Annotated in this window: 56 protein-coding genes and 1 tRNA gene (1 of these 57 cut by a window edge); 25 read left to right on the forward strand and 32 right to left on the reverse strand. The window is 43.9% G+C overall.

The window, feature by feature from the left end; all coding sequences use genetic code 11:
• The first annotated feature begins 167 nt into the window (after nucleotides 1–167).
• On the forward strand, nucleotides 168–653 hold the full coding sequence (gene cdoA, locus QF06_RS13875; protein ID WP_041850600.1) for a cysteine dioxygenase: 486 nt from the start codon (nucleotides 168–170) through the stop codon (nucleotides 651–653).
• 106 nt (nucleotides 654–759) lie between these two features.
• Here cdoA and QF06_RS13880 read toward each other — a convergent pair.
• From QF06_RS13880 to QF06_RS13890, 3 genes are all read right to left on the reverse strand, one after another.
• Nucleotides 760–832: transfer RNA gene (locus QF06_RS13880), tRNA-Ala, on the reverse strand.
• A gap of 106 nt (nucleotides 833–938) precedes the next feature.
• A complete protein-coding gene (locus QF06_RS13885; protein WP_014477785.1) occupies nucleotides 939–1,769 on the reverse strand; it encodes an undecaprenyl-diphosphate phosphatase in 831 nt (276 codons plus the stop codon).
• Between the two features lie 92 nt (nucleotides 1,770–1,861).
• Entirely contained in the window at nucleotides 1,862–3,028 is a 1,167-nt protein-coding gene (locus QF06_RS13890; protein ID WP_021480467.1) for an AI-2E family transporter, read from the reverse strand.
• Nucleotides 3,029–3,209: 181 nt separating this feature from the next.
• On the opposite strand from QF06_RS13890, the gene iolU reads away from it, so the two are divergent.
• Nucleotides 3,210–4,196: a scyllo-inositol 2-dehydrogenase gene (gene iolU / locus QF06_RS13895; RefSeq protein ID WP_041850599.1), complete on the forward strand. Its 987-nt coding sequence runs from the start codon at nucleotides 3,210–3,212 to the stop codon at nucleotides 4,194–4,196.
• A gap of 40 nt (nucleotides 4,197–4,236) precedes the next feature.
• Here iolU and rhaA read toward each other — a convergent pair whose 3' ends face one another.
• The 9 genes from rhaA to mcpB all read right to left on the reverse strand — a co-directional run bounded on the left by rhaA (nucleotide 4,237) and on the right by mcpB (nucleotide 18,734).
• Nucleotides 4,237–5,511 carry an L-rhamnose isomerase gene (gene rhaA, locus QF06_RS13900; protein WP_043940183.1) on the reverse strand — a complete coding sequence of 425 codons (1,275 nt, stop codon included), beginning with the start codon at nucleotides 5,509–5,511 and terminating at the stop codon, nucleotides 4,237–4,239.
• A gap of 25 nt (nucleotides 5,512–5,536) precedes the next feature.
• Complete coding sequence (rhaM, locus tag QF06_RS13905; RefSeq protein ID WP_021480470.1) at nucleotides 5,537–5,851, reverse strand: L-rhamnose mutarotase; 315 nt, start codon at nucleotides 5,849–5,851, stop codon at nucleotides 5,537–5,539.
• Nucleotides 5,852–5,868: 17 nt separating this feature from the next.
• Nucleotides 5,869–7,326, reverse strand: a complete 1,458-nt coding sequence (gene rhaB / locus QF06_RS13910; protein WP_041850597.1) for a rhamnulokinase — start codon at nucleotides 7,324–7,326, stop codon at nucleotides 5,869–5,871.
• Nucleotides 7,327–7,330: 4 nt separating this feature from the next.
• Nucleotides 7,331–8,107, reverse strand: a complete 777-nt coding sequence (gene rhaR / locus QF06_RS13915) for a rhamnose catabolism operon transcriptional regulator RhaR (RefSeq protein WP_009968057.1) — start codon at nucleotides 8,105–8,107, stop codon at nucleotides 7,331–7,333.
• 56 nt (nucleotides 8,108–8,163) lie between these two features.
• Nucleotides 8,164–10,233, reverse strand: a complete 2,070-nt coding sequence (locus QF06_RS13920) for a bifunctional rhamnulose-1-phosphate aldolase/short-chain dehydrogenase (RefSeq protein WP_038828462.1) — start codon at nucleotides 10,231–10,233, stop codon at nucleotides 8,164–8,166.
• Nucleotides 10,234–10,368: 135 nt separating this feature from the next.
• Nucleotides 10,369–12,357 carry a methyl-accepting chemotaxis protein gene (tlpB, locus tag QF06_RS13925; protein WP_038828460.1) on the reverse strand — a complete coding sequence of 663 codons (1,989 nt, stop codon included), beginning with the start codon at nucleotides 12,355–12,357 and terminating at the stop codon, nucleotides 10,369–10,371.
• 112 nt (nucleotides 12,358–12,469) lie between these two features.
• Nucleotides 12,470–14,458, reverse strand: a complete 1,989-nt coding sequence (mcpA, locus tag QF06_RS13930) for a methyl-accepting chemotaxis protein (protein ID WP_438821146.1) — start codon at nucleotides 14,456–14,458, stop codon at nucleotides 12,470–12,472.
• A gap of 122 nt (nucleotides 14,459–14,580) precedes the next feature.
• Nucleotides 14,581–16,569 (reverse strand): methyl-accepting chemotaxis protein TlpA, encoded by a 1,989-nt coding sequence (gene tlpA, locus QF06_RS13935; RefSeq protein WP_003243846.1) that lies wholly within the window; start codon nucleotides 16,567–16,569, stop codon nucleotides 14,581–14,583.
• A gap of 176 nt (nucleotides 16,570–16,745) precedes the next feature.
• Nucleotides 16,746–18,734 (reverse strand): methyl-accepting chemotaxis protein McpB, encoded by a 1,989-nt coding sequence (gene mcpB, locus QF06_RS13940; RefSeq protein ID WP_003243461.1) that lies wholly within the window; start codon nucleotides 18,732–18,734, stop codon nucleotides 16,746–16,748.
• A gap of 157 nt (nucleotides 18,735–18,891) precedes the next feature.
• Here mcpB and QF06_RS13945 point away from each other — a divergent pair, with 157 nt between their 5' ends.
• Nucleotides 18,892–19,629, forward strand: a complete 738-nt coding sequence (locus tag QF06_RS13945) for a protein-glutamine gamma-glutamyltransferase (RefSeq protein WP_003243977.1) — start codon at nucleotides 18,892–18,894, stop codon at nucleotides 19,627–19,629.
• A 13-nt stretch (nucleotides 19,630–19,642) separates the two neighbouring features.
• Here QF06_RS13945 and QF06_RS13950 read toward each other — a convergent pair whose 3' ends face one another.
• From QF06_RS13950 to QF06_RS13975, 7 genes are all read right to left on the reverse strand, one after another.
• Nucleotides 19,643–19,897 (reverse strand): hypothetical protein, encoded by a 255-nt coding sequence (locus QF06_RS13950; RefSeq protein ID WP_038828455.1) that lies wholly within the window; start codon nucleotides 19,895–19,897, stop codon nucleotides 19,643–19,645.
• A gap of 256 nt (nucleotides 19,898–20,153) precedes the next feature.
• On the reverse strand, nucleotides 20,154–20,552 hold the full coding sequence (locus tag QF06_RS13955) for a secondary thiamine-phosphate synthase enzyme YjbQ (RefSeq protein WP_003243483.1): 399 nt from the start codon (nucleotides 20,550–20,552) through the stop codon (nucleotides 20,154–20,156).
• Entirely contained in the window at nucleotides 20,512–20,646 is a 135-nt protein-coding gene (locus tag QF06_RS21900) for a hypothetical protein (RefSeq protein WP_003243642.1), read from the reverse strand. The genes QF06_RS13955 and QF06_RS21900 overlap by 41 nt, the downstream gene beginning before the upstream one ends.
• A gap of 25 nt (nucleotides 20,647–20,671) precedes the next feature.
• Complete coding sequence (locus QF06_RS13960) at nucleotides 20,672–22,336, reverse strand: glycoside hydrolase family 13 protein (RefSeq protein ID WP_041850594.1); 1,665 nt, start codon at nucleotides 22,334–22,336, stop codon at nucleotides 20,672–20,674.
• Between the two features lie 127 nt (nucleotides 22,337–22,463).
• A complete protein-coding gene (locus tag QF06_RS13965) occupies nucleotides 22,464–23,753 on the reverse strand; it encodes a hemolysin family protein (protein WP_038828450.1) in 1,290 nt (429 codons plus the stop codon).
• A gap of 43 nt (nucleotides 23,754–23,796) precedes the next feature.
• Nucleotides 23,797–24,474, reverse strand: coding sequence for a zinc metallopeptidase (locus QF06_RS13970; protein ID WP_003228889.1), 678 nt, complete (start codon nucleotides 24,472–24,474; stop codon nucleotides 23,797–23,799).
• 41 nt (nucleotides 24,475–24,515) lie between these two features.
• Complete coding sequence (locus tag QF06_RS13975) at nucleotides 24,516–24,779, reverse strand: YuzI family membrane protein (RefSeq protein ID WP_003243434.1); 264 nt, start codon at nucleotides 24,777–24,779, stop codon at nucleotides 24,516–24,518.
• A 46-nt stretch (nucleotides 24,780–24,825) separates the two neighbouring features.
• Between QF06_RS13975 and mstX the strand changes: the two genes are divergently transcribed.
• Nucleotides 24,826–25,158: a biofilm formation protein MstX gene (gene mstX, locus QF06_RS13980; RefSeq protein WP_003228886.1), complete on the forward strand. Its 333-nt coding sequence runs from the start codon at nucleotides 24,826–24,828 to the stop codon at nucleotides 25,156–25,158.
• Entirely contained in the window at nucleotides 25,155–26,141 is a 987-nt protein-coding gene (kbfO, locus tag QF06_RS13985) for a potassium channel protein KbfO (RefSeq protein WP_003242502.1), read from the forward strand. Before mstX ends, kbfO begins: the two co-directional genes overlap by 4 nt.
• On the opposite strand, the gene QF06_RS13990 is transcribed toward kbfO, so the two are convergent.
• From QF06_RS13990 to QF06_RS14010, 5 genes are all read right to left on the reverse strand, one after another.
• Entirely contained in the window at nucleotides 26,138–26,542 is a 405-nt protein-coding gene (locus QF06_RS13990) for a YugN-like family protein (protein WP_003228878.1), read from the reverse strand. The genes kbfO and QF06_RS13990 overlap by 4 nt on opposite strands.
• A gap of 59 nt (nucleotides 26,543–26,601) precedes the next feature.
• Entirely contained in the window at nucleotides 26,602–26,973 is a 372-nt protein-coding gene (locus QF06_RS13995; RefSeq protein ID WP_072175168.1) for a hypothetical protein, read from the reverse strand.
• Between the two features lie 58 nt (nucleotides 26,974–27,031).
• Nucleotides 27,032–28,384, reverse strand: coding sequence for a glucose-6-phosphate isomerase (locus tag QF06_RS14000; RefSeq protein WP_003243401.1), 1,353 nt, complete (start codon nucleotides 28,382–28,384; stop codon nucleotides 27,032–27,034).
• A gap of 111 nt (nucleotides 28,385–28,495) precedes the next feature.
• Entirely contained in the window at nucleotides 28,496–29,668 is a 1,173-nt protein-coding gene (locus tag QF06_RS14005) for an iron-containing alcohol dehydrogenase (RefSeq protein ID WP_032726782.1), read from the reverse strand.
• Between the two features lie 104 nt (nucleotides 29,669–29,772).
• Nucleotides 29,773–30,936, reverse strand: a complete 1,164-nt coding sequence (locus QF06_RS14010) for an iron-containing alcohol dehydrogenase (RefSeq protein WP_003228869.1) — start codon at nucleotides 30,934–30,936, stop codon at nucleotides 29,773–29,775.
• Nucleotides 30,937–31,165: 229 nt separating this feature from the next.
• On the opposite strand from QF06_RS14010, the gene QF06_RS14015 reads away from it, so the two are divergent.
• Nucleotides 31,166–31,402, forward strand: coding sequence for a DUF378 domain-containing protein (locus QF06_RS14015; protein ID WP_003220771.1), 237 nt, complete (start codon nucleotides 31,166–31,168; stop codon nucleotides 31,400–31,402).
• A gap of 76 nt (nucleotides 31,403–31,478) precedes the next feature.
• Here QF06_RS14015 and yugI read toward each other — a convergent pair whose 3' ends face one another.
• From yugI to QF06_RS14030, 3 genes are all read right to left on the reverse strand, one after another.
• On the reverse strand, nucleotides 31,479–31,871 hold the full coding sequence (gene yugI / locus QF06_RS14020; protein WP_003228864.1) for a S1 domain-containing post-transcriptional regulator GSP13: 393 nt from the start codon (nucleotides 31,869–31,871) through the stop codon (nucleotides 31,479–31,481).
• A 202-nt stretch (nucleotides 31,872–32,073) separates the two neighbouring features.
• Complete coding sequence (locus QF06_RS14025; RefSeq protein WP_003228862.1) at nucleotides 32,074–33,234, reverse strand: aminotransferase; 1,161 nt, start codon at nucleotides 33,232–33,234, stop codon at nucleotides 32,074–32,076.
• A complete protein-coding gene (locus QF06_RS14030; protein WP_009968070.1) occupies nucleotides 33,235–33,735 on the reverse strand; it encodes an Lrp/AsnC family transcriptional regulator in 501 nt (166 codons plus the stop codon).
• Nucleotides 33,736–33,882: 147 nt separating this feature from the next.
• On the opposite strand from QF06_RS14030, the gene QF06_RS14035 reads away from it, so the two are divergent.
• Nucleotides 33,883–34,704, forward strand: coding sequence for an alpha/beta fold hydrolase (locus QF06_RS14035; protein WP_032726784.1), 822 nt, complete (start codon nucleotides 33,883–33,885; stop codon nucleotides 34,702–34,704).
• Between the two features lie 24 nt (nucleotides 34,705–34,728).
• Here the strand turns inward: QF06_RS14035 and QF06_RS14040 are convergent, their stop codons facing one another.
• Nucleotides 34,729–34,989 (reverse strand): YugE family protein, encoded by a 261-nt coding sequence (locus tag QF06_RS14040; RefSeq protein ID WP_032726785.1) that lies wholly within the window; start codon nucleotides 34,987–34,989, stop codon nucleotides 34,729–34,731.
• A gap of 86 nt (nucleotides 34,990–35,075) precedes the next feature.
• On the opposite strand from QF06_RS14040, the gene patB reads away from it, so the two are divergent.
• The 3 genes from patB (at nucleotide 35,076) to kapB (ending at nucleotide 38,083) form a co-directional block, all read left to right on the forward strand.
• On the forward strand, nucleotides 35,076–36,239 hold the full coding sequence (gene patB / locus QF06_RS14045; RefSeq protein WP_041850591.1) for a cystathionine beta-lyase PatB: 1,164 nt from the start codon (nucleotides 35,076–35,078) through the stop codon (nucleotides 36,237–36,239).
• Nucleotides 36,240–36,364: 125 nt separating this feature from the next.
• The gene (gene kinB / locus QF06_RS14050) at nucleotides 36,365–37,651 is read left to right on the forward strand and encodes a sporulation sensor histidine kinase KinB (RefSeq protein ID WP_015714613.1); all 1,287 of its coding nucleotides are present in this window, start codon (nucleotides 36,365–36,367) and stop codon (nucleotides 37,649–37,651) included.
• A gap of 45 nt (nucleotides 37,652–37,696) precedes the next feature.
• Nucleotides 37,697–38,083: a kinase-associated lipoprotein KapB gene (gene kapB / locus QF06_RS14055; RefSeq protein ID WP_015714614.1), complete on the forward strand. Its 387-nt coding sequence runs from the start codon at nucleotides 37,697–37,699 to the stop codon at nucleotides 38,081–38,083.
• 26 nt (nucleotides 38,084–38,109) lie between these two features.
• On the opposite strand, the gene kapD is transcribed toward kapB, so the two are convergent.
• Together kapD and QF06_RS22160 are read right to left on the reverse strand one after the other, a co-directional pair.
• Entirely contained in the window at nucleotides 38,110–38,727 is a 618-nt protein-coding gene (gene kapD, locus QF06_RS14060) for a 3'-5' exonuclease KapD (protein ID WP_014480688.1), read from the reverse strand.
• Between the two features lie 75 nt (nucleotides 38,728–38,802).
• Nucleotides 38,803–39,006, reverse strand: a complete 204-nt coding sequence (locus QF06_RS22160) for a hypothetical protein (RefSeq protein WP_003243502.1) — start codon at nucleotides 39,004–39,006, stop codon at nucleotides 38,803–38,805.
• Between QF06_RS22160 and QF06_RS14070 the strand changes: the two genes are divergently transcribed.
• The 3 genes from QF06_RS14070 (at nucleotide 38,909) to QF06_RS14080 (ending at nucleotide 42,518) form a co-directional block, all read left to right on the forward strand.
• A complete protein-coding gene (locus QF06_RS14070; protein ID WP_220562392.1) occupies nucleotides 38,909–40,117 on the forward strand; it encodes a multidrug efflux MFS transporter in 1,209 nt (402 codons plus the stop codon). The two genes, QF06_RS22160 and QF06_RS14070, sit on opposite strands and share 98 nt — an antisense overlap.
• A gap of 92 nt (nucleotides 40,118–40,209) precedes the next feature.
• A complete protein-coding gene (locus tag QF06_RS14075; RefSeq protein WP_010886602.1) occupies nucleotides 40,210–42,084 on the forward strand; it encodes a transglycosylase domain-containing protein in 1,875 nt (624 codons plus the stop codon).
• A 20-nt stretch (nucleotides 42,085–42,104) separates the two neighbouring features.
• Nucleotides 42,105–42,518: a thiol-disulfide oxidoreductase DCC family protein gene (locus QF06_RS14080; protein WP_041850590.1), complete on the forward strand. Its 414-nt coding sequence runs from the start codon at nucleotides 42,105–42,107 to the stop codon at nucleotides 42,516–42,518.
• A 223-nt stretch (nucleotides 42,519–42,741) separates the two neighbouring features.
• On the opposite strand, the gene QF06_RS14085 is transcribed toward QF06_RS14080, so the two are convergent.
• Nucleotides 42,742–43,299 carry a YufK family protein gene (locus QF06_RS14085; protein ID WP_003228837.1) on the reverse strand — a complete coding sequence of 186 codons (558 nt, stop codon included), beginning with the start codon at nucleotides 43,297–43,299 and terminating at the stop codon, nucleotides 42,742–42,744.
• A 177-nt stretch (nucleotides 43,300–43,476) separates the two neighbouring features.
• Here QF06_RS14085 and maeL point away from each other — a divergent pair, with 177 nt between their 5' ends.
• From maeL to maeN, 7 genes are all read left to right on the forward strand, one after another.
• Nucleotides 43,477–45,078 carry a two-component system sensor histidine kinase MaeL gene (maeL, locus tag QF06_RS14090; protein ID WP_003228835.1) on the forward strand — a complete coding sequence of 534 codons (1,602 nt, stop codon included), beginning with the start codon at nucleotides 43,477–43,479 and terminating at the stop codon, nucleotides 45,076–45,078.
• Nucleotides 45,071–45,778: a two-component system response regulator MaeM gene (gene maeM / locus QF06_RS14095; protein ID WP_014477821.1), complete on the forward strand. Its 708-nt coding sequence runs from the start codon at nucleotides 45,071–45,073 to the stop codon at nucleotides 45,776–45,778. The genes maeL and maeM overlap by 8 nt, the downstream gene beginning before the upstream one ends.
• A 476-nt stretch (nucleotides 45,779–46,254) precedes the next feature.
• A complete protein-coding gene (nupN, locus tag QF06_RS14100; protein WP_015384509.1) occupies nucleotides 46,255–47,334 on the forward strand; it encodes a guanosine ABC transporter substrate-binding protein NupN in 1,080 nt (359 codons plus the stop codon).
• Between the two features lie 75 nt (nucleotides 47,335–47,409).
• The gene (nupO, locus tag QF06_RS14105) at nucleotides 47,410–48,942 is read left to right on the forward strand and encodes a guanosine ABC transporter ATP-binding protein NupO (protein WP_041850589.1); all 1,533 of its coding nucleotides are present in this window, start codon (nucleotides 47,410–47,412) and stop codon (nucleotides 48,940–48,942) included.
• On the forward strand, nucleotides 48,935–49,981 hold the full coding sequence (nupP, locus tag QF06_RS14110) for a guanosine ABC transporter permease NupP (protein WP_041850588.1): 1,047 nt from the start codon (nucleotides 48,935–48,937) through the stop codon (nucleotides 49,979–49,981). The genes nupO and nupP overlap by 8 nt, the downstream gene beginning before the upstream one ends.
• Nucleotides 49,982–50,941, forward strand: coding sequence for a guanosine ABC transporter permease NupQ (gene nupQ / locus QF06_RS14115; protein WP_014480697.1), 960 nt, complete (start codon nucleotides 49,982–49,984; stop codon nucleotides 50,939–50,941).
• 154 nt (nucleotides 50,942–51,095) lie between these two features.
• On the forward strand, nucleotides 51,096–52,442 hold the full coding sequence (maeN, locus tag QF06_RS14120; RefSeq protein ID WP_021480493.1) for a sodium/malate symporter MaeN: 1,347 nt from the start codon (nucleotides 51,096–51,098) through the stop codon (nucleotides 52,440–52,442).
• 35 nt (nucleotides 52,443–52,477) lie between these two features.
• Here the strand turns inward: maeN and QF06_RS14125 are convergent, their stop codons facing one another.
• A complete protein-coding gene (locus tag QF06_RS14125; protein ID WP_041052857.1) occupies nucleotides 52,478–52,693 on the reverse strand; it encodes a hypothetical protein in 216 nt (71 codons plus the stop codon).
• A 230-nt stretch (nucleotides 52,694–52,923) separates the two neighbouring features.
• Between QF06_RS14125 and QF06_RS14130 the strand changes: the two genes are divergently transcribed.
• The 5 genes in view from QF06_RS14130 to QF06_RS14150 are tightly spaced (at most 5 nt apart) and all read left to right on the forward strand, a layout consistent with a single transcriptional unit that may run on beyond the window.
• Nucleotides 52,924–55,329: a Na+/H+ antiporter subunit A gene (locus QF06_RS14130; protein WP_019712489.1), complete on the forward strand. Its 2,406-nt coding sequence runs from the start codon at nucleotides 52,924–52,926 to the stop codon at nucleotides 55,327–55,329.
• Nucleotides 55,322–55,753, forward strand: a complete 432-nt coding sequence (locus QF06_RS14135) for a Na(+)/H(+) antiporter subunit B (protein ID WP_038429537.1) — start codon at nucleotides 55,322–55,324, stop codon at nucleotides 55,751–55,753. The genes QF06_RS14130 and QF06_RS14135 overlap by 8 nt, the downstream gene beginning before the upstream one ends.
• Nucleotides 55,753–56,094, forward strand: a complete 342-nt coding sequence (locus QF06_RS14140) for a Na(+)/H(+) antiporter subunit C (protein WP_003220730.1) — start codon at nucleotides 55,753–55,755, stop codon at nucleotides 56,092–56,094. The genes QF06_RS14135 and QF06_RS14140 overlap by 1 nt, the downstream gene beginning before the upstream one ends.
• On the forward strand, nucleotides 56,087–57,568 hold the full coding sequence (locus QF06_RS14145; RefSeq protein ID WP_043940184.1) for a Na+/H+ antiporter subunit D: 1,482 nt from the start codon (nucleotides 56,087–56,089) through the stop codon (nucleotides 57,566–57,568). Before QF06_RS14140 ends, QF06_RS14145 begins: the two co-directional genes overlap by 8 nt.
• Before the next feature lie 5 nt (nucleotides 57,569–57,573).
• A protein-coding gene (locus tag QF06_RS14150; protein ID WP_029318490.1) for a Na+/H+ antiporter subunit E crosses the window boundary here: on the forward strand, nucleotides 57,574–57,671 show its start. Its footprint extends 379 nt past the window's final position; only the first 98 of its 477 coding nucleotides appear in the window; the start codon lies at nucleotides 57,574–57,576; its stop codon lies beyond the right edge, outside the window.

Genomic DNA, 57,671 nt, shown 5'->3' on the forward strand with positions numbered 1-57,671 from the left:
CACTAATAAACTCGGATAAGTTGGTGATAAGACAACATTTTGGCCGCACATTTTTTTGTGTTTACTGGGCGTTTGCCGCCTCTAAATTGTATATGGGTAAATACCATGAATTAACCTATGAAATACCAATGTAAGGAAATTCTAAATATTCCGGGAGGCAAAAACGAATGGAACTGTATGAGTGTATCCAAGACATTTTTAGCGGCTTGAAAAATCCATCGGTTAAAGATTTAGCAAAGTCTTTAAAACAAATTCCAAACGCAGCAAAATTGAGTCAACCGTATATTAAGGAACCAGACCAATACGCTTACGGCCGAAATGCCATCTATCGAAATAATGAATTGGAAATTATCGTGATTAACATTCCGCCAAACAAGGAGACAGCAGTACACGATCATGGTCAATCCATTGGTTGTGCAATGGTGTTAGAAGGAAAGCTTCTTAATTCTATTTATCGCTCAGCCGGCGAACACGCAGAACTCTCCAATTCATACTTTGTCCACGAAGGAGAATGCCTTATTTCAACCAAAGGTTTAATTCACAAAATGTCCAATCCAACATCTGAACGAATGGTGTCTCTTCATGTCTACTCCCCTCCTTTGGAAGACATGATGGTCTTTGAGGAACAAAAGGAGGTATTGGAAAATTCATGATTGACAGATAAGCTGCTCACTTTGACTTCGCTCAACTGGAGGATTCAGAGAATGAAACCTTTTCCTCAAAACAAAAAAACCCTTATAGAATAAGGGTTTACAGGTATGGAGCCAAGGGGGCTCGAACCCCTGACCTCTACGCTGCCAGCGTAGCGCTCTCCCAGCTGAGCTATGGCCCCGTATGTAACGTCATGTTTATTATAGATGATTTTATTTTGAAAAACAAGCTGTTTCCTCTTGAATTGACAGAAAAAATAAGGCTCGTAAAAGAGCCTTATTTTCGACTTACATCATGATCAAAAGTAAAATCACACCGAGAATAATTCGATAGATTGCAAATGGGACAAGTTTGATTTTGTTAATCAGCCTTAAGAAGAAACGGACGACAAACAGTGCGACCACAAAGGCACAGATAAAGCCGACGATGAAAAACGGCATCAGATCCGAGCTTAAGCTGTCCCAATGCTTCACAAGGCTTAGAAAGCTGGCTCCCATCATGATCGGCATCGCCATAATAAACGTAAAGTCGGCTGCAGCTCGGTGGTTTAATCCGAGAATAACACCGCCGGAAATGGTTGAACCCGAACGCGAGAAACCCGGCCAAAGGGCAAGACATTGGAATAAGCCGACGGCTATCGCCTGTTTATAGGAAATGCGGTCGAGTGTGTCTGTCGCTGTTTTCCGTTTATTGACCCAGTCAGCAAAAAGCATCAGGATTGCCCCGGCAATTAAACCGATGGCCACAGTTTTAACGGAAAATAAATATTCATCAATGTAATCTTCAAACAAAAAGCCGAGAACAGCTGCAGGCACGAGTCCGACGGCAATTTGGGCAATGCTTAATTTATGTCCCTGCTCCTGGTCGCTTGTAATATTTTTTTTCAAGCCCAGTAAATTTAAAATTCGGTCTTTAAACACGATAGCTACTGCTAAAATGGAGCCTAGCTGAATAACCACCTTGAATGAGTTAGCAGCTTCTTCTGACATCAGATTACTTGATTTAAGCCAGATGTCGTCTACTATGATCATATGTCCTGTCGAAGAAACCGGCGCGTACTCTGTTAATCCTTCTACGATTCCTAAAATGGCGGCTACAAACAATTCCCATAGAGTCATGATTTTGATTCTCCCCATTAGACATTTATTTTTTTACATAACGGGAGCTTTCCATAAATGGAAAGCCCGTCTTATATAACTATAAACGAAAATCACACTTTATGACCCGACGTATTTTCATTTTTTTCTTCATCGTATAAATGTGACTGCATTTTAAACCAGTCAAATAAATGTGTCGTAATGACTTTGGCAACTGCATAGCCAGGAATGGCAAGAATGATTCCAACAACACCAAACAGCTTGCCGGCTGTTAACAGCAGAAAAATAATCGTAATCGGATGGATGTGAAGGTTTTTTCCCATAATTTGCGGAGAGATCAGCTTCCCTTCAATCAGCTGAACAATCGTCCAAACGATCACCAGCTTAAGCAGCATGAGCGGCGATGTCACTATGGCAATGATAATCGCAGGCGTAATGGCAATCGTTGGCCCTAAATATGGAACGATGCTTGTGCAAGCCGCAATGACTGCAAGCAATGAAGCATAATCCAGCCCGATAATCAAATAACCGATAAACAGCAAAAACCCGATACAGAAGCTGACAATGATCTGGCCTCTGATATAAGAGCTTAACCGATGATTCATTTCGCTTAAGACTGTATATGTCTGTTCTTTCAATCGAGTCGGCACAAACTTCAGTATGTAGACCGGTAATTTTCTTCCGTCTTTTAGCAAATAAAATAGAATAAACGGAACCGTGACGATCGAAATGATAATCTCAGTCAGTGCGCCGATAAAATTCCCAACACCGGTAAAGGTGCTGTTCACGATCGTCGCTGCCTGATCCGAAACCTTTGTAGCAAGATCAGATATATTAATGTTCATCGTTTGCTGGGCCTGATTGACGAAGTTGCTGCCGATCAGCTGTTTCGTCTGATTTTCTACGACGTCCACATATCTTGGGATATTGTCAATCAAACTCATAATTTGTTCTTTTAAGAAGGGAATGATCGACACGATCGTGATCGTGATCAGCCCGATAACCAATAGATATAGCAGCAATATAGAATAGATTCTTCTTATTCTTCTTCTCTCCAGAAAATCGACGACTGGGTTTAACAGATAAAAAACAATGCCTGTCAAAATAATCGGAAGTGATATCGTTTTGAGCAGAACAATAATCGGGGTGAAAATAAATGATGTTTTTGTAAATACTAGAATATTTAAACCAATCAGCAGCAGCACAAGCAAAAATAAAACAAACTTATTATCCAAGAAGAATCGCTTGAATCTGCCGCTCCATGTTTGCAACGTCTCCACTATCGTTCCTCCGTCATACATAGTTTAATTAAATTGTACACTATCGTCCCTATAATGAAAAATAAAAACCGTTAATTGCTGGAAAAGCTTTCTCGGTTTTAACATTCTATTTATATCTATCATGTGATTTTGTTCTTTTTAAGCTATAATTTAGCTATATCATGCAAAAGGAGCGATACGAGTGATACGTTTTGCAATAATAGGAACCAACTGGATTACAGACCGCTTTCTTGAGTCAGCAGCGGATATCGAAGATTTTCAGCTGACTGCTGTTTATTCAAGATCGGCTGAACGCGCTGGCGAGTTTGCTGCTAAACACAACGCTGCGCATGCCTTCTCAGACCTTCAGGAAATGGCGGCGAGCGATTGCTTTGATGCCGTATACATAGCGAGCCCGAACGCTCTTCACAAAGAACAAGCCGTTCTCTTTATGAACCATGGCAAGCATGTGCTTTGTGAGAAGCCGTTTGCTTCGAATACAAAAGAAACAGAAGAGATGATCTCAGCGGCTAAGGCAAACGGTGTTGTTCTCATGGAAGCAATGAAGACCACTTTCCTGCCGAATTTCAAAGAGCTGAAAAAACACCTGCATAAAATCGGCACTGTCCGCAGATTTACCGCAAGCTACTGCCAGTATTCCTCACGATATGACGCGTTCAGAAGCGGAACTGTTTTGAATGCGTTTCAGCCTGAGCTTTCCAATGGGTCATTAATGGATATTGGCGTCTATTGTATTTATCCGGCTGTTGTGTTGTTTGGCGAGCCAAAGGATGTAAAAGCAAACGGATATGCTTTATCTTCCGGAGTGGACGGAGAAGGAACTGTCATTCTGTCTTACGACGGGTTCGAAGCCGTTCTGATGCATTCCAAAATCTCTACTTCCTATGCCCCAGCGGAAATCCAGGGTGAAGACGGGACGATTGTAATCGATACAATTCACCGGCCTGAACGTGTTGAAATCCGCTACCGGGACGGCCGCCTTGAAAACATCGCGATCCCTGATCCTAAACCGGCGATGTTCTATGAAGCAGAAGAATTTGTCACACTCATAAAAGAGAATAAGCTGGAATCTGAAGAAAATACATTTGAACGGTCTTTGACCACCGCAAAAATTATGGAAGAAGCAAGAAAGCAAATGGGGATTGTATACCCTGCTGATCAAGCTTAAAAAAATCCGCCCGCGTGCAAATGCCGCGGCGGATTTTTTATTAGACAATCGGAGAAGATGCCTTCCTTTTTAAAAGCACCTGTTGCTCATATTCTTTGATGTCATGAAGCCATGCCTCTTTTACCGGAACGCCCATTTGCTCACAGTAGGAATCCCAGATGGCTCCGAAAGGATATGTTTTGAATTCCTCCATCAGGGCCAGCCTTTCTGTATAGCGGCCCTCTTCCTGCAATTGTTTTAAATATCCGTTCGGGAGAAGCAAGGCATACAATAAAGCTTTGATCATATTTCTCGTTCCGATGGTCCAGGCGGCTACACGGTTAATGCTGGCATCGAAAAAATCCAGACCGATGGCGACCTTCTCAAGAGCATGATTTCGTACAATTTCAAGAGCGATTTCTCTCAATTCATCATCCAAAACCACTACATGGTCGCTATCCCAACGAACAGGCCGCGATACGTGCAAGGCAAGCTTGTCTGTGTAAAGCAGCATGGACGAGATTTTGTTCGATACCGTCTCAGTCGGATGGAAATGGCCTGTATCAAGTAAACAAAGCTTATGATTCGTCAAAGCATAAGCTAAATAAAATTCATGAGATCCGACAACATATGATTCGGAGCCAAGCCCGAACAGCTTGCTCTCGATTGAATCAAGATTATGTTGTTCACTGATCTCCTCTGAGAAGATCCGATCCAGTGATTCTTTTAGTCTTTTACGCGGTGTCAGCCTATCACTCGGGATATCCTTATAGCCGTCGGGAATCCAAATATTCGTCAAGCAAGGTGTTCCTAATTCTTTCCCGAAGTATTCCCCGATACGGCGGCAAGCGATGCAATGCCTGATCCAAAATTCTCTGATGTCCGGATCAGGGTGTGAAAGGGTGAGTCCGTCAGCCGCTTTCTCATGCGAAAACAAGGTTGGATTAAAATCTAAACCGAGACCAAGGTTTTTTGCCCATTTCACCCAGTTTTCAAAATGCTGCGGCTTCAATTCGTCACGTTCTACCGCTTCCCTGTTTGTTTCTGCGTATATCGCATGCAGGTTTACGCGGTGCTTTCCAGGAATGAGAGAAAGAGCCTTCTCCAAATCTCTTCTTAATTCTTCAGGAGTTTGCGCTTTTCCGGGATAATTGCCAGTCACGTCAATTCCGCCTGAAAGCTCGCCCTTATTTACTTCAAAGCCTTCAATGTCGTCACCCTGCCAGCAATGGATCGAAATGGGCACTTGCTCTAATTGCCGAAGCGCCTCTTCAACATCAATTCCCCATTTTTCATATGCCTGTTTTGCACTGTCATAATTGGCTTTTATGGTCATACGGCTCTCTCCCTTTATCAGTTTTTTAATCCAAATAAAAAACTTCCTTTAGATCTATCGCAACAGGACTGAAATCCGAATTTGTTTTCATTAATGGCGCCATCGATTTCCACCATCTTTGGCAAACTTCCGTGTCCGCCATCTTTCTCCATTTCTCTTCATCCTCTATTTCTAAATATGCAAAAAGCCGGCCTGTTTCCTCATCTAGAAAAATGGAATAATGGTGGGCTCCATGAGCTTTGAGTGCTTCTGCCATCTCAGGCCAAATGTCATCATGCCGCTGGTTGTATTCTTCGTACTTGTCTTGATGGACAAACATGATACTGGCTTTTCTTTTCAAACCTTTTCACCTCTTCATCATTTAGATAGCGCTTTCAAAACGGTTTGCTGAAAGGACTGAATGATGGTGCTTCTGTCAATGTCTTTAGGTGTAAACACTTTGATCGGAAAGGAATTTCTGACGACTTGCCGGGCTTCTTTTATGTCTTTGACTTCTTTGGCAGCAATCATTTGCATCAAAAGATTTCCGGTGGCAGTTGCCTCTATCGGCCCTGCATATACCGCTTTTCCACTCATGTCTGCCGTTAATTGATTTAAGAAATCATTCCGGGCTCCGCCGCCGATGATATGAAATTGCTCGATCGGTTTTTCTGTGATTGTTTCGAGCTCTTTGATGGCTATCGCATAGATGATGGCTAAATTGCTGTAGATGCAGCAGGCAAGTTCGCCTGCAGTACGGGGAATCTTTTGGCGGGTTTGTCCGCAATAATGTTGTATTTCCTTTATCATGTTTTCTGGATTCAGGAAACGTTTATCATTTAAGTTTATAAATTGCTGGAATGGTTCTGTTTTTTTGGCTTCTTCTGCAAGCTGCTGAAAAGAATAATCTGCTTGTAGCTGCTGTTTGACTTCTTGTATCACCCACATGCCGATAATGTTTTTGAGAAAGCGAATGGTATTGTTTGCGCCGCGTTCATTTGTATAGTTGTTTTCTAAAGCAAGATCAGTTATTATCGGTGTTTTGTTTTCAACCCCGATTAACGACCATGTTCCGCTGCTGATATACGCCCAGCCATCATTTACGCCTGGCGCCGCAATGACGGCCGAGGCCGTATCATGTGTTGCGACTGTCATCACCTTGCACACCGGGAGATCATAATCCGGGAACCACTCATTTCTTAGCTTCCCGAGTTCACACCCCGGTTCAGTGAGCGGCGCAAATTGCTGTTCCAGAACAGACACGGCTTCAAGCAATTCAGGATCAAGATTTCCCGTTGAGACGTTTAAAAGCTGTGTTGTGGACGCGTTTGTGATTTCCGTTACAGCTTTTCCGGTTAAACAATAGCCTAAATAATCAGGAATCATCATAATTTTGTCTGTCTTTTTCAGCAGCTCACGGTCTTCTTCAAACAATTGATAGATCGTGTTGAAAGGCTGAAATTGTATTCCTGTTTTTTGATAAATTGCAGCTTTTGAGAGGGTATGTTCCAGTTTGTCTATTGTGTGATCTGTTCTTCTATCACGGTAGGAGATTGCTTCCCGCAACCGATCGCCTTTTTCGTCCAGTAAGACATAATCAACTGCCCAAGTATCAATGCCTACGGTGCAGTGTTCATACCCAAGCGTCTTTACTTTTTGCAGTCCTTGCAGGATTTGTTTTAGCAAATGATCAATATCCCATAAGCAATGCCCGTCTCTTTGACTGAAACCGTTAGCGAACCTGTGAATCTCTTGTATGTCAAGCTTCCCTTCATTCAGTTCACCTACCATGATTCTCCCGCTTGATGCGCCTACATCAATGGCAGTATAAATCATCCTTTCACCCTCTCTTCGAAAGAGGAACAGCTGTCACCTTCACCTTTTTGTCCTCAAGAGCTTTTACCGATGCCGGATCAAGTCCAGAATCCGTAATAAGGCGGCTGACATCTTGCAGCGAGGCGATATGTGAAAACTCGCGGTTCCCCCATTTGCTTGAATCGGCCATCAAAATGGTCTGGTCCGACCTTTCGATCATCCGTTTTTTGAGCAGCGCCTGCCACTCATTTGAATCACTCATCCCGTTGTGTACGTCAAATCCCTTACATGACAGAAAGGTTTTATTGACATGATAGGTCTCAAGTGAACGCTCTGCTAACGGGCCGGCAAATGATAATGATTTTTCCAGCAAAATGCCGCCTGTTGAAATGACTGATATGTTTTCTTTATTACTGAGTTCAATAGCTGCTTTCATTGAGTTTGTAATCACGGTGAGCTCAATGTCAGGGAGTATTTTTGCCATGTACCAAGCGGTTGTGCTTGCATCGAGAATGATTCGGTCTCCGCTTTTTACATATTTGGCCGCTTCGTGAGCGATGGCTTTTTTTTCGATGACATTCGTGATTTCCCGTTCAGAAAAATGAATTTCTGATTCCTTCTGCTGAATACTGACCGCTCCTCCGTGGCTCCGGCTCAGTTTATGTTCTTTTTCAAGCTTTTCAAGATCACGCCGAATGGTTTCCTCTGTGACTGAAAAAATGTCACTTAATTCGGAAACGCGGATGCTTGAACGCATATTTACTATTTCCACTATTTTTTGCTGCCGTTCTGCTACTAGCATCGGTAACGCCCTTCCTCATATCGTAGTCCGTCTTATATTTTTATCATAGCATATATCTAACGCGTAAAAGCAGCAGGGACGCCGCCGTCTACCGTGATCATGCAGCCCGTTGTTTTTTCGGCTTTGGAAGAAGCGAAGAATGCAATGGCTTCGGCAATATCCTCCGGGTAAATATTGACGAGCAATGCTGTCCGTTTCCGGTAATGTTCCTCCAGCTGATCCGGTTCAATCCCGTACGCCGCGGCTCGTTCCTCACGCCAGCTTGAACCCCAGATTGCCGATCCTTGAAGAACTGCATCAGGCAAAACGGAGTTGACCCTAATGCCGAATTCTCCGCCTTCTGCTGCGATGCATCTTGCTAAATGGGTTTCAAGCGCCTTAACAGAGCTGTAGGCAGAGGCGTTTTTTCCCGCATAAACCGAATTTTTCGATCCGACAAATACCATGCTTCCGCCTCTATTTTGATGTTTCATCTGTTTAAACGCTTCACGGGCTACAAGGAAATAGCCTGTTCCTAAAACATTCATATTAAGATTCCATTCTTTTAGACTTGTTTCGTCAAATGGGCTTGATGTGGCCAGCCCGGCATTATTGACGACGATATCAATGCCGCCGTAAGCAAGCGCCGCTCGTTCAAAAGCTGACTGTACGTCTTCCTCCTTTGTCACATCCATTTTGACAGCCATTGCCCGTCCTTTTCCGTATGCATCGTTTATTTCCCCGGCAATTTTCTGTGCGCCTTCTATATTCAGATCAGCTACGATCACGTGCCCTCCCTCAGCTGCAAATCGGCGGCATGCCGCACTGCCGATTCCGCCGGCTCCTCCAGTTATCAGCGCTACTTTTCGGGAAAATTCTGCTTCCGGCGGGGCCAGCGTGAGTTTATATAGTTCGAGCGGCCAATATTCGACATGGTAGGATTCATTTTCATGTAAAGAAACAAATTGCCCCAGAGCGGTTGCTCCTTTCATTACGGCGATGGCCCTCCGATATAAAGCCCCGCTTACTTTAGACATCGCATAACTTTTTCCTGTATTCACCATTCCGATTCCAGGAATCAATATCACCCGCGGGGCGGATTCAAAGATTTGATCCCCATCCTGCTGATTGCGTGTAAAGTAAGCCTGATACTCTGATGTAAAGGTCTCGACTCCTGACTTGATCAGATCCGCAAGCTTGTGCACATCTTGAGTTTCCGGATTCCAATCAATGTACAGCGGAACCCGTTTTGTGTGAACAAGGTGATCCGGGCATGCCGCACCGATTTGCGAAAGTGCTGGCGCTTGGACACTGTTTACAAATTCCAAGACATCGTCATGATCATCATAGGAAAGGATCATTTTCTTTTCTTCACTTACTGCTCCTCTGATCACAGGCATGATGCCTGCCAAGATTTGTTTTCTTTTATCCTCCGGCAGCGGCTGATACCTTTTGCCTCCGAATACCTCATGCTGATTGATACGATCGTTAATATACTGCTCGGCTTCTTGAATGATGGATATCGTTTTTTGATAACATGTTTCAGACGTCTCTCCCCAAGTGACTAAGCCGTGTTTCTCCATTAATACAAGCTCGGCGTGGGGATTGTTTGCTACGCCTTCAGCGATCATTTTAGACAAAGTAAATCCAGGACGGACGTATGGCACCCATACAAACCGATTTCCGTAAATGTCTTCAGCGATTTGTTTTCCATTATCCGCACAGCATATGCTGATAATCGCATCTGGATGGGTATGGTCAACATGTTTGTATGGCAAAAAAGCGTGTAATAGCGTTTCAATTGAAGGGCGGGGATGTTTGCTGTCTGTCATACAATGAGACAGGTAGTCTACCATTTCTTCATCGGGCATTTGGTCCCTTTTAATCAGCGGGCGGATATCATCTAATTTCAAACCGGAAAAGTTATGCGCTTTCATTGTTGCCAAATCCGAACCGCTTCCTTTTACCCACATGACTTCTATTTCACGGCCTCTAAAATCCTTTTCCGTTGTTTTCATAGATGTATTCCCCCCGCCCCAGTTGCAGACAGTGCGGTCTGACCCGATCAGATTGGACCTGTACACCAATTCCTCTACACCTTTAGGCAGCTGTGCAGCTCGCTCTGAATCCCATATATGTTTCACCATATTTGATATTCCCCCATACCCTTTTATTTGTATCCGTTTTCATTATATATGATTTCTGTTTGTTTTTGAATTGTTTTTGTTTATTTTTGTTTTCGACAAAAAAGAAAGCAGCAGATATGCCGCTTTCTTTTTTTATTAAGATTCAATTTTAAATTTCTTCGTAATGTCCTGAAGTTCTTCCGCCATGTTTGCCAACGTTTCCGCTGAAGAGCTGATTTCTTCCATGGACGCAAGCTGTTCTTCCGCCGAAGCTGCGATATCCTGAATGCCTGCTGAGCTTTCTTTCGCCACTGCTGAAATATCTTCAACAGCACTTGACACTTCCTGTGATCCGGCTGACAGTTGTTCAACCGTCGCGTTCAAGTTTTGCAATTCGCCGGAAATTTGGGTTGTCATCTCATAGATTTGTTTAAAGCTTTCCGCTGTTTGATCCGTAATCTGCAAGCCTTCTTTCACTTCATGATTCACGGATTGGAACATTGTAAGTGAGGTGCTGATTTCCCTGACAATCTCTTGAATTAATCCTTCAATTTCCTTGGCGGAGTCTGCTGATTGTACAGCAAGTTTTCTAACCTCTTCCGCAACTACTGAGAAACCTCTTCCGTATTCTCCCGCTCTTGCCGCCTCAATCGCAGCATTTAATGCAAGCAGGTTGGTTTGATCAGCAATGCCGTTAATCACATTCAAGATGCTTGTGATGTCTTGCGATTTTGTTTCAAGGCCCTTCACAACCGCTTCCGCTTTTTGAACGGATTGGTCAATTGTTTTCATCTGGCCGACTGTATGCTCCACCAGCTTTTCTCCGCTGCCCGCTGCCTCAGAGGACTGAATCGATGATTTCGTAATGGTTGAAGAGGCCTGAGCCACTTTTGAAATCCCCTCGTTCATTTGAGAAAGATGATTTGAGCTTGTTTCCAGTTTCTCGCTTTGTGCCTCGTTGCCATCTGAGAACTGTTCGATGGCAAGTGTAATATGTTCAGTTGCCTTGCTTGTTTGGGCTGCGCTTGCTGTCAGCTCCTCAGAAGATGAAGCGACGTTTTCTACAGACGTTTGAATAACGCCGATTACAGAACGCAATGATGCAGACATTTCATTAAAGCTTTCGCCAAGCTGGCCAAACTCGTTTTTCGAGTGAATGTCAATGACTTCTGTGAGATCTCCGCTGCTGATTTTTGCAGACGTTGAGACAAGTTTTCTTAACGGCTTGGTGATGGCACGGATAATATAGAGTATGAGTATGCCGCCGATTACTATTGACACGCATAGAATGATAACCGCAGTGTTCAGCACCGGGCTTGAAGCATCTTGCAATTCACTGACAAAATATGTGCCCGCGATTTTCCAGCCAGTCAGTTTATTTGTCGTAAAGGCCATTTTCTTTTCTTTGCCTTCGAATGTATATTCAAATGAGCCTTCTTTTTTGGAATATACTTGGTTTGTCCAATCGCCGGAACCGGTTGTCCCCGGCTTAATGGTCGGATGAGCGATATATTTTTTGTTGCCTGTCGTAATAAATGCAAAGCCTTCTTTACCGATTTTGATTCTTTTTGATGCAGTAAGCACTTCATCCAGGTTTAAATCTAGCGCTATAACCCCTGAACCGTCTTTTAATTGTTTTGAAATTGTGACAACGATATCTCCTGTCGCTTCATCGGTATACGGTTCTGAGAAAACAGCCTGTCCTTTTTCCGCAACCGCCTGTTTGTACCAGTCACGTCCTGTCGGATCGAAACCTTTCGGAACACCGCTATCCGGATATTTATAAAGCTTCTTATCTTCTGAGGCAGCATAGATTGCGCCTACATCGTCGTTAAGTGTCGTGTACTGCTTAAATTTCTCTTTCAGTAATGTTTTGTTTTTGCCTAACAATATGTCTTTATCAACTGTCTCACTATAATAATCTATTGCTTTTACTTTATCTTCTAATTTATTTTGCAGCGTACTGTTTAGTTCTTCAACATTTCCCTTCGCACTGCTTATGAGCTCTCTGTCTAACGCGTTCCAAGCTGATTGATAACTGAAATATGCTAAAACCCCAACCGGCAAAATAAGCACTGCCAGAAACGCAGCGATTAGCGGTTTGCTGATCGATGGCTGTTTGATCCATTGTATGAATTTTCCCATTCTCGTTGACTCCTCCTTTAAGATAAATCTAATATCGTCAAACTAGGATAAAAGGTTTAATAAAAAAACTAAAAAAAACACCCAAGCGCAAAAGCTTGGGTGTTAAGGCTTATTATTCAATTTTGAATCGTTTGGTCATATCCCGAAGCTCTTCCGCCATAGAGGAAAGGGTCTCTGCAGACGAGCTGATTTCTTCCATGGAAGCTAGCTGCTCTTCAGCTGACGCCGCGATATCTTGTATATGCGCTGAGCTTTCTTTTGAAATCGATGCAATGTGCTCAGACGCTCCCGAAACTTCTTCGGAGCTGGCAGAAAGCTGCTGAACCGTCGCACTCATATTTTGCAGTTCGCCGGCGATTTGGTTCGTCATTTCAGAAATGCGTTTGAAGCTTATTTCTGTTTTATCTGTGATGTCAAGTCCTGTCTGCACCTCTTGATTGACAGATTGGAACATGCCGAGTGATGTATTGATTTCCTTCACAATTTCGATGATTAATCCTTCAATCTCTTTTGCTGAATCTGCTGACTGTACTGCCAGTTTTCTTACTTCTTCCGCTACAACGGAGAAGCCGCGGCCGTACTCGCCTGCGCGCGCTGCTTCAATTGCTGCGTTTAAGGCAAGCAGGTTCGTCTGGTCTGCGATGCCGTTGATCACACGCAAAATGTTTGTAATATCTTTCGATTTCGTTTCCAATCCGCGTACGACTTGCTCCGCTTCTTTAACGGACTTGTCAATGACATTCATTTGGCCGACGGTTTGATGAACAAGCTTGCCGCCTTCACTTGCAATTTCTGTCGATTGAACAGATGAATCAGTGATCACTTCAGAAGCTTGAGCCATATTCGTCAACCCGTCATTCATTTGATAAATGTGCTCTGCTGCCGTTTCAATGTTTTCGTTTTGTTTTTCATTGCCGTTAGAAAATTGTTCAATCGCCAATGTAATGTGCTCTGTTGCCTTGCTCGTTTGCGCAGCTGATGCAGTCAGCTCCTCAGAGGAAGCGGCAACATTGTCTACCGAATCCTGGATGGCGTGTATGAGAGAACGAAGTGACGACGCCATATTGTTAAAGCTTTTGCCGAGCTCGCCCAATTCATCTTTTGAACGGATATCAATGGTTTCCGTCAAATCTCCCTCGCTGATCCGCTTAGAGGAACCGACAAGCTGTTTCAGCGGTGTTGTAATCGACCGAATGATCAATGTCATGACGATAATCCCTATGATAATAGCTGCGGCCAAGACAATTAAAGCAAGGTGAAGGACAGGCTGGGCTGCCTCATGGATTTCATCCAAATACATGGTGCCGCCGATCTTCCATCCCGTCAACTTGTTTGTGTCAAAGGCCATTTTTTTCTTATCGCCATCCATGGTGTATTGAAAATCGCCTTTATCAGCGTTCAGCATCTTATCGAGCCAGTCGCCTTTTAATTCAGTTCCTGATTTTTCATTCGGGTGTGCGACAACTTTTTTGTCCTTCGTCATGATAAATGCGTAGCCTTGTGTGCCGATGTTGACTTTTTTGGTTGTTTTCAGCAGATTTTCAATCGTCATGTTGATTGCAATAACGCCTGAACCATCTTTTGTCTGCTGGGCGATTGTCACAACCATCGTATTTGTCGACGCGGTTTTATAAGGGTCTGTGATCACGACTTTCCCTTTATTTGCAACCGCTTTTTTGTACCAGTCGCGTTCAACCGGATTATAGCCGCTTGGCATCGGAAGATCCGGATAGCGGATAAAGTGCCCTTTTGTGTCACTTGTATAAATGGATTCTACATCCTTGTTAATGCTGATATATTGTGAGAATTTCTCTGCAATGCTTGCATTGCTTTTTGCATTGTATTTCTCTTTTGTCAGCCATTCGCTGAAATAATCAGCACTGTTTTCTTTTTCGCCGATGCTGGTGTTAATGATTTCGTTTAATTGCTGTACATTTTCCAATGCGCTCCCCATCATCTGTCTGTCGAGTGAGCTGCTAGCCGATTGATACGCAAAGATCGCCAATATGACAACCGGTATGATGAGGATCGACAGAAAGGAAACGAGAAGCTTCCGTGTAATTGATCTTTGTTTTATGAGTTGGAGTATTTTTTTCATCATTCATTTCTCCTTTTTTATGCTACCCTTCATATCGGCTGGAAATGGGTAAATATATACAGCAAAAAAGAAGAAATTTAACAAAAGTAACTAATTTCCCATAAATAAATAGTATTTTAGACCTATTATTTGTCTACTTTAAATTGTTTTGTCAGATCACGGAGTTCTTCAGACATTCTTTCAAGCGTCAGTGCAGATGAACTAATCTCCTCCATGGATGCCAGCTGTTCCTCAGCTGAAGCGGCGATATCTTGGATGCCATCCGAGCTTTCCTTAGAAATGGCAGTGATATCATTTGAAGCTGCGGAAATTTCTTGAGCTCCCGCTGACAGCTCCTCAACCGTCGCATTCATGTTTTGCAGCTCGGAAGCAATTTGATTGGTCATTTGCGATATATGTTTGAAGCTCTGTTTAGTTTCATCCGTCATGACAAGCCCTGTTTCAACTTCTTTGTTTACGGACTGAAGCACGTTCAGTGATGTGTGAATTTCTTTTACTATTTCACTGATCAGCGATTCAATTTCTTTTGCTGAGTCAGCCGACTGTACCGCGAGCTTTCTCACTTCCTCAGCGACGACTGAGAAGCCCCGGCCGTATTCACCCGCTCTGGCAGCTTCAATGGCGGCATTTAAAGCCAAAAGATTGGTTTGATCCGCAATGCCGTTGATGACACGCAAAATATTCGTGATATCCTTTGATTTGATCTCCAGCCCTTTCACCACTTGTTCCGCTGCTTTTACGGAATGGTCAATTGTGTTCATTTGGCCGGCTGTTTTCTGGACGAGTGTCTCCCCTTTGCTTGACACTTCGGTTGAATCTGCGGATGTTTCTGTAATCACTGCTGCAGCCCGCGCCAGCTCTGCCAATCCGTCATTCATTTCATTAATTTGTTCGGTTGTCGTTTCTATTTTCTCGCTTTGGCTTTCACTGCCGTTTGAAAATTGCTCGATAGCCATCGTAATGTGCTCAGTGGCTCTGCTTGTCTGGTCTGCCGATGCAGTCAGCTCTTCAGACGAGGAGGCAACGTGTTCTACTGAGTCTTTGATCCCGTGAATGAGCGAGCGAAGCGAGTGTGCCATATGATTGAAGCTCTCACTCAGAACGCCGAGTTCATCTTTTGAATTGATTTCAATCGTTTCGGTTAGATCGCCTTCACTAATTTTTTCAGCGGATGCGACAATGCGTCTCAATGGCTTTGTGATGGATCGAATCACAAAATAAATCGCCGTCATTCCAGCTCCGATGGCAATCGCCAGAACGATTGAAGCCATGATCAGAACCCTGCTTGCAGCATCGTGAATCTCGTTTGCATACATCGTGCCGCTGATTTTCCAGCCTGTTGTTTGGCTTGTTGCAAATGCCATTTTTTTCTTTTTGCCTTTGTACGTATATTCAAAGTCCCCGCTTTTATCCTTGTAGAGCTTATCAACCCAGTCCCCTTTTAGCTCTGTTCCCGCTTTTTCTCCGGAGTAGGCGATGACTTTCTTGTTTTGGCTCAAAATAAAAGCATAGCCTTCTTTTCCGATATTGATTCCTTTCGCGGTAGTGACTAAGTCATCAATTTTCATATCAATGGCGACAACGCCTGACCCATCCACCGTTTGACGGGCGATGGTGACGACCATTTTTCCTGATGAAATCGATTCATAAGGCTCAGTGACAATTGTTTTGCCTTTATTGGCCATTGCTTCTTTGTACCAATCTCGTTCCAAAGCATTAAAGTCGCTTGGCATGTCAGCGTACGGATAACGTGTGAAGTCCCCGTCTTTGCCGCTTGAAAATACCGCAGCGACATTATCATTCATTTGGATAAATTGTTTAAATTCCTGTTTCAGCTCTGTTTTCTTTTTATCCTGAAATTTTTCTGCTGTAGCCCAATCGCTGAAATATGCGAGGCTTTTTTCAGTAGTGCTGATTTTATCATCAATGATGTGATCTAATATCTGAACATTTTCCTTTGCGCTTTGCGTCATCTGTACATCAAGTGAGGCAACTGCTGATTGATAAGCGCTAACCGAAAGGGCGGTTATCGGAACAATTAAGATCAGCAGGAAAGAAATAATAAGTCTCCTTGCAATTGATGATCTGCGAATAGTGGTGAGTGTTTTTTTCATTTCCTTTTGAACCTTCTTTCAATAATTTACAAATTATATCGGCGGATCTTCCTTTAAATTACATTGAAAATGGAGGAAAAAATGAAAAATAGTTCTAAATTCACCTGTTAAACTAGGACTTTATTATTGTTTACCATATAAAAAAACAGCGCTTTGATAGCGCTGTTTTTCGGTTTTTACTCGATTTTAAATTGTTTCGTCAGATCGCGAAGCTCTTCTGCCATCTGCGCAAGAGTCGTCGCTGAGGAACTGATTTCTTCCATGGAAGCAAGCTGTTCTTCAGCTGATGCGGCAATGTCCTGGATGCTTGCCGAGCTTTCTTTCGACACGTCTGCAATGCCGCTGACTGCTGCTGAAACATGCTGTGAACGGTCTGACAGCTGCTCGACGGTGGAATTCATCGTCTGCAGCTTGCCCGCGATTTCGTTTGTCATGCTGAAAATGCTCTGGAAGCTTTCTTTTGTATTGTCTGTGACAACAAGTCCGGACTGTACTTCCTGATTGACCTCTTTAAACATGTGAAGAGAGGTGTCGATTTCTGCGACGATTTCTTGGATCAGCTTTTCGATTTCTTTCGCTGAATCGGCTGATTGGACAGCCAGCTTGCGCACCTCCTCCGCTACGACAGAGAAGCCGCGTCCTGACTCTCCGGCACGCGCCGCTTCAATGGCTGCATTTAGTGCAAGCAGATTTGTTTGGTCAGCGATTCCGTTGATGACTCTCAAAATGCTTGTGATGTCTTTTGATTTTCCTTCTAAGCCTTTGACAACAGCTTCAGCCTGCTGAACAGATTGATTAATCGAGTTCATTTGTCCGACTGTCTGCTGCACAAACTTCTCACCCGTTCCGGCGATTTCCGTTGATTGGATAGATGCCTTTGTAATATCTGACGATGTTTGTGAGACTTGCTGGAGTCCTTCATTCATTAAGTTCAGCTGATGAGAGCTGGATTCAACCTTTTCGCTTTGCTCCTCGTTTCCGTTTGAGAACTGCTCAATCGCCATCGTAATATGCTCGGTGGCTTTACTCGTCTGCCCGGCAGATGCGGTAAGCTGTTCGGAAGATGCGGCCACATTGTTCACCGAGTCCTGAATAGCGCTGATCAGAGAGCGGAGAGATTGTCCCATTTCATTGAAGCTTTCCCCAAGCTCTCCAAGCTCATCCTTTGAATGGATTTCGATCGTTTCGGTCAGATCCCCCCTGCTGATCGTTTTCGATGATTGAACAAGACGTTTTAACGGTTTTGTAATCGAACGAACGATAAACAGAATTAAAATTCCGCCTGCCACAATGGAAGCAATCAGCACAATCATTCCTGTTGTCAGCACAGACTTTGAGGCATCCTTAATTTCATCCATATACATTGTGCCGGCTATTTTCCAACCAGTCAGTTCGTTTGTAGTATAGGTCATCTTTTTATCTTCGTTATTAAGAGTATACTGGAGTTCACCGCTGTCATTCGCATACATTTTGGCTACCCAGTCGCCTGAAAGCTTTTCTCCAGCCTTATGGTTCTTGTGAGCGACATAGGTTTTGTTTTTTGTTGCAATGAAAGCATAACCTTCTTTTCCGACCTTGATTTGTTTCATTTGTTCTAACAATTTATCAATGGTAATATCCATGGCGACAACGCCAGATCCGTCCTTCAGCTCCTGTGCAATGGTAATGACCATGCTTCCGTCACTCGCAGCCACGTAAGGATCTGTCACGACAATTTCACCGCCGGCCTTCATCGCATCCTGGTACCAAGGGCGTTGTCTCGGGTCGTATCCTTCCGGCAATTTTTCTTTTGGCGCTTGTACATAAGTGCCGTTATCTGCGCCCCCATAAATTCTGGCTACTCCTTGATTAATAGATACATATTGTGAAAATTTAGCTTTGATCTCTTCTTGATTTGATTTCCCTTTGAATGCGGATCTTTTAAGAGATTCACTGAAAAAGGTGACTGCTTTCGCTTTTTCTCCCAGATCATTTGTAACAGTTGTATTAAATGTATCGACACTGTTTTTCGCATTTCCCATAATTTCCTGATCCAGCTTTCCGCTGGCGCTTCGGTAAGAGCTAAATTCTAATATAAGAATAGGGATAATGAGAATCGCAATAAATGAGACGATTAATTTCTTTGAAATAGACGGTTTCTTCAGCCAATTGATAAAAGTCTTCATGTCACTTGCTCCTTCAGGTTTGATACAGTATATATCGGCTGCTTAAAAAAGTTTTAAAATAAAAAATGGAAGAAGTTCTTTTTGGCTGTCTTCTGCCTTTTTAACTTTCATTGCCCAAGCTCTTTGCATATCTTATAAAAAACAAGGGGGGCTAAACATGATTATTGTATCAGGACAATTGCTCCGTCCCCAGGATATTGAAAATTGGCAGATTGATCAAGATCTGAATCCGCTCTTAAAAGAGATGATTGAGACGCCTGTTCAGTTTGATTATCATTCAATTGCTGAACTGATGTTTGAGCTTAAACTGCGGATGAATATTGTAGCAGCGGCAAAGACGCTGCACAAAAGCGGGGCGAAGTTTGCCACTTTTTTAAAAACATACGGGAATACAACGTATTGGAGGGTTTCACCGGAGGGCGCCTTGGAGCTGAAATACAGAATGCCGCCTTCAAAAGCGATTCGGGACATTGCAGAGAACGGCCCGTTTTATGCGTTTGAATGCGCAACCGCAATCGTTATCATTTATTACTTGGCCTTAATCGATACAATCGGAGAAGATAAATTCAATGCCAGCTTTGACAGAATTATTTTATATGACTGGCATTATGAGAAATTGCCGATATATACGGAAACAGGACACCACTTTTTCCTTGGAGATTGTTTGTATTTTAAGAATCCTGAATTTGATCCGCAAAAGGCGCAATGGAGAGGCGAAAATGTGATACTACTGGGGGAAGATAAATATTTTGCCCATGGTCTTGGAATCTTAAACGGAAAGCAAATTATTGATAAGCTGAATTCTTTTAGGAAAAAAGGAGCCTTACAGTCAGCCTACCTTCTGTCTCAGGCGACCAGACTGGATGTTCCGTCTCTTTTCCGCATCGTCCGCTAAAAAGCCCCATCGCCTATTTTCCGGACGATGGGGTTTCAAATGCCTTTCGTTTTCGATAGAAGGGGGCTGTGCCGAAATATTGGTTCACAGCCCACTCCATTTTTTCAAGGTCATTTCTTGTCACGATTGGATCCTGGCTGCTCCATTTGATAAAGCGGACAAAATAGTAGCCTTTGATAGGAACCATTGTAACTTTTGAGTGAGGCCAGCCTTCAAATACAAACTCAATTTTCCCTCTTTTTTTATAAGAATATTGAAGAATGTTCATATCTGTCACCTCAGTTTATCAAGTTACGTTCGGCAAAGCTCGGTACGTTTACATCCATTGATTGACTATCCCTCATGCAGGCTTTCCTGAAAACAAAGGGTGAGGCGCGTGTCTCTTTCCCTCGCTTTTTATTTCGCATATGGACGAATGCCAAGCGCGCCTTCATTCGATAAAGCGGCAGCCGGGGCGGGTGTGACAAGCCCTCCGGCTATCGGCGTTTGTTCAGCGATCATGCTTTTGTCAAAAAAACAGCCTATTATCCCATCATTTTGATATAGCATGTCCGGGTGCGAGGGCCGTCAAATTCACAGAAATAAATGCCCTGCCACGTTCCAAGAATGAGCCGGCCGTTTTCCACAATGACATGCTGTGAAGCTCCGACTGTACTCGACTTCATGTGTGCAGCTGTATTGCCCTCCATATGGCGGTCCAGCTCATGTTCCCACGGATAAACCTCATCAAACCTTCTGAGCATATCTTTTTTGACGTCCGGATCGGCATTTTCATTAATTGTAATGCCCGCAGTCGTATGCGGACAGTAAATCAGCGCTGCGCCGCTCGTTATACCTGTTTCTTGAAGAAACGCTTCCACCTCCCGGGTGATATCAATCATTTCATCTCGTTTGGTTGTTTTGATTTGCAGTGTTTTCAGCATTTGTTTCTCCTTTCGTTTGTCCGCTCTCATCGCTTAATTCGTTCTGTGTTCTTTTTTTTCCTGTTAAACCGCTCTCATAAACCCGATAAAACAAAAAAACTCCAGTCTAAGGCTGGAGTTTAGCACCATAGATATATTCTTGCTTCATACGGCTTTAAGAGTGCTGATGTCATATGCTTGTGCGGCTCTGTTTCAATATTTGACAAGACGAGTGCATCTGATGACAATGGCAATCCAGAGTGCCTGAACAACGCCGGTGTTCCTGTCAGATTGGCCGCAATCAGTGCAGTATGGCTCTCGTTTTTCCGAAGATATGCAAAGATTTGCTGATCTTCCGGTATAATGAGCTCGTATGTCCCGTTAATAAAAACATCATATGTTTGGCGCAGCTTGATCAAGCTTTTGTAAAAATGGTAAACGGATGTTTTATCGTTTTTTTGCGCCTCGGCATTCAGCCATTTGTAATTCTCATTGATTCCGATCCACGGTTTGGCCTCAGAAAATCCGGCGTATGGACCAGCATTCCATTGCATCGGCGTTCGCGAATTGTCTCTTCCCTTTTTCCAGACAATCTTCATCACATCCTCGTGTGATGTGCCTTTCGCTGTTTTTGTTTCATACAGGCGTTTCATCGCGACATCATCATAGTCATCAATAGATGGAAAAGCCACGTTCGTCATCCCGAGTTCCTGTCCCTGATAAATAAACGGTGTGCCTTTCATGAGAAAATAAACAGCGGAAAGCGCTTTTGCACTTTCTTTCAGGTACACTCCGTCGTCTCCCCACACAGAAACTGAACGGGGCTGGTCGTGATTCTCCATAAACAAAGCATTCCAGCCGATCCCTTCCAGACTGTCCTGCCAGTCAGTTAAAATTCGTTTAAATGCAACGATATCAATACTTTCATTGATCTCTACATCCCACAGGCCGAGATGCTCAAATTGAAAAATCATGCTGAATATGCCGTTTTTTTCTCCAGCCCAATCAGCTGCTTCTTTTGCAGCGACGCCGTTTGCTTCACCAACTGTCATGATCGGATAGCGGGAAAATGTGTTTTCCTTCAGCTCTGTTAACAAATCCATAATGCCGTCAGCATTCATATGATAAGGAAAGGAAGGGACATAGTCCAGCCCCTTTGGATTCGGCATGTTGGGAAGCCCTTCTTTTTTCTTAATATGCGTAATGGCATCCACCCGAAATCCGTCAATTCCTTTATCAAGCCACCAATTGATCATGTCATAAACGGCATTCCTCACCTGTTCATTTTCCCAATTCAAATCAGGCTGTTTTTTATCAAAAAGGTGCAGATAATACTGGCTTGTCTTTTGATCATACTCCCAAGCCGGCCCGCCGAAAATGCTTTCCCAATTGTTGGGCGCTTTTCCGTTTTTGCCGTCTTTCCAAATATACCAGTCGCGCTTTTCCGAGTGTATGGATGAACGGGATTCTATGAACCATGGATGTTCGTCGCTTGTGTGGTTCACAACGAGATCCATAATCAGCTTCATCCCCAGATCATGAATGTCACCAAGCAGTTCATCAAAATCTTCCATGGTGCCAAACTCGCTTAATATGTTTTGATAATCCCGGATATCATAGCCATTATCAGCATTCGGTGAGTCATACAGCGGGCAAATCCATATGACGTCAGCGCCCAGCTCTTTTATGTAAGAAAGCTTGGATCTGATTCCTTGAATATCCCCAATTCCGTCTCCATTTGAATCTTTAAAACTGCGGGGGTAAATTTGGTAAACAACGGCTTCCTTCCACCAAGCCTTTTTCATACAGCCACTCCTTCCCCAGTGTACCGGTCTTATATATCCTATGTAGAAAAAAGGCTTCACAGCATTGCTTTTTAAGAAATGACTTGATGACACAAAAAACAGCCGTTCGTTCCCCGGCTGTTTTTTATTAAAAATCAGTTTTTTTAATTTCTACAAAACGGATGTGATGATCTTCGGCGTCGAGGATTTTAAATTCACAGCCCTCCGCGTGTATCACATCTCCTGCTTTCAGCTCCATTTTTTGCGTTAGAAGCCAGCCTGCAATCGTATCAATTTCTTCATTTTCAATCGCAATGTCGAGAAGGTCATTCACTTCGTCTATTAGCGCTTTTCCATCCATCACATAATGGTGCTCGCCCTTTTTCAGAATGTGCGGTGTTTCATCCTGATCATACTCATCGCGGATTTCCCCGACGATTTCCTCTATAATATCCTCTACAGTGACAAGCCCCGCCGTTCCCCCGTATTCATCTACGAGAATCGCCATATGAATCCGCTCCTTCTGCATGCGGATTAAAAGCTGCTGAACAGGAATGCTTTCAATGACTCTGATAACGGGCCTCATGATTTGATTCAGCTTTATCGGCTGGCCGAGAAAATAAGCTTTAAACATATCTTTGCTGTTGATGATCCCTAAAATATGATCCTTGTCATCTTTGATGACAGGGTAGCGTGTATACCGTTCATTAATGATGTGATGAATTGCCTCTTCAAGCGACTGCTCCAGAGAGATAACCGCAATTTCTGTCCGCGGAATCATAATCTCTCTCGCTACCCGGTTGTCAAATTCAAAAATCTTATTTACATAGCGGAATTCAGACTGATTGATTTCTCCCTTTTCATAGCTTTCAGAAAGGATCAGCCTTAGTTCCTCTTCGCTGATGACAACCTCATGCTCCTTTACTGAATGAAAGCCAAACAATTTCACAAGAAAGCTTGCAGAGCCGTTTAATGCCTTAATAAACGGGTACGTGATTTTATAAAACCAGATCAGCGGCTTTGCAATCCATAAGCTTACAGCTTCAGCTTTTTGAATAGAAACCGTTTTCGGGGCAAGCTCCCCCATCACCACATGCAAAAAAGTGACGATGATAAATGCAACTACAAATGTGACAATGTGGTTAAACGGTTCCGGCATGCCTGTCATTGTAAATAAGGGATGAAGAAAACGTTCAAATGTAGGTTCACCAAGCCACCCAAGGCCGAGGGCTGTAATCGTAATCCCGAGCTGGCAGGCTGATAAATACTCGTCAAGATTGGAGATGATTTTATGTGCGGCTAGTGCTCGGCTGTCACCGCTTTCGATGAGCTGATTGATTTTTGAACCTCTGATTTTGACGATCGCAAATTCCGCTGCAACGAAAACAGCCGTAATGCCAATCAAAACAAAAATGGCGATCAATTGTAAAATAAGCAAAAAAAGCCCTTACCATAAATGGTAAGGGGCCACCTCCTTAACGTTAATTCTCATCACGACCGTTTAAGAAAATCATCACAAAACGAAGTAGTTCAAACAGGGAAACCAGGGCGGCGGCCACATACGTTAAGGCAGCAGCACTCAGCACTTTATTTACCCCATTTTCTTCATTGTTTCGGATGAATCCTTCTGACACAATAATCTGCTTCGCACGTGAACTTGCATTGAATTCGACAGGCAATGTAATCAGCTGGAAAAAGACAGCCGCTGAAAACAGTATGATGCCAAGCCCGATCAAATTCAGGCTGCCGAGAAGCATGCCTCCTAAGAAAAGCAAAGGAGCTACACCGGATGCAAAATTCACGACTGGGAAGATTTTATGTCTCAGCACAAGCGCACCATATGACTCCTGATGCTGCAAGGCATGTCCGACTTCATGGGAAGCTACGGATATGGCGGAAATTGAGCGGCCGTAATAGACCGGCTCAGATAAACGCACCACCCGTCTTGTCGGGTCGTAATGGTCTGTTAAAGTGCCTCTTACCGGTTCGACCGGCACGTCGTAAAGACCGTTTATATCTAAAATCCGTCTTGCCGTTTCTGCCCCTGTACGTCCGCTTGAGGCTTCCACTTTTGAATATTTTTCAAAGTTGCTCTTTACTTTAAATTGTGCCCAAAACGACAATCCCAATGCGGCTATTGTTAAAAATATAAACAGCATTTTTTCATCATCCTTTTTCCATGATCATTTCTCTATTACGATTATTTTAATGAGTTTTCTTTCTCGTGTACAGAAATGCGCTTTTTCTTCCGGCTTGGAGCACACAATCCAATCAGCAAAAAGAACAGGCCTGCTGAAAACAAATAAAAGGCGAAACTGCCGGCCAGTTCTTTCAGAAAATGAAGCCAGGAGAAGCTTCCGGAAAAGTGATTATATGAATTCAAATCGAAAATAAACAAAATCACCGCGGATGCCGCCAGCTGCGTACCGATTAAAACCACGATCGTTCTTTGAAAGATCGTCATCTTTTTCATCCTTTTTGTTTTAGTTTATGGAGAAATCCGGTTTTATATGTTTTGTACATTTTTTGAAAAACATCACCGGAAGTGGGACATACTGTTAGAAAAAAGCACGGGTGTGATGGAAGCTATGAAAGTGACGAGTGAGGAAAAGGAACAGCTGAGCACAGCAATCGACCGAATGAATGAAGGACTGGACGCGTTTATCCAGCTGTATAATGAATCGGAAATTGATGAACCGCTTATTCAGCTTGATGATGATACAGCCGAGTTAATGAAGCAGGCCCGAGATATGTACGGCCAGGAAAAGCTAAATGAGAAATTAAATACAATTATTAAACAGATTTTATCCATCTCAGTATCTGAAGAAGGAGAAAAAGAATGAAATCAAATCGGATATTTATTTCATGGCTCAGGTGGCCGTTATTTATCCGAATCGGGGTTATTATTTTATGTCTGATTCTTTTGTTCGGCCAAATCATTTATATACTTGAGCCTAAGCAGTTCACTTCGGTATTCGAAGGTATTTGGTGGGCTGTCGTTACGGTTTCTACAGTCGGTTATGGAGACTATGTGCCGCACACTCCGCTGGGACAGGCAGCCGGAATACTGCTGATTTTGAGCGGAGCAAGCTTTGTCACAGCGTATTTCGCTACGTTATCAGCGGCCGCATTCAGCAGACAGCATCGCTACATTGAAGGAAAAGTTGCTTACAAAGGCCGGGACCACATCATTCTGATCGGGTGGAATGAAAAAACAAACCGGCTTTTGAAGGACCTTCAGCTTGCCGCCCCTTCCAAAACAGTCGTACTAATCGATGAATCCTTAACAGAAGGCCCGCTTATTGAAAACGTTCATTTCATACGCGGGCACGCTGCCGATGATGGGACACTGAAACGGGCCAATATTACTGAAGCGGAATCAGTGATGATTACTGCCGATCAGTATAAAAGTGAAACTGATGCTGATATGCTGTCAGTGCTGACTCTTTTATCTGTTAAAGGTCTTAATCCCCTTGCTTACTGCATCGTCGAGATTTTAACTGACCGTTTTGTCACCAATGCGGAACGGGCAGGCGCAAACCAAATCATCGGAACTTCAGAATTTATCAGCCGGGCGATGCTGCAGCATTACCAAGTCAAGTTACGGCCGTCTAAACAGCAGAACGGAATCAAGCTGACACTTGATCAGCATGTGGAGCTTCTTGCTGTTCCTGACGAACTAAAGGGAGCGGCTTACAAAACCTGTGTTCTCTATTTCCTTGATCACAACACAACAATTATAGGCATACAAAAAAAGGAGGGGCCGATGCTTTCCCCTCCTCTTACATACAAGGTGCTCGAAACAGATCAATTCCTTGCCATCTAGTGTAACAGAACATCCTCCAATTCTTTCACGAGAGAGGCGCCGATATCCAAAAATGCCGGATCAATTTCCGCGTCCCGCCTTTCCGGTTCGGAAAATTGATTAAACAGTGATTGGAAAGGCCCTCCCTCGGCGTGATCGTCAACATCCGCCTGAAACACCTGTCTCAGCATAAATGGCGTTCCGATCCGGACGGCCGCCCCTCGTTCATCGAGACTGCCCTGTACCGCATTGACGGGAATTCTTAAAAATAAATAGCCGTCTCTATCATCAATTTTATAATCAAAGTAGCCATGATCGTATTCCCAGCCGCCGTTTATCACATAACCGAGCGGCTTCATCACTTGTTCCAGTTCTTGAAGCAGAAAAGACTGCCCATCTATCGCGGAAGGTATTGGTATCATCAGAATGCCCCTTTTTTCACTTATCCTGTCCCGCCGAACAAGACTTCATTCAGAGGCGCCTACATGGAAATCGTTGTTTCTTTCGCGCGGCCAACAGGAAAGAAAGCGCATTCAATTAAGAAGTAAACAGCCATTGCCGCTGCAAGCCAGACAGCTGAATCCCAAGACACATAAACAACCGTTGCATAGAGTCCTAATTTAGTGAAAAGAGTATGGGTTCGTTTTAAATGCAAAATCCGATGTACCGCATCGGTAAAAAGGGCAAGCGGCAAACCAATGAGAAGAAAGGCGTGGATGAAAAAATGTGAAAGCGTGCCGCCAAAGCTTGAAGAAAACTCTGTATACACGGCATCAAAGGAGATAAGGAAACTTAAAATAGCTGCAGAAAAACCGGCAATGATGAGATGTTTAACCAATTGTTTCATGAACATCAGCACCTTTCTGATTTTATAAAAAGCCGACCGGCAAATGCCAGTCAGCTTTCTCACATTAATCTTCCAGACGTTTTTCAAGCTCTGCTTTTTTCTCTTCAAAGCCAGGTTTGCCGAGTAACGCAAACATATTGACTTTATACGCTTCTACACCAGGCTGGTCAAACGGATTGACGCCAAGGAGGTAACCGCTCATCGCGCAGGCTTTTTCGAAGAAATATACAAGGTATCCAAAAGTATATGCATTCAGCTCAGGAATGTTAACGATTAAGTTCGGAACATTTCCGTCTGTATGGGCAAGCATTGTACCTTGGAATGCTTTTTTGTTAACGAAATCAACAGTTTTACCAGCTAAATAGTTCAAGCCGTCAAGATCGTTATCCGCTTCCTCAATTGTCAGTTCATGTTTAGGCTTCTCTACGTTCAGGACCGTTTCGAATAAATCTCTGCGGCCTTCTTGTACATACTGGCCTAAAGAATGAAGGTCTGTTGAATAGTTCGCTGAAGAAGGATAAATGCCCTTCTCATCTTTCCCTTCGCTTTCTCCGAACAGCTGCTTCCACCATTCCGCAAAGTATTGAAGCGCCGGTTCGTAGTTGATGAGCATTTCAATTGTTTTGCCCTTATTATAAAGGACATTGCGAACAACCGCATATTGGTATGCTGGGTTATCTTCCAGTTCAGATGTTGCAAAATCTTTGCTCGCATCCAGGGCGCCTTTCATCATGTCATCAATGTTGACGCCGCTGACAGCAATCGGCAAGAGACCTACAGCTGTTAAAACTGAATAACGGCCGCCGACATCGTCAGGAATAACGAATGATTCGAAGCCTTCTTCGTTAGAAAGCGTTTTTAATGCGCCGCGCTCTTTATCAGTTGTTGCATAAATCCGCGCTTTCGCTTCTTCTTTACCGTATTTCTCTTCAAGAAGCTTGCGGAAAATACGGAAAGCGATTGCAGGTTCAGTTGTCGTACCTGATTTAGAAATCACATTAATAGAGAAGTCAACATCTTCAAGAAGATCCATGACGTCTCTCATATAAGATGAACTGATGTTGTTCCCGATAAAAATCACTTGCGGATTGCCGCGTTTTGCTTTTGGCAAAGTGTTATAAAACGCGTGATTCAGCGCTTCAATCGCTGCCCGCGCTCCAAGATAAGAACCGCCAATGCCGACAACAAGCAAGACATCAGAGTCAGATTTAATTTTTTCCGCACTTTTTTTGATGCGCGCGAATTCTTCTTTATCATAATGTTCAGGGAGGTCCACCCAGCCTAGAAAATCGCTGCCCGCGCCTGTTTTTTCATGGATATTATGGTGTGCTGTTTTTACAAAGTCCCGCAGATATGTAAGTTCATGTTCGTTGAAGAAAGTCAACGCTTTTGAGTAGTCAAAGCGTACATGCGTCATTGCTTGTCCCTCCATAACGGTATAATGTTTTCATCTTTCACTTTATATGAACTTATCTGTGAAATCAAGTCAAGAAGAAAGGGCGGAATGACTGGATTCCGCCCTTTGAGTTTATAGAGACGCGCGAAGGATGGCAAGCACGTCATCTTTGTTCAATTTTTGGAAGTTGCCGAAGCCGCCGTGTTCCATTTCCTTGGCTGCGATATCAGCAATCAGCTCAAGCTTTTCTTCTCCAATATTGTAATCAGCAAGACGAGAAGGTGCACCGAGGCTTGTCCAGAACGCAGACAGTTTATCGATTCCTTCAAGCGCAATTTCTTTATCTGTTTTGCCTTCAGTATCAATGTCAAACATGTTGAGCATGAGGTTTTTGAAGCGGCCTACATTTGTATCAAGCGTGTATCTCATCCAATTTGGGAACAGTATTGCCAAACCGCCCGCGTGCGGAATATCATATACAGCTGAAACAGCGTGTTCCATTGTATGAGAAGCCCAGTCACCGAAGTATCCCATTTGGAGCGTGCCGTTTAAAGCAATAGTACCAGCATACAAAATCGTTTCACGAAGTTCGTAGTTTTCCAGATCTTCAAGAAGCTTAGGAGCTGTTTCGATGACCGTCTGCAAAACAGCAAAGCACATTCTATCCTGAAGCGGCGTGTTTTCAACATTGTGGAAGTATTGTTCGAATACGTGGCTCATCATGTCAACCATGCCGTATACTGTTTGATTTTCTGGAACGGTGAACGTATTTTCAGGGTCTAAAATAGAGAAACGCGGATGAGTGACATTGCTGCCCCATACAAATTTCTCGTTTGTTTCCCAGTTTGTAATCACGGAATCAGGGTTCATTTCAGAGCCTGTCGCAGCAAGCGTTAAAACAGTGCCAAACGGCAGCGCATCCTCCGCTGTTACTTTTTTGCTGAAAATATCCCAAGCGTCGCCATCGTATTTGACGCCAGCTGCGATTGCCTTTGTACAGTCAATCACACTGCCTCCGCCGACAGCAAGCAGAAAATCAATGTTATGCTCTCTGCAAAGTCCTATGCCTTTTTCCACTGTCGCAAGACGCGGGTTCGGCTCTACACCTGACAGCTCATGAACAACAGCGCCCTCTTCTTTTAAAATGCCTGTGACTTGATCATAAAGGCCGTTGCGTTTAATGCTGCCGCCCCCGTAAACAAGCAGTACATTTTTGCCGTATCGTTTGAATTCTTTTCTTAATTGTTCAAGCTGACCTTTTCCAAAAATCAGCTTTGTCGGATTATAATAAGTGAAATTTTCCATAGTAAAACCTCCAAATGATGCTGGTAAAAAAACAGATTTTCCATTGTAACATAAGTTGACAAAAAGAAAAAGGGAAGCAGCCAAACGGCTATTTCCCCTTTTTTTTATAGAGATGCTTTCAAAATTGACAGCACATCTTCTTTGTTGAGTGATTTAAATTGGCCGAATGTACCGTTAGCCATTGCCTTGTCAGCAATTGTGTCAAGCTGCTCATCATTAATATCATAATCAGCAAGACGGTTCGGAGCGCCAAGGCTTGTCCAGAATGCGGACAGCTTATCGATACCTTCAAGGGCAATTTCTTCATCCGTTTTACCTGCTTCTTCAACATCAAACACGCGAACTGCAAGCTGTTTCATGCGGGCAGGGTTTTCAGACAATGTGTGTCTCATCCAGTTCGGGAACAAAATTGCCAGTCCGCCGGCATGCGGAATATCATAAACGGCTGATACTGCATGTTCAATATTATGAGTAGCCCAATCCCCTCTTGCCCCCATAGAAAGCATGCCGTTTAATGCGATTGTTCCTGTGTACAGGATCGTCTCACGCAATTCGTAATTTTCGAGATCATTGATCAGCTTAGGCGCTGTTTCAATGACTGTACGCAAAAGTGATTCACACATGCGGTCCTGATACGGCGTGTTTGATACATGATGGAAGTATTGTTCGAATACGTGGCTCATCATGTCAACCATCCCGTAGATCGTGTGGTTTTTAGGTACGGTGAATGTATTCACCGGATCAAGAATCGAGAATTTAGGGAATACGAGCGGGCTGCCCCAGCCGTATTTTTCTTTTGTTTCCCAGTTTGTAATAACAGATCCTGAGTTCATTTCTGAACCAGTTGCAGCGAGAGTCAATACCGTTCCGAATGGCAAAGCATCTTTTGGCTGATGCTTTTTCGTAACGATATCCCACGCATCACCATCATACTTCGCTCCTGCGGCAATCGCTTTTGTACAGTCGATTACGCTTCCGCCTCCGACAGCCAGCAAGAAATCAATGTTTTGTTCTTTACAGATGGCAACACCTTTATTAACAGTCGACACACGAGGATTCGGTTCCACACCTGCTAATTCATGCACGGTAGCTCCGGCTTTATTCAGCTGTTCAATCACTTGATCATACAGGCCGCTGCGTTTAATGCTGCCGCCTCCGTACACAAGCAATACGTTTTTTCCGTAAGGTTTGAGTTCCTCCGGAAGTCTTTCCACTTCGCCGCGCCCGAAAATTAATTTGGTCGGATTCCAGTATGTAAAGTTTTGCATGACATCTCCTCCTTAGATTTTTTATTATGCAGAATGTCCTCACCACATGTAAAGCAATCAGCTCTCACCGATCAGCATACCAGATGGTTTTATTTTGCAAGATGCTGGGAAAGAAGCTGATATAAGCGAGGGCAGGCCAGCTTCCCTCATATGGAGAATGCATGTATAGATTCTCCAATATGTCACAATCTATAACTGTTTTAATAATTCATGGAGGAGGTTGCAAAACATGAGTACCATTCAAAGAATTTGTCTTGTATTAACCATCATTGGCGCCATTAACTGGGGACTGATCGGATTTTTCCAATTTGACTTAGTAGCGGCTATCTTCGGCGGCCAAGGGTCAGCTCTTTCCCGAATCATTTACGGACTTGTCGGAATCGCCGGCTTAATCAACCTCGGTCTGCTATTTAAGCCAAACGAGGAAAGATCACGTGAAGAAGCAGCAAATCCTGAAATGCGATAGGATATCAATCACGCTGAAATAGGATTTTGCATGAAATCAAAAGCACCGAACATTCCTGTCCGGTGCTTTTTTCATCTTATTTTTTGATAAGGTCTTTGCGGTTGGACATTTCGATCCACTCTTCAAGCTTATCTTTTAATGTGTTGAAACCTTGTGGTGTAGAAGCTTCTTCGCTTACTTGAGCAGCTTTAGGTTTTCTTGGTTTGCTTTCTTTTTTCTCAGGCGCAGCTTGTGTCGCACGAATTGAAAGGCTGATTTTGCCTTTTTCTTCATCAACAGCAAGTACTTTTACTTGTACTTCGTCGCCAACTGAAAGGTGCTCGTTGATATCTTTTACGAAACCGTGAGTCACTTCAGAAATGTGTACTAAACCTTGAGTTTCTTCATCTAATGCAACAAACGCACCATACGCTTGTAATCCTGTAACTTTACCAGTGTAAACACTGCCCACTTCAAATTTTGCTGCCATTCATAACAACTCCTAAGTTAAATTAAATATCTGTTTATACGCAATTTAAAATTATATCACACATGTCTTATTTCCGCAAAGAAAACTTTTTTATAAAAAATCAGGTTTATGCACAGCAAAAAGGGGGTAAACTGAAAATACCAAAGGCTTTCTAGTATTCCCCCCTTTTATTGGATGCGAACAAAAGGTTCGTATCTTTTTTTTATGTTGTTTTGTGCAGGAAGCGTTTCATTCTGACTAACGCTTCTTGAAGCTGTTCAATCGAGGTTGCGTATGAACAACGGATATATCCCTCACCGCTCGGACCAAACACACTTCCAGGAACAACTGCCACTTTTTCCTGCGTCAGTAGCTCCTCGGCAAACTGTTCTGAACTCATTCCCGTGCTTTTAATAGATGGAAAAGCATAGAAAGCACCGCCCGGATGATGACAGCTGAGACCGATTTCATTGAGCGATTCTACAAACAGATTCCGTCTTCTTCGATAGCTTTTTTTCATTTTTTCTACGTCTTCCATGCCGTTCTTCAGGCCTTCAAGGGCGGCAAACTGCGCCATTGCGGGCGCGCACATCATCGCATACTGATGAATTTTAAGCATTGCATCCCGAAGCAAGGATGGTGCCGCAGCAAAACCGAGCCTCCAGCCCGTCATTGCAAATGCTTTTGAAAAGCCTGAGATGACTACCGTCCGTTCTTTCATTCCCGGTAATGCCGCTATACTTGTAAATTCCTCATCATATGTCAGCTCTGCGTAGATCTCGTCGGCTAAAACGATGACATCATGTTTTTTGGCAAACTCAGCAATCTCATTCAGCTCTTCCTTCGAATAAACCGAACCTGTCGGATTCGATGGTGAGCAGATGAGAATGGCCTTTGTTTTTTCAGTGACTGCCGCTTCAAAATCAGCAGCCGTTGCTTTAAATCCTTTGTCTGCCGTTGTATGAACGTGAACCGGGATACCGCCTGCCAAAGAAACAAGCGCATCATACGCCACAAAACACGGCTCAGGAATGATGACTTCCTCACCTGGATTCACAATGGCGCGGATCGCAATATCCAAAGCCTGACTTGCCCCCACTGTCACAATCAGCTCATTATCTGGCGAGTAGCTAAGATCAAACCTGTTGCTCAAATAACGGCTGATTTCCTCCCGCAATGAGTATAAACCCGCATTGGCCGTGTATGACGTATATCCTTGTTCAAGAGAGAGAATGCTTGCTTCGCGGACATTCCACGCGGTAACAAAATCAGGCTCGCCGACGCCTAAAGAAATGACGCCTTCCATCGTTGCCGCCAAATCAAAGAATTTGCGGATGCCGGATGGCTTTATTTGTTGTACATAGTCTGATAAATACGAAGTCATTTACGGTGACACCACGATTCTTTTGTCGTCGTCTCCTGTTTCAAACACTTTGCCGTCATGCTTGTATTTTTTCAGGATAAAATGGGTTGTCGTAGATACAACTGAATCAAGCGTTGACAGTTTATCCGAAACAAAACGCGCTACGTCAGACATCGAGTTGCCGCGAATCACGACAGACAAATCGTATACGCCTGACATCAGGTAAACTGATTCAACCTCTTGGAATCGGTAAATCCGTTCCGCCACTTCATCAAAACCGACGCCCCGCTTCGGCGTTACTTTGACGTCAATCATGGCCGTAACGCCCTCATGTCCGTCGACTTTTCGCCAATCAATCATAGCGGAATAATCGATAATAACCTTTTCTTTCTCCAGTTTGTCAATAATTGTTTTCACTTCATTTACAGGGATGCCCGCCATCTTTGCGATTGTTTCTAAATCGGCGCGGCTGTTTTCGTCTAAAATTTCTAATATTTCTGTTTCTTTTTCTGTCAATTTCATTTGATTCACACCTTTGCAATGTCAAGAAATCTCATGACATTATATCACGTTTTTTGACGAATGCTAAGAAAAAACGAGGAGAAACTTCCGCTAGAATTGACAATTTCAGGGCATAATACAACCATCAAAAAAAGGGAGTGACACAGAATGGAGGCGGTTTCACCAATAAGGCGGTTTACGGTCGATGGAGTCAATGTATACTACGAACATTATCAAAATCCCGGCAGGCAAACGCTGGTCTGCGTACACGGTTTTTTATCATCTGCATTCAGCTTCAGAAAAGTAATTCCTCTCCTTCGGGACAAGTACGACATCATCGCGCTTGATTTGCCTCCTTTCGGCCAATCTGAAAAATCAAGAACGTTTATCTATACCTATCAAAACCTTGCTAAGCTTGTCATTGGGATTTTGGAGCACTTGCAAGTGAAACAGGCTGTGCTTGTCGGGCATTCTATGGGCGGGCAGATATCGCTGTCTGCTGCTCTCCAAAAACCTGAGCTTTTTTCAAAGGTTGTGCTGCTTTGCAGTTCAGGGTATTTAAAACGTTCACACCCGACGATTATTTTCGGGACCCATATCCCGTATTTTCATCTTTACATCAAACGCTGGCTCTCGAAAGAAGGCGTGATGAAAAATTTATTAAATGTGGTGCATGACAAATCGCTGATTGATGAGGAGATGATTGACGGCTATGGCAGACCGTTTCAGGACGAGCAGATTTTCAAAGCCATGACAAGGTTTATCCGCCACAGAGAAGGAGATTTAGAACCCGAGCAATTGAAGAAAATGAACAAGCCTGCTCTATTGATTTGGGGCGAAGAGGATCGAATTGTCCCAATGGAGATCGGTAAACGGCTGCACGCGGATTTGCCTAATTCCGTGCTGTACTCACTTGGCCAGACCGGACATCTGGTGCCTGAAGAACGGCCTGAACTTGTTTCTGAACACATTGCTCATTTTATCAATTAAAAAAACCGGTGCTGAACCGGTTTTTTAAGGCGTGCAGGAGCTGCTGTTTTTAATGAATAAAAGCTGGCCTGCCACTTCCCGGCAGCTGGCGATCGGCAGCGTTTGTTCAAAAGAAGTTTCAAATATTTGCTGAATGCTTTTCGCCAGCAAGTCGGGATCGTTTTCATCATAGACTGCCTGCACGACATCAACAGCCTCCGTTTCGTAAAACTCTTCTCCATATTTAAACGGGTCCCATTTGGCAATAATCTTAATCATTTCCCTGACCGCTTGACTTTCTTCCATATTCATCACCGCTTATAATAAAATTTGCAGTTCTATCTTATCATAGTGAAGCTTAGAAGAATAAACATACATGAGGGGGTAACAGAATGAACTTTGATAAACGAGAAGAACGCCTTGGCACCCAATCGGTCAAATGGGATAAAACAGGCGAATTATTTGGCGTGACAGACGCCCTCCCGATGTGGGTGGCAGATATGGATTTTCGCGCCCCGGAAGCGATAACTGAAGCGTTAAAAGAGCGTCTTGACCACGGTATTTTTGGTTATACAACTCCAGATCAAAAAACGAAGGATGCTGTGTGCGGATGGATGCAAAACAGGCACGGCTGGAAGGTAAATCCGGAAAGCATCACATTCAGCCCCGGCGTTGTAACAGCTTTGAGCATGGCGGTACAAGCTTTTACGGAGCCTGGCGATCAAGTAGTTGTTCAGCCTCCAGTTTATACGCCTTTTTACCATATGGTGGAGAAAAACGGCCGGCACATTTTACATAATCCGCTGCTAGAAAAAGACGGCGCATATGCAATGGATTTTGAAGATTTGGAGACAAAGCTTAGTGACCCAAGCGTTACATTGTTTATTTTATGCAATCCTCATAACCCTTCTGGGCGTTCATGGAGCCGGGAAGATTTACTGAAGCTAGGCGAATTGTGCCTTGAGCATGGCGTCACAGTTGTATCGGATGAAATCCATTCCGATTTAATGCTGTACGGACATAAACACACGCCGTTCGCTTCGCTCTCTGACGATTTCGCTGATATTTCTGTGACATGTGCTGCTCCAAGCAAAACATTTAATATCGCCGGATTGCAGGCTTCAGCGATCATTATTCCGGATCACCTGAAGCGCGCCAAGTTTTCCGCAAGCCTTCAGCGCAATGGTTTAGGCGGACTGAACGCGTTTGCCGTCACTGCAATCGAAGCCGCGTATTCAAAAGGCGGACCGTGGCTTGATGACTTGATCACTTACATTGAGAAAAACATGAACGAAGCGGAAGCCTTTTTGAGCAACGAGCTGCCAAAGGTCAAAATGATGAAGCCGGATGCATCATACTTGATTTGGCTCGACTTCAGCGCTTACGGCTTGTCCGATGCAGAGCTTCAGCAAAGAATGCTAAAAAAAGGAAAAGTTATTTTAGAGCCCGGGACGAAATACGGGCCTGGCGGAGAAGGATTTATGCGCCTGAACGCGGGATGCTCTCTTGCAACCCTGCAGGACGGCCTGCGCCGCATCAAAGCCGCATTATCGTAAATATAGCTGTAAACGCCTTTACGTCTTCATTTGTAAAGGCGTTCTTAATAAAGGAATTTTATATTTTACTTCTAATATTTAGTGTTATAATAGATTCATATTTTATACGAAAGGATTTCACACGAATGGAAATTCTAAAAGACTATCTTCTGCACATCTGCTTTATTTTGTTTCCTATTCTTCTTTACCAAGTGTTTTGGCTTGGAAAACCTGCGATTCTTGTGCCAAAAATAAACAGCGGTTTGGTCACGCTCTTCGCCTGCGGCGCCTCCGTTTTATGCATTATTTTCCCGATTCATGAAATGGACTACATACAATACGGCCTTCAGATGATTCCCGTTATCATTTGTTTATTTTACATTAGTACCGCTTCCGGACTTACAGTCGCCGCATCTGTCCTATGTTTTGAACTGCTTTTTTACGAACCTTCCGCAATGTTTGTTTTCACTTTGCTGCCTTTTCTTATCATTATCCCAATCTTATTTCAGAAAAAATGGCCATTCATGTCCAAAGCGAAAAAACTGCTGCTGTCTTTATTGATCAGCTGCGTGGAGATTTTCCTATTTTTCGCCTCAAGCTGGATTCTTTCCGCCTTGAATATTTTAAATTTTCAAAAATCAGGAATTTTCGTTTACGAGGCGGCAGTCTCAGGGCTTTTCCGCTCCAGTGTTCTTCTATTAAGCATCTATATTATCGAAAGCATCGCCGAAAATATCGCCCTGCGCTCACAGCTTATCCATTCTGAAAAAATGACGATTGTGAGTGAACTGGCAGCGAGCGTCGCCCATGAGGTCAGGAATCCGCTGACAGTTGTCCGCGGGTTTGTCCAGCTGCTTTTTAATGATGAAACCCTACAAAACAAGTCGAGTGCAGATTACAAAAAGCTTGTACTGTCAGAGCTTGACCGGGCGCAAGGCATTATTACAAACTATCTCGATATGGCCAAACAGCAATTATACGAAAAAGAGGTTTTTGACCTATCAGCCCTTATCAAAGAGACAAGCTCCCTTATGGTGTCGTACGCCAATTACAAGTCAGTAACCGTCGAGGCTGAAACAGAACCGGACCTTTTGATATACGGAGACGCAACAAAGCTGAAGCAGGCTGTCATCAACCTGATGAAAAACAGTATTGAAGCGGTTCCTCACGGGAAGGGTGTGATCCACATATCAGCCAAAAGAAACGGCCATACGATTATGATTAACATCACAGACAATGGGGTCGGGATGACAGACCATCAAATGCAAAAACTCGGCGAACCTTATTATTCCTTAAAAACGAACGGAACGGGACTCGGCCTCACCGTAACCTTTTCCATTATTGAACATCATCACGGGACCATTTCATTTAACAGCAGCTTCCAAAAAGGCACTACGGTGACCATTAAGCTTCCCGCTGATCTTCCTCACTAGCAAATCGATTGGAACTTTAATAGAATGAATGCGAGGTGATGACAGATGAGCACGTTTGAGACAGGCTCTATCGTTAAAGGATTTTACAAAACAGGTGTATACATAGGAGAAATCACGGCTTGCAGGCCGCAGCACTATTTAGTGAAAGTGAAAGCGGTTCTTACCCATCCCTCTCAAGGAGACCTTCATCATCCAAAACAGGCGGATGTGCCATTTTTTCATGAGAGAAAAGCGCTCGCATATGGTGAACAGACCAATATCCCCCACCATATGGTGAAGCCTTATGACGGTGAAGTGCCGGATTATACCGAATCTCTGCGGGAGGCGACAGCACAGCTGAGAGCCAAATTGAATGAGGATGGTTCGGAGTGGGCAAAACGCTCCCTTCATAATCTGGACATTTTAGAAAAAGAATATTTTAACCGGCCATAACCCAGTCTGACAAAAGATTGGGTTTTTCACGTCGCGCGCTTGAACAGTTCGGTTAAATCGATTCTTTCGCCGATTGTGGGCGGTTTCGGCTTTTCGAGATACTGCTTATCCTGCTCAACAAGCTTAAAAAGTTTATATGCTGTGAGGGCATCATCAAGCGCTTTATGATGGGTGCCGGTTCCGGAATCTCCATACTCTTCGGCAGCTTTCCATAAACCCGTCAATGTCCGGTCTCCAAAAAAGTTTTTGTATTCAAGCGATAAATCTCTCATTTCTCCCTTAAACGGGAAAGGGATATGGTTAAACATACAGTTTTGCTTCAGCACTTTCATATCCATGTTTCCCCACGTAATAATTGTGCTGTTTTTCTCAGGATCCAGCTCGTTTAGTTTACGGATGAAATCCTCGAATCTCATTCCTTCGTCTACCTGTTTTTGGGTTATTTTTAAAAATGATTTGCAGCGTTTCGTAAGCTTCGGGAACTTTTTCGGTCTAACATAGCTAGAAAACGTCTCAACCACTTCATCATCAATCGACTTTACAATTCCGGCTTCAATGATTTCCGGGAAGAAGTTTTGAGGACTGTACTTTCCATCAGGCATCGTAAATTCGAAATCAATAATGAGTAAGCTGTTTGTCGTCACCTTTTTACACCTGCCTTTCCTCCGATCAGAAAATGCTATCTTTATAGTATATCAATTCCTCTTCTCGACATTTCTTCATTTTCTAAAAATAATGAATTTTCCCAGCCGCTTCGTTTCTTTTAAATTATGAATCGTTTCTTTATAATTAGTAAGGAACCCGAAATAATAAGAAGGTGATGTTATTTCTATCCGTAAGAAAAACTTTGTCATAGTGTGGCTGGCGAACTTTTTTGTCTCCGCTAGCACAACGATGATCGTTCCTTTTCTCTCCTTATACATTGAGACGCTCAGCTCCTTTTCAAACGGCTTTGTGCAAAGGTGGAGCGGCTATGTGTTCGGCATTACATTTCTCATGGCGTTTTTGGTATCCCCGTTTTGGGGACGGTTCGGAGACAAACGCGGATACAAGAAAATCCTTATGGCAACCGGAACGGGCATTGCCCTCAGCATTTTCTTCATGGGCTTTGTTACATCGGTGTACCAATTGTTTTTTCTGCGTATGGCAATGGGTCTTGTAACCGGATTCATCCCGACTTCTCTTGCGATGATTTCGGCACAGACTCCGAAGAGCTCAGCCGGCAAAACACTTGGCACGCTGCAAATGGGGCAAGTGTCCGGAAGCTTGTTCGGCCCGCTTTTGGGAGGCATGCTTGCTGATCGTTTCGGCTTTACGTATACCTTTTTTATCACATCCTTTGTGATTTTCTCGTCTGTTCTTCTCGTGTTATTTGGTGTCAAAGAAAAGCCTCTTGCAGAGAAAACAGCCAAACGTACGTCTTACTCGAGAAAAGAAGTGCTCTCCTATATTTTTCACCAGCCCGCACTGTGGGTCATGATGCTGTTAACCATGCTGATTCAAACAGGCAATTTCAGTATCCAGCCTCTGCTCGCTTTATATGTAAATGAGCTGCACGGACCTGTCAATCTTGCCTTTTTCTCCGGCATGGCATTTTCAGCAACGGGGCTCGGAAGTTTGCTGCTGGCTAGAAAATGGGGTGATCTGGGCGACCGCTACGGCCATCGCCGCATTTTAATCGGACTTTTGCTCGCCGCCTCTTTCTTTTTTATTCCGCAGGCGCTCGCGTCCTCACTCAGCGTGCTCCTTGTTTTCAGATTTTTATTCGGAATGGCGATGGGCGGTTTGCTGCCATGCATTACGGCAGCGATCCGCGTTCAGGCTCCCGGCAGCATTCAAGGTGAAGTTCTCGGCTACAATGTCAGCTTTCGCTTTTTAGGAAACGTGCTCGGGCCTCTGCTCGGCGGAATCATATCGAGCCATTTTACCATTTCGGCCACCTTTTACGTCACGGCGTTTCTCTTTTTCGCCGGCGCCTGCATGCTTTGGATCATGCAGAAACTTCGGAAAGATTCTTATGCCAAAGCAAGCTGATTCCGAGAAAAAACTGAGGAATCTTCTAAATTTAACCTTCTCGTAATCTCAAAAGAATGGTACGATATGGCTAGAATTTAGGAGAAAAGAGAGTGACCATGTTACGAAAAATAATCGGATGGATTTTGCTCCTTTGCATAATCCCATTGTTTGCATTTACAGTTATCGCTTCCGGAAAAGAAGTAAAACAAATGAAGTCCCTGGATCAGGTGCTTGATAAAAATATTGATCTGAAAGATATCAGCCTTGTTCAGAACAGCTACATGTATGACAGGGACGGCTCCCTTGTCTCGGAAATCGTTAGCGACCACGAAAACCGTGTGCTCGTTCCATTTAACAAGATTCCCGAGGAAGTCAAACAGATTTTCTTAACATCTGAGGACCGCCATTTTTACGAGCATAAAGGCTTTGACTTTATGGGAATGGTGCGGGCTACTGCTTCTAACGTAAAAGACAAGAAAATTGACCAGGGTGCCAGCACCATCACACAGCAGCTTTCAAGAAACTTGTATTTGAGCCACGAACGCTCCTTCAGCCGCAAGCTGACAGAGCTCGCGTATTCCTATCAGCTGGAGAAAAAATATACGAAAAATGAAATTCTTGAAGCTTACTTAAATACCATTTATTTCAACAACGGTGTTTACGGCGTCGGTTCAGCAGCTCAATTCTATTTCAGCAAACCGCTGAAATCTCTCACAGTGGGAGAAATGGCTTTTATCTGTGCTATACCTAATAACCCTACATTATATGATCCTCTCAAGCATTTTGACTACACGAAAAGCCGTCAAGAACGTTTGCTTAAAGGGCTAAAAGATGCCGGGGTCATTACGGACAAAGAGCTGAAAAAAGCCGTAAAACAAAAAATCAAACTGGATGTTGAAAAAAGAGAAGACAAATATCCTGACTACGTTTCCTACGTCAATGATGAATTCACTCAGCTGGTGTCTGAATCAGAAGGCTTTGATAAACGCCTTCAAAAAGCATCAGGAAAACAAAAAGAAAAGATCGAGAACGAGCTGTCCGCAAGAGTCAGCACGCTGATGAAAGACGGTGTGAAAATTTATACTGCACTTGATCCGTACATGCAAAATCAAGTTGTGGCACAAATGAATTCCAAGCTCCCGTATGCGGACGTACAGGGCGGAGCGGCTGTGATTAATCACCAGACGCATCAAATCATCGCTCTATCCGGCGGGAAAAACTATCAAAAATATGACTTTAACCGCGCCTACCAGGCGTACAGGCAGCCGGGTTCATCCATTAAGCCGCTTCTTGATTACGGCCCTTATATTGAACAGACCGGCGCGACAACAAGCAGCACCATTGATGCCAGCAAGTTTTGCAGCAAAGACTACTGTCCGCAAAACTACAATAACCGCACTTACGGCACAGTGACGCTTGATACGGCGTTTAAAAATTCATATAATACCCCAGCTATTAGAATGCTCGACCGCGTCGGCATCCAAAAGGCATTCAGTTATATTGAGCCTTATCATTTTGCCAAACTTGTCGACAGTGACTATCTTCTTCCGGCGGCGCTTGGCGGATTTACAAACGGCATGACGCCTCTTGAGATGACAAAGGCTTATACGACATTCGGAAACAGCGGAAGCTATACGCCGAGCCATGCGATTACAAAGGTGACAGACCTTAAAGGAAAAACGCTTTATAAATGGAATGATAAAGCGACTCAAATATTCAGCGTCCGCACGAACATGCAGCTGAAAAAACTGATGTCTTCCGTTGTGAAAAGCGGAACAGGGAAAAAAGCATATTTCAATGCGCCTTACATCGGCGGTAAAACCGGAACATCAAATGATTATCACGATATGTGGTTTGTCGGCCTGACTGATACGTATACAATGGGTGTCTGGGTCGGAAAGGATACACCGACCAGCGTTGAATATCTTCACAGCATCAGCCCTCAGCTTTCCATCTGGAAAGGAACGCTGCAAGCGGCTTATTAAAGGATCGGAGGGGATATGGGGTGACTTCAGAACAAATTCCAAATCGCGTTTTGCTGTTTGACGGTGTCTGCAATTTATGCAATGGCGCCGTGCAGTTTATTATTAAACGTGATCCGGACGGATTGATTTCTTTCACATCGCTGCAGTCGGAAACAGGACAGAGCCTGCTGAAAAAAAGCGGGCTTCCGACTGATCGGCTTGACAGCTTTGTCTTTATTGAAGACGGTCAAGTGTACACAAAGTCAACTGCAGCCATTAAGGTTTTCAGGCATCTGCGAGGCCCATGGCGGCTCTTCGTCCTGTTTTTCGCAGTGCCGAAGCCTGTCAGAGATATGGTCTATTCTTTCATTGCCAACAACCGCTATAAGTGGTTTGGCAAAAAAAATGAATGTATGCTCCCCTCCCCTTCTATTAAAAAAAGATTTTTACCGTAAATAAAAAATGGCTAGGAAGCTAGCCATCACAGATTGTTGACAAAATCCTAAAACGACTTCGTTTTAGGATTTTGTCATCTTTTCAGCGTGATTGAAAACTTTTGAAGTCGATGAAGAGCGAGCATTGGATGTGAAACGGCGGAAACCTGAGAATCTAGCCGCCGTTTTATTGCGTATAGAGCACGAAGCGCAAATCTGACCACCAAACGCTGAAATGGCTAGCTTACACAGGTAAGCTAGCCATTATGCTATTATAAAGCTTGATAAATATGAACAGAATACCGATAACAAAGGTAAACCAAAACAGCAGTTCCAATAGAATGAACCCGACTAATGACATGAGAGAAAGCGTCGAATAAATCCGGTATACGGTAAACACAAAGTAAGCGAGCGTGACGACCGCAAACCAGATCACAATCCAAATGACATTTTGCAAGAGCACAAAGGATAAAATCCCGCCGCCCAAATAAATCATGGAACCCATTCTGAGTTTTTTCAGGTTGTTCCCTTCCGGATCATTAGCAAAAAACAGCAATGACAGCTCGGTCACGGTATTTGCAATTAATTTCAGAGCGGACAGAACCATAAAATATAAAAGTGCAAAGGCAGCAAATAACGCAAGCCTGATTCCTTTCTCTGAAAAATAATCGAGCATTCCATCATACATTCCAAATGAAGACAGCATCTTCAACGCATAAAGTGAAGTTGAGATGGATAAGGACGAACTAAAAAGCAGGATCGCAATCAGCGGAAAATATCCTGTCAAATAAGTATTTTTCATATAAAAAAGTCCCTTTCTATAATCTACCTCATTTATTATGGAGGACTTAAAACACATTGACAAGATAAATTATTCCATTTTTTCTCCTTTTTACGAATTACGGTCCCAAATCTTCACAAAGCAGCATTTTGAGAGTAAAGTAGTACGCAGGAATCATAAAACGTAAGGAAGTTTTATATGAAAAAAACATTAAAACTGCAAACCAGACTCACCATATTTGTTTGTATCGTTGTATTAATCGCATTGCTCATTACGTTTTTTACAGTCGGTGCCCAAACCACCAAACGAATTAGAGATCAGGAAAAGGCCACTGCGCTACAGACTGCTGAAATGGTAGCTGAGGCGCCGATGACAGCCGCTGCTTTAGAAAGCGGAAAAAAACAAAAGGAACTGCAGAGCTACACAAAGCGGGTTCAGAAAATTACCGGCACGGAATTTGTTGTCGTCATGGATATGAACGGTATCCGCAAAACTCATCCTGACCCGAGCAAAATCGGAAAAAAATTCAGAGGCGGTGATGAGTCCGAGGTATTAAAAGGGCATGTCCATATCAGCACAGCCTCTGGCACGCTCGGGAAATCGCAGAGAGCGTTCGTCCCTGTCTACGCGGAGAATGGAAAACAGGTCGGTGCAGTCGCGGTCGGCATCACCGTAAATGAAATTGATGAAGTGATCAGCCATAGCTTACGGCCGCTTTACTTTATTATTTGCGTCAGCATCTTCGTCGGTGTGATCGGAGCCGTTATCGTCGCCCGTACAGTGAAAAATATCATGTACGGACTTGAACCTTATGAAATTGCGACTCTGCTTGAAGAACGGAGCGCGATGCTGGAATCGACGAAGGAAGGAATACTCGCTGTCGATGAACATGGCAAAATTAAACTTGCCAACGCGGAAGCAAAACGCCTATTCGTCAAAATGGGCATCAACACAAATCCCATTGATCAGGATGTAGATGACATCTTGCCGAAAAGCCGCTTGAAAAAGGTCATTGAGACAAAAAAACCTCTTCAAGACAGAGACGTCCGCATTAACGGGCTGGAGCTTGTGTTTAATGAAGTTCCTATCCAGCTGAAAGGACAAACTGTCGGAGCGATTGCAACATTCCGCGACAAGACCGAGGTAAAACATTTAGCTGAACAGCTTTCCGGTGTTAAAATGTATGCAAACGCACTGAGAGCGCAGTCTCATGAATTTATGAACAAACTGCATGTGATATTAGGTCTCGTCCAGCTGAAAGAGTATGATGATCTTGGAGATTATATTAAAGATATAGCCATACAGCAAAAATCAGAAACAAGTGAAATTATAAATGATGTCAAAAGCTCCGTACTGGCCGGTTTTCTGCTTGGAAAGCAAAGCTTTATACGTGAACAGGGCGCAAATCTTGATATTGAATGCAACGGTGTCATCCCGAACGCGGCAGACCCTTCTGTCATCCATGAACTTATTACAATCATCGGAAATCTCATCAACAATGGCTTAGACGCCGTTGCCGATATGCCGAAAAAACAAATCACCATGTCCATGCGCTTCCATAACAGCATACTTGATATTGAAATTACCGATACTGGAGCAGGCATGTCTGAAGAAGACCAAGCCAAAGTATTTGAACAAGGCTATTCAACAAAGGGCAAAAACCGGGGATTCGGCCTTTATTTCACACAGCAAAGCATCGAAAATTTAAAAGGCCAAATGATCCTCACAAGCGAAAAGAATGAAGGAACGACATTCAGTATTCGCATCCCGTACGAACCGAAGGAGGAAAATCATGATTAATGTACTAATAGTTGAAGATGACCCCATGGTGGGTGAATTAAATAAACGATACTTAAGCCAAATAGATGGCTTTCAGCTGAAAGGCATCGCTTCTTCCTTTCAAAGCGCTCTGCATATTTTAGGCGAGCATCATATCGACCTCATTTTGCTTGATATTTATATGCCGGGAAAAAACGGGCTGGAACTGCTGACGGAATTGAGAGCCCAAAATGAAGCGGTTGACGTGATTGTCATCTCAGCGGCCAGCGAGCTTGACGTGATCAAGAAAACACTTCGGTACGGAGCTGTTGATTATTTAATCAAACCGTTTGAATTTGAACGATTCCAAACGGCTCTGTCTGATTACAGACGAAAACAAAAGGTGTATTCAACCCATCGCAACATGAGCCAAAAAGAACTGGACGCCGAGCTTTTTCAAAAGAAAGAAGCAACAGAAAAAGTGCAGCTTCCTAAAGGCCTGACAAAAAGCACGCTGAAGCTGATCTGGTCCAGTATCCAGTCATTTGAAAATGAATCTTTTACGACAGAAGACTTGGCAAAGCACACAGAAATCTCTCAAGTATCCATACGAAAATACTTAAAGTTTCTTGAAGATATACAGGTTCTGAATGTAGAAATGGCGTACGGAACGATCGGAAGACCTGTGTTTCAGTACAACGTCAACAACAGTAACCTTAACGGAATAAAGCAATATCTATAAGAAAAACGCACTGCTTGCTTTGAGCAGTGCGTTTTTCCTGTCATATCTCTTGCCAAGATGCTTGATTCTATTGTTGATAAGTTATACAAGAATAACAAAGGGCCTTTCAACATTTTTAAGCAAACAATTCTAAAAATAGATACTTTTTAAAAAAATTATGCGAAATTCTATTTATTTCTTATTAGTTAAATGATAAATTATGATTGGTAAGTTGATCCCGAAAAACTAAGTCATAAGTCTTACTTCAGAAAACGATGTCACGGTTTTCCGCCCGGAACGCCTTCCACATCCTTCTCTTCCCCGCCTTTCGAAGGAAATACTCACACCACGCTTATTCAGGGAAGAATAGAACTGTCTCAGCGCATTCCATTTGTTATTATCAGAAAATTTTATCGATTCTAAGAAATTGTTCAGGACAGCCCATCACATGACTGGCCGGATCAGCTTTGAACCAAATTTTTCTGGGGGGTTATATCTTGAATAAACGAAAAATCGGATTGGCGATGTCACTTGTGATCGCAGCAGGCACCATATTAGGAGCATGCGGAAACAGCGAAAAAAGCAGCGGCTCAGGCGAAGGCAAAAACAAATTCAGTGTGGCGATGGTTACTGACGTAGGCGGAGTGGATGACAAATCCTTCAACCAATCAGCCTGGGAAGGCATCCAAGCCTTTGGGAAAGAGAATGGGCTGAAAAAAGGCAAAAACGGTTACGACTATCTTCAATCCAAATCTGATGCAGACTATACAACGAACTTAAATAAATTGGCGCGTGAGAATTTTGACTTAATTTACGGCGTCGGCTACTTAATGGAGGATTCAATCAGCGAAATTGCTGACCAGCGCAAAAATACAAACTTTGCGATTATAGATGCTGTTGTCGATAAAGACAACGTCGCAAGTATTACGTTTAAAGAGCAGGAAGGCTCATTTCTCGTCGGAGTGGCCGCAGCCCTATCAAGCAAATCAGGAAAAATCGGCTTTGTAGGCGGCATGGAATCAGAGTTAATCAAAAAATTCGAGGTCGGCTTCCGTGCCGGCGTGCAAGCAGTTAACCCTAAAGCCGTTGTAGAAGTGAAATACGCAGGGGGTTTCGATAAAGCCGATGTCGGTAAAGCAACCGCCGAAAGCATGTATAAATCAGGCGTAGATGTTATTTATCACTCTGCGGGCGCCACTGGCACAGGCGTCTTTACTGAAGCGAAAAACCTGAAGAAAGAAGATCCAAAACGCGATGTCTGGGTCATCGGTGTCGATAAAGACCAATACGCAGAAGGCCAGGTAGAAGGAACAGATGATAACGTCACCCTCACTTCCATGGTGAAAAAAGTAGATACAGTCGTTGAAGATGTAACGAAAAAAGCGAGTGACGGAAAGTTCCCGGGCGGCGAAACACTTACCTACGGGCTTGATCAAGACGGAGTCGGCATTTCTCCATCTAAACAAAATCTATCGGATGATGTGATCAAAGCGGTCGATAAATGGAAGAAAAAAATCATCGACGGATTGGAAGTCCCGGCAACTGAGAAAGAGCTGAAAACCTTTAAAGCTGAATAAGAATCGCAGGGATAAGGAGGTCGAGCCCTTATCCCTTGTTTTTCTTTTATTTTGAAATAAAGGAGCGGTCAATCAATGGAATATGTCATTGAAATGCTCAATATCCGCAAGGCGTTTCCAGGTATCGTCGCCAATGACAATATCAATCTTCAAGTCAAAAAAGGCGAAATACACGCGTTGCTCGGTGAAAACGGAGCGGGGAAATCAACATTGATGAATGTCCTTTTCGGGCTGTATCAGCCGGAGCGGGGTGAAATTCGGGTGCGCGGCGAGAAGGTGCACATCAACAGCCCGAACAAAGCGAATGACCTTGGAATTGGAATGGTGCACCAGCACTTTATGCTTGTTGACACCTTTACAGTTGCTGAAAATATTATTCTCGGGAAGGAGCCAAAGAAGTTTGGCAGAATTGACCGGAAGCGTGCTGGCCAAGAGGTGCAGGACATTTCCGATCGATACGGCCTGCAGATCCATCCTGAAGCAAAAGCAGCTGACATATCAGTCGGTATGCAGCAGCGCGCAGAAATATTAAAAACCCTCTACCGCGGTGCCGACATTCTGATTTTTGATGAACCGACGGCTGTTTTGACGCCTCATGAAATTAAGGAACTGATGCAAATTATGAAGAACCTGGTCAAAGAAGGGAAGTCCATCATCTTAATCACCCATAAGCTGAAAGAGATTATGGAGATTTGTGACCGTGTTACGGTTATCCGTAAAGGAAAAGGCATCAAAACCCTTGATGTCCGTGATACAAACCAAGACGAACTCGCCAGTCTAATGGTCGGCCGCGAGGTATCGTTCAAAACCGAAAAGAGAGCTGCTCAGCCGGGAGCGGAAGTGCTTGCGATTGACGGCATAACTGTAAAGGATACCCGCGGAATAGAGACAGTCAGAGATTTGTCTCTTTCAGTCAAAGCGGGAGAAATAGTCGGCATAGCAGGCGTCGACGGAAACGGGCAATCTGAGCTGATCGAAGCGGTGACAGGACTCCGCAAAACAGATTCAGGAACAATCACCTTAAACGGAAAACAGATCCAAAACCTGACGCCAAGAAAAATCACTGAATCTGGGATCGGGCATATTCCTCAGGATCGCCATAAACACGGTCTCGTCCTTGATTTTCCAATCGGAGAGAATATCCTGCTGCAAAGCTATTACAAAAAGCCGTATTCAGCATTGGGCGTTTTACATAAAGGCGAAATGTACAAAAAAGCACGCAGCCTGATCACTGAGTACGATGTCAGAACGCCGGATGAATATACACACGCTCGGGCATTGTCAGGCGGAAACCAGCAAAAAGCGATTATCGGGCGGGAAATAGACCGAAATCCTGATTTATTAATTGCCGCCCAGCCGACTCGCGGCCTTGATGTCGGAGCGATTGAATTTGTCCATAAAAAGCTCATTGAGCAGCGTGATGCCGGGAAAGCCGTTCTTCTCCTCTCGTTTGAGCTTGAAGAAATTATGAATCTCAGTGACAGAATCGCCGTTATTTTTGAAGGACGCATTATCGCCAGCGTTAATCCGCAGGACACCACTGAACAGGAGCTTGGTCTCTTGATGGCAGGAAGCACGCAAAAGGAAGCGGGGAAAGCAAATGGTTAAACGACTCTCTCATTTACTCGTGCCGCTCATCGCAATCATCCTTGGTCTTGCGGCCGGCGCGTTGATTATGCTTGTGAGCGGCTACAGTATGGCCAGCGGATATTCGGCTTTGTGGAATGGGATATTCGGAGAAATCTATTATGTCGGAGAAACAATCCGGCAAATTACGCCTTATATTTTATCCGGATTGGCTGTCGCCTTTGCATTCCGAACCGGACTCTTTAATATCGGCGTCGAGGGCCAGCTGCTCGTCGGCTGGACAGCAGCGGTTTGGGTCGGTACGGCGTTTGATGGACCGGCATATATTCACTTGCCGCTCGCATTGATTACAGCAGCAGCTGCAGGAGGATTATGGGGGTTTATTCCCGGCATTTTGAAAGCGCGATTTTTCGTTCATGAAGTCATTGTCACCATTATGATGAATTATATCGCGCTGCACATGACCAATTACATCATTTCAAACGTCTTGACAGATCATCAGGACAAGACGGGGAAAATTCACGAATCCGCCTCCCTCCGCTCTCCTTTTCTTGAACAGATCACCGATTACTCACGGCTGCATTTGGGAATCATCGTTGCCCTTCTCGCAGCAGTTATCATGTGGTTTATCATCAACAAAACTACAAAGGGATTTGAGCTCCGGGCGGTCGGGTTTAACCAGCACGCTTCCCAGTATGCCGGCATGAGCGTGCGGAAGAATATCATGACCTCCATGCTTATCTCCGGCGCTTTTGCAGGCCTTGCCGGAGCCATGGAGGGGCTAGGAACATTCGAATACGCAGCAGTGAAAGGCGCATTTACCGGCGTAGGCTTTGACGGTATCGCTGTCGCTCTTCTCGGGGGAAACACAGCCGTCGGCGTTGTACTGGCGGCATGCCTGCTTGGCGGTCTGAAAATCGGCGCATTAAATATGCCGATTGAATCAGGCGTTCCATCAGAGGTCGTTGATATTGTGATTGCCATTATTATTCTGTTTGTGGCTTCAAGCTATGCGATTCGTTTCGTCATGGGCAAATTGAAGAAAAAGGGGGGGAACTAAGTGGACATTGTGCAGATTTTATCTATCATTGTCCCTGCCACGCTCGTCTATGCGGCCCCGCTTATTTTAACTGCTCTCGGTGGCGTGTTTTCCGAGAGATCAGGTGTTGTGAATATCGGCCTAGAAGGCCTCATGATTATCGGGGCGTTCACCAGCGTGTTATTTAATTTATTTTTTGGTCCGGAATTAGGTGCCGCCGCACCTTGGCTTTCGCTCCTTGCCGCCATGGCAGCAGGCGCCCTGTTTTCACTGATTCACGCGGCAGCAGCGATTTCGTTTCGCGCCGACCAGACAGTCAGCGGTGTCGCCATTAACATGCTGGCGCTTGGGGCAACTTTATTTATCGTCAAACTGATCTACGGCAAAGCGCAGACAGACAAAATTCCAGAGCCTTTTTATAAGACGAAAATCCCCGGTTTGGGCGATATTCCCGTCTTGGGAAAGATCTTCTTTTCGGATGTCTATTATACGTCTATTCTTGCAATAGCACTTGCCTTTATTTCCTGGTTTATCTTGTTCAAAACGCCGTTCGGCCTTCGTATCCGTTCTGTCGGAGAGCATCCGATGGCGGCCGATACGATGGGAATCAACGTATATAAAATGCGCTACATCGGCGTGATGATCAGCGGATTGTTCGGCGGTCTTGGCGGCGGCGTATATGCCTCCACAATTGCGCTTGATTTCACGCACTCTACCATCTCCGGGCAAGGCTTTATCGCCCTGGCAGCGCTTGTATTCGGAAAATGGCATCCAATCGGAGCACTGGGGGCCGCCCTGTTTTTCGGATTCGCCCAAAGCTTAAGCATCATTGGATCGCTGCTCCCTCTTTTTAAAGACATACCAAATGTGTATATGCTGATGGCTCCTTATGTCTTAACGATTCTCGCTTTAACCGGCTTTATCGGGCGGGCAGATGCGCCAAAAGCCAATGGCGTGCCTTATATTAAAGGTAAAAGATAAAACATTCTCCCCTGGGAAGACGATTCTCAGGGATTTTTTTCTAATCCAAAAGGCCCTCTTAATTTAATTGTTTATTAGTTTTTTAACTTAAAAAAATATGAAGTGTTAACGCTTTCTTGTAGACTGTAACAAACAATACATGGGGGTGTATGACATGGGAGCAATTCCAAAAACGGGGACAATTTCACCTGAGCAAAAAGACTCACAGGGGAAAAACCTGTTTCAAAAAATCTGGTCTTGGGAAATCGGTGTGATTCCTCTGCCTTTATACACAGTATTAGCTGTTATTATTATTCTTGCAGCCTATTACAATGAGCTGCCGGCAAATATGCTTGGCGGGTTTGCCATCATTATGATTCTTGGTGTGTTTCTCGGAGACATAGGCCAACGCATACCGATATTGAAGGATATTGGCGGCCCTGCTATTTTATCTTTGTTTGTTCCTTCATTTTTAGTCTTTTACAATGTACTGAATTCAACATCTTTAGACGCTGTAACCAACTTGATGAAAACGTCTAACTTCCTTTATTTCTATATCGCTTGCCTTGTTGTGGGAAGTATCCTCGGTATGAACAGAATTGTTTTAATACAGGGGTTTATCAGAATGTTCGTTCCACTGGTTGCAGGAACGATCGCGGCCGTTGCAGCCGGCATCCTTGTCGGATTTATTTTTGGCTATAGTGCCTATGATTCCTTTTTCTTTGTTGTTGTCCCGATTATTGCCGGGGGAATAGGTGAAGGAATTTTGCCGCTTTCAATCGCCTATTCACAAATACTGGGCTCATCGGCTGATGTATTTGTGTCTCAGCTGGTTCCAGCCGCAATTATAGGAAACGTTTTTGCTATCATATGTGCAGCCTTAATGAAAAAGCTTGGCGATAAGCGTCCAGATCTAAATGGGAACGGACGTCTCGTAAAATCTAAAAAAGCAAATGAGATTTTCAATCAAAAAGAAGCCGAAGCAAAAATTGATTTCAAATTAATGGGAGCAGGAGTTCTGCTCGCGTGTACATTCTTTATTTTTGGCGGGTTATTGGAGAAATTCATCTTCATCCCGGGCGCGATCTTAATGATTATTTCAGCTGCGGCTGTCAAGTATGCGAATATTCTTCCGAAAAAAATGGAAGAAGGCGCTTACCAGCTTTATAAGTTTATTTCTTCAAGCTTTACATGGCCGCTGATGGTCGGTCTCGGCATCCTCTTTATTCCGTTGGATGACGTAGCGTCTGTGATTTCTATTCCGTTTGTCATCATCTGTATTTCAGTTGTTATCGCGATGATTGGTTCTGGATATTTCGTAGGCAAGCTGATGAACATGTATCCGGTTGAATCCGCAATCGTTACCTGCTGCCACAGCGGCCTCGGCGGAACGGGTGATGTTGCCATTTTATCGGCATCAGGAAGAATGGGCCTTATGCCGTTTGCCCAAATTTCAACCCGTCTCGGCGGTGCAGGCACAGTTATTTGCGCGACAGTGCTGCTTCGTTTTTTCACTTCATAAACAGAAAGAGTTCCGTTTTATGCGGAACTCTTTTTTTATTTATTCACAATCCGAATATACTCTCGGGGACCAAACGGCAGATCCTTTGATTCCGTCTCACTCATTCTGGCTGACAGGTGGTGTTCCAGTAAATACAGCTCCCACTCATCACCAGCCGCCACACCGCTGCGCCCGTCATATTGATTCAACATGAATGCCCCTGCAAATACTGAGCAGAATAAACCTGAGCACATCACGACTTTTCTTTTCACATGACCAGCTCCTTTCCTTCAGCTTGATCAGGATTGATTTTAAATATACAAATAACCTCTTTTTTGTTAGACTTATTTTGAGGTCAAAAGAACTCATAAAAACCCATTACAGCAGTTCGAAGCGTGGCAGCTTGCAGAAAAGTGCGATATAATTTGGACTAGGTCGTTTGACCGTATATTTCATACATAGCGCATTTTTCAATTGAGAACGAGAAAAGGAGGTCTTATCTTTGCAGCTCTTACATCTTGCTATTTTATCGCCTTTTTTATTTGCTTTTATCATTCCCTTCTTGGCAAAATACGCAAAAAGAGTGCATACGGGCTGGTTTGTGTTGATCTTGCCCGTCTTGCTGTTTATATACTTTCTCCCAATGATCAGGATGACACAATCTGGAGAAACACTTCGATCGGTATTAGAGTGGATTCCGTCACTCGGCATTAACTTTACCGTTTATATAGACGGCCTCGGGTTATTATTCGCTTTACTGATCACAGGCATTGGCTCTTTGGTCACTCTTTACAGCATTTTTTATTTATCGAAAGAAAAAGAACAGCTTGGGCCCTTTTATGTCTACTTATTGATGTTCATGGGCGCCATGCTCGGCGTCGTTCTAGTAGACAATGTCATGGTTCTCTACATGTTCTGGGAGCTTACAAGCCTTTCATCCTTTTTGCTGATCGGCTATTGGTATAAGCGGGAAAAGTCGCGCTATGGCGCAGCCAAATCACTTTTGATTACGGTCAGCGGCGGGCTGTGCATGCTCGGCGGATTTATTCTCCTTTATTTGATAACGGATTCCTTCAGTATTAGAGAGATGGTTCATCAGGTTCAATTAATTGCCGGCCACGAATTGTTTATCCCGGCTATGATTCTCATTTTATTAGGGGCTTTTACGAAATCAGCGCAATTTCCTTTTTACATCTGGCTCCCTGACGCGATGGAAGCTCCGACGCCTGTCAGCGCTTATCTCCATTCAGCTACTATGGTAAAAGCCGGCATTTATGTGATTGCGAGATTCAGTCCTATTTTCGCCTTTTCAGCTCAGTGGTTTTGGATCGTGTCCCTCGTTGGCCTTTTTACGATGGTTTGGGGTTCATTCCATGCCGTGAAACAAACTGATTTAAAATCGATTTTGGCGTTTTCAACCGTCAGCCAGCTCGGCATGATCATCTCCATGCTTGGAGTCAGTGCTGCGGCCCTTCATTACGGCCATACAGAATATTATACAGTTGCCGCTATGGCTGCCATTTTCCATTTAATCAACCACGCAACCTTTAAAGGAAGCTTGTTTATGGCAGTCGGGATTATCGATCACGAAACAGGCACACGGGATATCCGGAAGCTAGGCGGCCTGATGGCGATTATGCCGATTACATTTACCATTTCCTTAATCGGGACATTTTCAATGGCCGGCTTACCGCCGTTTAACGGATTTTTGAGTAAAGAAATGTTTTTCACAAGCATGCTTCGCGTGACACATTTTGACCTGTTCAACGTGCAGACATGGGGCGTTCTGTTCCCTCTTTTCGCCTGGATCGGAAGTGTATTTACGTTTATCTACAGCATGAAATTGCTGTTTAAAACATTCAGAGGAAATTACCAGCCTGAGCAGCTTGAAAAACCGGCTCACGAGGCGCCTGTTGGCATGCTCGTACCACCGGTCATTCTTGTCGCTTTGGCTGTCAGTCTCTTCTTTTTCCCGAATATATTGTCGTACAGCCTGATAGAGCCTGCGATGAACTCAATCTATCCGACACTGCTTGCCGGCCATGAGAAATTCCACGTTCACATTTCACAGTGGCATGGGGTTACAACAGAATTGCTCATGACTGCGGGTATTGTTGTGATCGGAACAATTGGTTATTTGTCGCTGAATAAGTGGAAAGGAATCTATAAACTGTTTCCTTCAAAACTCACACTCAACCGGTTATACGATAAGCTTTTGACTCTGATGGAGAAAGGCTCTTACCGGGTCACAAAACAATATATGACCGGGTTTTTAAGAGATTATTTGCTGTATATCTTCGCTGGTTTCATCATTCTGATAGGCGGAGCTTTTGCCATTAAAGGCGGATTTTCATTTAAAACGGAAGGCATGGCTAAAATCGGTGTATACGAAATCATTTTGACGCTTGTCATGATCAGCGCCACAGTGGCGACTGTTTTTGCTAGGTCAAGACTGACGGCGATCATTGCACTCGGTGTTGTCGGTTATACGCTTGCATTGTTTTTTGTCATTTTCAGAGCGCCGGACTTGGCATTGACTCAGCTCGTCATTGAAACGATTTCTGTGGCACTGTTTCTGCTTTGCTTCTACCATTTGCCGAAACTGAGGCTGAAAACAAAAACGAGAACGTTCCGGATGACGAATTTTATCATTTCTTTAGGCGTCGGTGTTATCGTTACTCTGCTCGGTATCGCATCCTCAAGCCAGCGGACAAAAGACAGCATTGCGTCCTTCTTTGTCAAACATAGCCACGATCTCGGCGGAGGGGATAATGTCGTCAATGTCATTCTTGTTGATTTCAGGGGATTTGATACAATGTTTGAAATTACGGTATTAACAATAGCCGCTCTCGGCATTTACAGCATGATTAAAACAAAAGTAAAAGAGGAGGGGAAAAGCGGTGAATGAACAAAAAACAAATGACTTGATTCTTCAAACCGCGACAAAGCTTGTATCCTTTATCATTTTGCTTTTCTCTTTCTATTTATTTTTATCAGGGCATAACGCGCCCGGAGGAGGCTTTGTCGGCGGACTGATCACGTCCTCTTCCATCGTTCTCTTGCTTCTGGCATATGATTTAAAAACCGTGCGTTCCCTTTTGCCTGTCAATTTCATTTATGTCGCGGGAGCCGGCCTTCTGCTCGCTGTATTAACAGGCGTTGGCTCCTTTGTCTTTGGGTTTCCTTTTTTAACCCACACATTCGGATACTTTCAGCTGCCGATCCTTGGGAAAACGGAGCTCGCCACAGCGACGATATTTGATTTAGGCGTTTATCTTGTTGTCGTAGGCATAACGATGACCATTATTCAAACGATTGGAGAGGAAGAATAATGGAAATCTTAATGGCTGTATTAGCCGGTATTATTTTTATGGCTGCCACGTATTTGCTGCTGTCTAAAAGCCTGCTTCGCGTCATTATCGGAACAGCACTGTTAAGCCATGGCGTTCATTTAATGCTTTTAACTATGGGAGGATTAAAGAAAGGCGCTGCTCCGATTTTGAGCGAGCATGCCAAATCATTTGTCGATCCGCTTCCGCAAGCCCTGATTTTGACCGCAATTGTCATTTCTTTTGGCGTTACGTCATTCATACTCGTCATGGCCTTTCGCGCTTATCAGGAATTGAAATCGGACGATATGGATCAAATGAGGGGAAATGATCAACATGAATAATTTTGTTATTTTGCCAATCCTGATCCCGCTTTTGTCGGCTATTCTTCTGATTTTCATGACGAAGAATCTTATGCTCATGAGAATCTTCAGCACGGCGGCATCGGCCATCGGGATTGTGATTAGCGGCATACTTGTACAGACTGTCTTCACAAAAGGTATCCAGACACTCAGCCTAGGCGGATGGAAAGCGCCGTACGGCATTGTGCTTGCCGCAGACCAATTCGCCAGCCTTCTCGTTCTCACAACAGCGGTCATCGGTTTATTGGTTGGGCTTTATTCCTTCCGTTCTGTCGGTGAAAAACGGGAGCGCTCCTTTTACTACTCCGGCGTTCAGTTCTTGCTTGCCGGCGTCAGCGGAGCGTTTTTAACAGGCGATTTATTTAATATGTACGTATTTTTTGAGCTTCTGCTTATTGCTTCCTATATGCTGATTGTATTAGGCGGCACAAAAATTCAGCTGCGGGAATCCCTTAAATATATTGTGTTTAATATCGTATCGTCTGCCCTGTTTGTCATAGGGGTCGGCTTTTTATACGCTGTAACCGGCACGTTAAACATGGCGGATCTTAGCGTGAAAATCAGCGAAACAGGACAAACCGGGCTGATCACTGTGATTGGTGTCCTGCTGCTTTTGGTATTTGGCATGAAGGGCGGAATCTTCCCCCTCTACTTTTGGCTTCCAGGCTCTTATTACGCGCCACCGGCAGCAATCTCCGCGTTGTTCGGCGCTTTGCTGACAAAAGTCGGGTTATATGCGATTGCGAGGGTTTTCACATTGATTTTTATTCACGATACAGCCTTTACCCATCAGCTGATGATTTGGCTGGCGGCGCTGACTGTGATTTTTGGTGTCATCGGTTCACTCGCTTATTCGAATGTCATGAAAATTGTGATCTATAACATTATTACCGCTGTCGGCGTGATTTTGTTCGGTGTGGCAGTACACACCCCAGCATCCATTCAGGGCGCGATCTACTATCTGATTCACGATATGCTGATTAAAGGCGCTTTGTTTATGCTGGCGGGTACGCTGATCGCATTGACTGGAACTGCGAGCCTGCATAAAATGGGCGGGCTGATCAAACGCTATCCTGTTCTTGGATGGATGTTTTTCATTTCCGCTATTTCTCTTGCAGGCATTCCGCCACTGAGCGGATTTGTCGGCAAATTTAAAATTGCGGAGGGCGGCTTCGCAGAAGGTGAATTTACGATATCCATGCTGATTCTGCTTTCGAGTCTGCTTGTACTGTACTCTGTGCTGAGGATCTTTATACATGCGTTTTGGGGCGAAGAAAAAGAAACGCCAAAACCAAATCATCGAACAGCTAAAGGACTTCTTTATCCGGCAGCTATTTTTCTCTTGCTGTCTCTTCTCTTCGGGTTGGGTACAGAATGGGTGTCGCCTTACGTTGATCAAGCGGCCGAGACGCTGCTGAATCCGGAAAAATATATCGAAGCTGTTCTGAAGGAGTAGATCGCATGGCATTTCAAATTTTATTAAATGTGTTTCTCGCTTTTTGCTGGATGTTCTTAAGCAACAGTCCAAGCGCCGCAGGATTCATTACAGGCTATATTCT

Origin of the sequence: Bacillus sp. YP1, from assembly GCF_000877815.1 — a bacterium.
GTDB classification, from domain to species: domain Bacteria; phylum Bacillota; class Bacilli; order Bacillales; family Bacillaceae; genus Bacillus; species Bacillus subtilis.

Coding starts and splice junctions, on each gene's coding strand:
- QF06_RS14010 (WP_003228869.1), bottom strand. CDS start 30,936: ATGCAAAACTTTACATACTGGAATCCGACCAAATTAATTTTCGGGCGC.
- QF06_RS14085 (WP_003228837.1), bottom strand. CDS start 43,299: ATGAAAAATACTTATTTGACAGGATATTTTCCGCTGATTGCGATCCTG.
- QF06_RS13945 (WP_003243977.1), top strand. CDS start 18,892: ATGATTATTGTATCAGGACAATTGCTCCGTCCCCAGGATATTGAAAAT.
- kbfO (WP_003242502.1), top strand. CDS start 25,155: ATGAAATCAAATCGGATATTTATTTCATGGCTCAGGTGGCCGTTATTT.
- kinB (WP_015714613.1), top strand. CDS start 36,365: ATGGAAATTCTAAAAGACTATCTTCTGCACATCTGCTTTATTTTGTTT.
- maeM (WP_014477821.1), top strand. CDS start 45,071: ATGATTAATGTACTAATAGTTGAAGATGACCCCATGGTGGGTGAATTA.
- tlpA (WP_003243846.1), bottom strand. CDS start 16,569: ATGAAAAAAACACTCACCACTATTCGCAGATCATCAATTGCAAGGAGA.
- maeL (WP_003228835.1), top strand. CDS start 43,477: ATGAAAAAAACATTAAAACTGCAAACCAGACTCACCATATTTGTTTGT.
- QF06_RS14015 (WP_003220771.1), top strand. CDS start 31,166: ATGAGTACCATTCAAAGAATTTGTCTTGTATTAACCATCATTGGCGCC.
- QF06_RS13955 (WP_003243483.1), bottom strand. CDS start 20,552: ATGCTGAAAACACTGCAAATCAAAACAACCAAACGAGATGAAATGATT.
- QF06_RS13990 (WP_003228878.1), bottom strand. CDS start 26,542: ATGATACCAATACCTTCCGCGATAGATGGGCAGTCTTTTCTGCTTCAA.
- QF06_RS22160 (WP_003243502.1), bottom strand. CDS start 39,006: ATGTATAAGGAGAGAAAAGGAACGATCATCGTTGTGCTAGCGGAGACA.
- nupO (WP_041850589.1), top strand. CDS start 47,410: ATGGAATATGTCATTGAAATGCTCAATATCCGCAAGGCGTTTCCAGGT.
- QF06_RS13950 (WP_038828455.1), bottom strand. CDS start 19,897: ATGAACATTCTTCAATATTCTTATAAAAAAAGAGGGAAAATTGAGTTT.
- QF06_RS13960 (WP_041850594.1), bottom strand. CDS start 22,336: ATGAAAAAGGCTTGGTGGAAGGAAGCCGTTGTTTACCAAATTTACCCC.
- rhaA (WP_043940183.1), bottom strand. CDS start 5,511: ATGACCATAAAAGCCAATTATGACAGTGCAAAACAGGCATATGAAAAA.
- QF06_RS13975 (WP_003243434.1), bottom strand. CDS start 24,779: ATGACGATCTTTCAAAGAACGATCGTGGTTTTAATCGGTACGCAGCTG.
- QF06_RS14000 (WP_003243401.1), bottom strand. CDS start 28,384: ATGACGCATGTACGCTTTGACTACTCAAAAGCGTTGACTTTCTTCAAC.
- QF06_RS14140 (WP_003220730.1), top strand. CDS start 55,753: ATGGAAATCTTAATGGCTGTATTAGCCGGTATTATTTTTATGGCTGCC.
- QF06_RS14030 (WP_009968070.1), bottom strand. CDS start 33,735: ATGAAATTGACAGAAAAAGAAACAGAAATATTAGAAATTTTAGACGAA.
- rhaB (WP_041850597.1), bottom strand. CDS start 7,326: ATGATTTATACTGCCATTGATGTAGGCGCATCAAGCGGGAGAATCATG.
- QF06_RS14145 (WP_043940184.1), top strand. CDS start 56,087: ATGAATAATTTTGTTATTTTGCCAATCCTGATCCCGCTTTTGTCGGCT.
- mcpB (WP_003243461.1), bottom strand. CDS start 18,734: ATGAAGACTTTTATCAATTGGCTGAAGAAACCGTCTATTTCAAAGAAA.
- QF06_RS13920 (WP_038828462.1), bottom strand. CDS start 10,233: ATGGTGAAACATATATGGGATTCAGAGCGAGCTGCACAGCTGCCTAAA.
- QF06_RS14005 (WP_032726782.1), bottom strand. CDS start 29,668: ATGGAAAATTTCACTTATTATAATCCGACAAAGCTGATTTTTGGAAAA.
- QF06_RS14025 (WP_003228862.1), bottom strand. CDS start 33,234: ATGACTTCGTATTTATCAGACTATGTACAACAAATAAAGCCATCCGGC.
- cdoA (WP_041850600.1), top strand. CDS start 168: ATGGAACTGTATGAGTGTATCCAAGACATTTTTAGCGGCTTGAAAAAT.
- QF06_RS14035 (WP_032726784.1), top strand. CDS start 33,883: ATGGAGGCGGTTTCACCAATAAGGCGGTTTACGGTCGATGGAGTCAAT.
- maeN (WP_021480493.1), top strand. CDS start 51,096: ATGGGAGCAATTCCAAAAACGGGGACAATTTCACCTGAGCAAAAAGAC.
- QF06_RS13995 (WP_072175168.1), bottom strand. CDS start 26,973: ATGTTCATGAAACAATTGGTTAAACATCTCATCATTGCCGGTTTTTCT.
- QF06_RS13885 (WP_014477785.1), bottom strand. CDS start 1,769: ATGACTCTATGGGAATTGTTTGTAGCCGCCATTTTAGGAATCGTAGAA.
- QF06_RS13970 (WP_003228889.1), bottom strand. CDS start 24,474: ATGCTGTTTATATTTTTAACAATAGCCGCATTGGGATTGTCGTTTTGG.
- QF06_RS14040 (WP_032726785.1), bottom strand. CDS start 34,989: ATGGAAGAAAGTCAAGCGGTCAGGGAAATGATTAAGATTATTGCCAAA.
- patB (WP_041850591.1), top strand. CDS start 35,076: ATGAACTTTGATAAACGAGAAGAACGCCTTGGCACCCAATCGGTCAAA.
- mcpA (WP_438821146.1), bottom strand. CDS start 14,458: ATGATGAAAAAAATACTCCAACTCATAAAACAAAGATCAATTACACGG.
- nupP (WP_041850588.1), top strand. CDS start 48,935: ATGGTTAAACGACTCTCTCATTTACTCGTGCCGCTCATCGCAATCATC.
- tlpB (WP_038828460.1), bottom strand. CDS start 12,357: ATGGGAAAATTCATACAATGGATCAAACAGCCATCGATCAGCAAACCG.
- rhaR (WP_009968057.1), bottom strand. CDS start 8,107: ATGCTAGTAGCAGAACGGCAGCAAAAAATAGTGGAAATAGTAAATATG.
- kapB (WP_015714614.1), top strand. CDS start 37,697: ATGAGCACGTTTGAGACAGGCTCTATCGTTAAAGGATTTTACAAAACA.
- yugI (WP_003228864.1), bottom strand. CDS start 31,871: ATGGCAGCAAAATTTGAAGTGGGCAGTGTTTACACTGGTAAAGTTACA.
- mstX (WP_003228886.1), top strand. CDS start 24,826: ATGTTTTGTACATTTTTTGAAAAACATCACCGGAAGTGGGACATACTG.